This window comes from Hyalangium gracile (assembly GCF_020103725.1).
Lineage (GTDB): Bacteria > Myxococcota > Myxococcia > Myxococcales > Myxococcaceae > Hyalangium > Hyalangium gracile.
In genome coordinates, this window is the sequence record NZ_JAHXBG010000001.1 from 568,719 (window position 1) to 626,087 (window position 57,369).

The following is a 57,369-nucleotide window of genomic DNA, read 5'->3' on the forward strand; positions in this document are numbered from 1 at the left end:
AGTCAGGTCGCTGCCAGGATGGCGCGGACAACGACGCGGACGGCGAGGCCGACCAGCGGGACGCCGACTGCCGCTGAACGTGGGCCACTGTCAGCCCGGACTCAGGGAGACGCAGGGAGGGAGCGGAACTCGGCGGCGCAGTCGAGAAGCCGTTGGATGGCGGCTTCATGATCACCGTGGGCGGCCTGGAGGAAGGCGGCATCCCAGGTGTGTCCTCGAGAGACGCGACCTGCCTCCTGGAGCCAGCGCTCGAAGCGCAGGTACTCCTTGTCCTTCAGTCCGGACAATGTACATGAGGATGCGACCCACACGGTGCATCTCGAGCAGGACATCCACGATGCCCCGGGAAGTCGCCGCGAGCGTTCGCGGAGTCGTCGGATCCGGAGGTGATCCGCCATACCGCCAGGTGAGCGCGGCGAGCGCAGCCGGAGAGAGCGCCCGGAACTCGGAGGCGACAGCGACGTAGGCGCGCAAGGCCTGTCGCTCATCCGAGTCGTACTTCTGGAGGAACGCGCTCCACCACCCCTGCCCTGGGAGCGTCTTCCCAGACTCCTGCATCCACCCATCGAAGGCGCTGTACTCCCTATCGCCCACACCCAGGTCACCCGAACAATCCAGGTACCCTGTGGTGAACCCCACCGTGCGTGAGACGCCGGGCTGTCCCTCGAAGAGCTCGAGGTCCGGTTCATGCCTCGGTCCGTCGGAGCCAGCCTGCAGCACGAGCTCCAGAAGCGGAGGAGGAACCTTCGTGGCTCTCCCGGGGGGCGACGCTCGGCTCATGGCGAACCCACCACTTCATCCATGATGGGAGTCCGTGCACCAAGACGGCTCATGTACTCCTGCCACGGTAGCCCTCCTGCACCCGTGAAAGCGTCGTAGACGCGGTCCTTCATCCGGACCACGACATGAAACCCCGTCTCCGACACACTCTTGTCGCGGCCATCCGCCGTCCTGAAGACCATCATCGCGGCCCTCTTCCCCGTTGCATCCACCACCGTCGTCAGCCTGACGTACTCCGGCCTGCCGTCGAATCGAGCCCGCGTGGAGTGGAGGGTCCGTGCCACACCCTGGCACGCGCCAGGCACGTGTTTGCTCATGTCAAACGCGGTCTTGAACCCTGTGAGCCACAGGGGTGCCTTGAGCCCTGTGGCGACCTCGTAGGCCTGGATCGCTTCCGCCAGCTCTCCGCGCGCCAGATGCGCCAGCACCTTCGCGCGCGCCGAGTCCGTGATGCCTTTGCACCTGCGCGGCAGTGATGGCTGGCACCGATCCGTGAGCCCACCGCGGGACCACCACGCACAGCACCAGGAACCACCCCAGAATGTGCGGACGGACCATACCTGCGGACGCTAGCACTCAGCGCACGGAGGGCCTACGACGTGCCAAGTCGCGTCAGCACCGGGGGCCTTCATGTTCGGGCGAGCCCCACTCGTTCATGGGCAGGCCGTGAGGACCCAGATCGCAAAAGGGGAGGCACCCGCACCAGACCGTGAGCGCCTTCCGCTTCTGCGGGTGAGATACCAGGGAGGCTGCCTTGAGGCTGGTGGCAGCAGGATCGTAGCCTCCGCGAGTCCACAGGAGCGAAAGGGGCTCTCATGGGTCGGCTCGGAAGAGGCAGGTGGATGAGCTTGTTGGCGGGATGCGCCATGATCGTGGCCATGCCACTGCCGGTTGCACGTGCGGATCCGCCCCTGACGAAGGCCCCTGGGTGTGTCAAGCGCGGATGGCCTGCGACCGTCACCTGCGGAAACACGGTGTGCTTCGTCTCGAGCTGCGGCGAAGGGAGGTGCCCCTACTGCTTCATTGAGGGCATGGAAAACCTCGTCTTCACAGGATGGTCGGTGTACACGTGCATGAGCGGCGACACCGTGACGGGGAAGGCGCTGCTGTTCAACACGCTGCCCTTCAACGCTCGCCTGGGGCCCATCTGTGGCTGAGGATTCGTGGGGGCAGGAAGCGACCCTGGTAGTCGAGGCGCTCAACCTCCTGACTGTACTGGCCGCACCGCGTCTCTATGAGCGGTGGTGTACTCAAGCCCCGGCTGAGGAACTGCGTACTGTGCTCCAGTCTCGCATGGCGGCGCTCTCGGTCTTCTGTGCGAAGGCTTGGGGGAGCCCAGATGCGGAGCGCTTCCGGTCAGCAGCCTCCAAGGTGCGGACTCTCGCTGACTCTCTAGCAGCCGCTCCCCCTGGTAACCTCATGAACCTCGGATGGAACGCTCAGGCCCGCGAGTGCTTGGATGCCCTGGGAGTCCCGGTGCCTCCAGGAGGATGGGAAGCATTCGAGGGGTTGCGTGCCGGGTGAGTGAAGGGCGAATCCCCCTTCTTGAAGATGGGCCGCCCAAAGAGCCTGCGATTCAACCGCCGTCGCATCCCAGCAAGTCCTTCACCGTACGCGTAACTTCCCGGTGAAGCGTTCACGAGTTCCTACCGGCACGGCTCTATGGAAGCGCGTCCAGTTCCTCCAGCTGCCCTTCGGCGATCTCCCGGTAGTGCGGCACTCTCTCCACGGCCAGCACTTCCATCATCTGCTGGCGTGCTCCTTCCATGTCGCCTTTTTTTCGGAGCTGACCCATGCGGTAGAGAGCATCCACGATCACCCGCCGTCGCGCCCCAGCGAGTCCAGCACCGTGCGCGCCTCGGCATCCTCGCGCCGGTGCTCCTCCACCCGCGGCACCTCCGCCCAGCGGATCCACCCCTGCACCGCCGCGTGCCGCGCCGCCGTCACCGTGTCGTCCACCGCCACCAGTTCGCTGCCCGCCGCCCTCACGTCCGCCGCGATGCGCGCCAGCTCCTCCGCCCGCCTCGAGCGCGAGGGCACGTTGCGGATGTACACACAGCGGATCCGCCCCGGGAACTCCCGGACGATCGTCCGGTAGTGCTCCGCGTCCTCCTGCCCGCTGTCGCCGATGAGCACGAAGGGCAGGCGCTCGAACGTCCCGAGCACCCCGCGGATCTTCTCCAGCTTGTGGCTGTGCCCTCCTCCCGGCGCGAAGCCCTGGCGCGACAGCCCCCAGTCCCTCAACAGCAGCGGCCCGGCCGGAATCCGGTGCAGCGCCAGGAACTCGTCCAGGTGCTCGTACAGGTTCCACGGGCTGCTCGACACGTAGAAGATCGGATTGTCCGCCTTCCCGCCATGCCCGTCCCGCAGCGCCGCGTAGAACGCATCCACGCCCTCGAACGGCAGCCGCGTGCGGTGCTCCGTCAGGAACAACGCCCACGCCCGCTTCAGCGGGTTGGTGACCCCCGTGGCGATCACCGTGTCGTCGATGTCGCTGATCACCCCCAGCTCCGACCCCGGCCCCACCAGCTGCACCGGCGCGGAGACGATCGCCGCTCCTTCGGGCTCGGGCGCCAGCAGCTCCAGCTCCACCATGTTCCAGCCCGGTGAGACACCCGCCGGCGGCTCCACCCACAGCACCAGGAAGCCCTCCTCGTCCGTCGTGCCCTCCCAGCGCTTGTCCCCCCAGCGCACCAGCACCCGCGCGCCCGGTATCTCCCGCGTCGCGTAGCGCTTGTACGAGGCGATCGCGCTGCCCACCAGCGTGTGCCGCTCATGCGCGGGCCGCACGTGCCGGTCCTCCAGCACTCGCGCCTGGATCAACGCCCGCTCCCGCGTGCCATAGCCCCGGTACGGCAGGATGCGCAGCGGCAGCGCCATCCCCAGCCGGCGCCGCACGCGACGGCTCCACCGGTCCCAGACCGCATCGGCTCGGACGGCCAACTCGAAGAAGTCATTCCTCAGCGCGGGCATGTACGGACGCAGCCTCCAGCAAGCCTCCCAGCCATATCGCCTTCTGCTCCCACACTCGGGATCACTCGCACCGGCAGCAGCCCACCTCAGTCCGCGCCCAAGGGCACTCCCCGTGGAGCCTCCCTGCTTCCATTACTGTCAAGTTTTTCATAAATTGGACCGGTGTGGATACCGTGAACCGGCCGCGGCCGCCCCCCTCCGCGCAGCCCAGCCATCCCCTCCCCATGCGTGCGTGGATGGGTCCCCCCAGGGAACCCTCCGTGTCTGGCGCTGACGGGCAGGGCTCCACCTCGCCCTGGGACGAGAAGGCCCGGCTCGAGACCCTGCGCGGCTACGCGGTGCTCGACACGCCTCCCGAGCAGTCCTTCGACGACATCACCCAGCTGGCCGCGCAGCTGTGCGGCACCCCTATCGCCCTCATCTCGCTGGTGGACGAGGCGCGCGTCTGGTTCAAGTCCCGCACCGGCCTGGACGTCCAGGAGACTCCCCGGGATGGCGCCTTCTGCGGCCGCGCCGTCCCCCGGCCCGAGCTCTACATCGTCCCGGACACGCTGCTGGATGCGCAGCTCGCCCACCACCCGCTCGTCGCCCGCCCGCCGTACCTGCGCTTCTACGCGGGGGCGCCGCTCGTCACCCCCGACGGCATCGTGCTCGGCATGGCGTGCGTGGCCGACCATGTGCCGCGTCAGCTCTCGGCGCAGCAGGCCCGGGGCCTGGAGGCCCTGGCCCGCCAGGTGGTCGGCCAGCTCGAGCTGCGGCGCATGAACCTGCTGCGGACGCGCCTCACCGAGGAGCTCAAGTCCAGCTCCGAGCGCTTCTCCGTCATCCAGCACGCCACCAACGACATCGTCTGGGACTGGGACCTGGTGGCCGGCCGCGTCTCCTGGAACGAGCGCGTCACCGACGTGCTCGGCTACCCGCAGCCCGAGGTGCGCGAGGACTCCTCCTGGTGGTACTCGCTGGTGCACCCGGACGACCGCGAGCGCGTGGCCGAGGGCTTCCGCCGCGCCGTCCATGGCGGAAAGTCCCTCTGGTCGGACGAGTACCGCCTGCGCCGCGCCAACGGCACCTACGCGCGCGTGCTGGATCGCGGCTCCATCCTCCGCAACGCGGCCGGAGCACCCATCCGCATCCTCGGCACGGTGATGGACATGAGCGAGCGCGAGGAGATGCGCGCGCGGCTGGCGCAGGCCGACCGCATGGCCTCGGTGGGCACGCTGGCGGCCGGCGTGGCGCATGAAATCAACAACCCGCTGGCCTACGTCGTCGCCAACCTGGACTACGCGCGCCAGGAGCTCGAGGCCGTCACGCTCCCCGAGGGCAGCGAGCTGCACCGCGCGCTCCGGGAGGCCCGCGAGGGCGCCGACCGCGTGCGCCTCATCGTCCGGGACTTGAAGACGTTCTCCCGCCCGGACGACGCGCGCATGGAGCGGGTGGATGTGCGGATGGCCATCGACTCGGCGGTGACGCTGGCGTGGAACGAGATCCGCCACCGGGCACGGCTGGTGAAGGCGTACCAGCCGGTGCCCAAGGTGTGGGCCAACGAGGCCCGATTGGGGCAGGTGTTCCTCAACCTGCTCATCAACGCGGCGCACGCCATCCCCGAGGGCGCGGCGGACCGGAACGAGATTCGCGTCAGCACGCGCGTGGACGAGCAGGGGCGCGTGGTGGCCGAGGTGCGCGACACCGGCTCCGGCATCCCCGAGGAGATTCGCGCGCGCGTCTTCGAGCCCTTCTTCACCACCAAGCCCATGGGCGAAGGCACCGGGCTGGGGTTGTCCATCTGCCACGGCATCATCACCAGCCTGGGTGGCGAGCTGCGCTTCGACAGCGAGGTCGGCCAGGGGACGACGTTCCGAGTGGTGCTCACGCCCAAGGCGGTCGAGGGCGAGGTGACTCCAGTGACGAGAGCAGTGGAAGTCGGTAAGCGCCGGGGCCGCATCCTGGCGGTGGACGACGAGCAGCTGGTGCTCAACGCGCTCAAGCGCACGCTGGGCTCGGAGCATGACGTCACCGTCTTCACCCGACCCCAGGCGGCGCTGGCGTGGCTCGAGCAGGGCCAGCCGTGCGATCTCATCCTCTGTGACTTGATGATGCCGGAGATGACGGGCATGGACTTCCACGCCGAGCTGAGCCGGCGCATGCCCGAGCGCGCCGCGCACGTCATCTTCGTCACGGGCGGAGCCTTCACCCCCGGGGCGCGCGAGTTCCTCAGCCGCATCACCAACGTCCGGGTGGAGAAGCCCTTCGACGCCAAGGCGCTGCGCCAGCTGGTGAACGCGCAGCTCCAGGGCCGCTGACGGCGGGCCGCTCAGTCCCCGCGCCCCAGCATCCGGTCCAGGTTGTACGCGGAGCTGATGAGCGCCAGGTGCGTGAGCGCCTGGGGGAAGTTGCCCAGCGCCTCGCCCGACATGCCCGTCTGCTCCGCGTACAGGCCCACGTGGTTGGCGTAGCCCTGCATCCGCTCGAAGATGAGCCGCGCCTCCTCCAGGAAGCCGGGCGTCGCCACGCTCGCCCGCGTCATCGCCTCCACCAGCCAGAAGCTGCAGAGGTTGAACGTCCCCTCCCGCCCGGGGATGCCGTCCAGCGTCGCGTCCGCGTCGTAGCGGAACACCAGCCCGTCCGACGCCAGCCCGCCCTGGCTCGGCGGCCGCCGCATCGCCTCCAGCGTGGACAGCATCCGCGGGTCCACCGGTGAGAGGAAGAACACCAGCGGCATCAGCAGGTTGGCCGCGTCCAGCGCCTCGTGGCCGTAGGCCTGGATGAAGGCCTTGCGCTCCTCGCTCCAGCCCTTCTGCATGATGTCCTCGAAGATGGCGTCGCGCACCGCCAGCCACCGCGCCCGGTCCGCCGGGAAGCTGCGCTTGTCCGCCAGCCGGATGGCCCGGTCCACCGCCACCCAGCACATCATCTTCGAGTACACGAAGTGCCGCCGCCCTCCGCGCACCTCCCAGATGCCCTCGTCCCGCTCCTGCCAGTGGTCGCACACCCAGTCCACCAGCCGCCGCAGGTGCCTCCAGAAGTCGTAGCTGATGGGCGCCCCGTGCTTGTTGTACAGGTACACCGAGTCCATCAGCTCGCCGTAGATGTCGAGCTGGAGCTGGTCCGCCGCCGCGTTGCCGACGCGCACCGGCCTCGCCCCGCCGTAGCCGCTCAGGTGGTTCAGCTCCTCCTCCGGCGGCACCCGGCTGCCGTCGATGGAGTACATGAGGGAGAGCGGCGCGTCCTCCGGCAGCTCCGCGCAGCGCGCCTCCAGCCACCGCATGAAGGCGCCGGCCTCCTCCTTGAAGCCGATGCGCAGGAACGCGTAGACGGTGAAGGCCGCGTCCCGCAGCCACACGTAGCGGTAGTCCCAGTTGCGCACCCCGCCCGGGGACTCGGGCAGGCTGCACGTGGGCGCCGCGACGATGGCCCCCGTGGGCTGGAACGTCAGCAGCTTCAGCGCCAGCGCCGAGCGGTGCACCATCTCCCGCCAGCGCCCCGTGTACGTGCACTTCGACAGCCACCGGCGCCAGTAGCTCACCGTGTCCCGGAAGAGCGCCTCGGAGGACTCGTGGCTGTGCACCGTGTCCGTGCACGCCTCGGGCGCGCCCTCGCGCAGCGAGAACACCGCGGACTCACCCTCGTGCAGCTCGAAGCGCGTCCGCACGCCCCGCGCCTCCTGCCCCAGCTTCACCTTCGTGGACAGCGTCAGGCTCAGCCGCTCCGAGCGGAAGCTCGCCCCGCCCGGGATCAGCTTCGTGGCGTGCGTGTCCCGCCCGTAGTTGAACGCGGGGAAGCACTCCATCCGGAACGCCATCGTGCCGCGCACCACCCGCACCCGCCGCAGCACCTCGCGCGGACGCTCGTGCTCGCGCTCGCCTCTCACGCCCAGGGGCATGAAGTCGACGAGCTCTCCCACGCCATCCTGCGTGTAGAAGCGCGTCACCAGCACGTTCGTGTCCGGCCAGTAGAACTGCTTGCGCACCACCCCGTCCGGCTCGGGGGTGATGCGGAAGTGCCCGCCGCGCTCCGGATCCAGGATGGCCGCGAAGACGCTCGGGCTGTCGAAGTGCGGGAAGCAGAGCCAGTCCAGCGTCCCGTCCGAGCCCACCAGCGCCACCGTGCGCAGGTCTCCGATGACGCCGTGCTCCTCGATGGGCACCGAGCCTCCCGCGGTCCTTCCTGCTCCCTGGGTCGACCCGGACGGAGGCCTCCCGACGAGGCTGTCTCCCGGTTCATTGTTCCCTCCGCTCACGGTCCGAGCCTCCCTCAGCCGAAGGTGATGACGTGCTTGATGCCGCCCAGCTTCCCGCCCACCACCTTCTTGAACTCCTCGGGCGGGTGGCGCGCGGTGATCATCGCCTCGAGCCTGCCTGGCCAGCGAGCACGGAAGCGCTCCAGGTCCTCCAGCGCCGCGTCGAAGTCCATGTCCGCCGCGTTCACCGTGCCCAGCACCACCTGGTTGTTGAGCACCAGCTGCTTGAGCAGCGCCCCACCCTCCAGCTCCAGCGGCTCCTTGCGCCCCGGCACGCCGGTGAAGACGAAGATGCCGTTGGGCCCCAGCCCGCGCAGCAGGTTGAACGCGGCCTTGGAGGCGCCCGCCGCCTCGTACACCACGTCCACCGGGCCGGCGCGCTTCGCCAGCTCCTCCACCGACACCTCCTCCGAGGAGAAGTAGGGCACGCCCAGCGCCTCGGACACCTCCGCCTTCTCGTTGGGCCTGGCCCCCCGCGAGTACATGGTGGTGCCATAGCCCGCGCGCAGCAGCACCATGGCCCCCAGCAGGCCCACCGGGCCCGCGCCCAGCACCACCGCGCGCCCCGGCTTCTGCGCCCACGGCAGCCGCTCCTTCAGGTGCTCCACCTCGCGCAGCGCCTTCTCCGCGATGGTGAGCGGCTCGGTGAGCACCGCCACCTGCCTCAGCGCGGCCGGCGCCCGGTGCAGGTACGCCACGTCCTCCACGAAGTACTCCGCGCAGAAGCCGTGCGCCTTCATGATGCCGCGCTCCGTGTAGTCGCCGGTGCTACAGAAGTCCGGGTAGCCGTGGCGGCAGGCGGCACACCGCTCATGCGGGCACGGCCGCCGCACCCGAGGCACCACCAGGTCCCCCTTCTTCAGCCCCTGCACCTGCTCGCCCACCTCCACCACCTCGCCCACCGCCTCGTGGCCGAGGATGAGGTAGTCATCCCCGTCCGGCGGAGTCCCGTAGCGGAAGTCGGCGATCTCCTTGTCGGTGCCGCACACTCCCACCTCGAGCGTGCGGACGCGCACCTGCGTGGGCGAGCCCAGGCGCGGCTCGGGGGCATCCTCCAGGACGCGCACCTGGCGGGACTTCGGGAAGACGGCGACGGCCTTCATGGTGGACCTCGGGTGCGGTGGTCTTCCGCGAGCGGCCGGGCGCCGCTGGCGTCTGGCCTAGATGGCCCGCCTGTCCGCCGGTTGCACCGGCTGCCCGAGCCAAGGGCCCATGGGTGAACAGTCCACCGGGGCCGGGTGCCCGGCGGTGCGCACTTGCGGATTCCTGGTGCCGTCCCGGGCACGGAGGTCTATGACAGGGCCGTGACCGGACCCGATGCCCAGCAGCCCCCCGCGGGCGAGGAGGCCCCTCCGTCTCGAGGACGGGCCACGACCATCGGCGCCGTGGCCTTCGTGCTGCTGGCCGCGCCGTTCCTCGTCTTCAGCTTCATCATGTTGCACCTGAAGGCCCGCGTGGAGCTGCAGTGCGCGCCGCTCGGCCCGTGCAACCTCATCCACGTCAGCTGGCTGGGGCGCGAGCAGGTGGACTCCTTCACCGTGACGGAGATCCAGGGCGCCACGGTGGAGCGCAACCGCAGCAGCAAGCGGGACGCGGCGACGCTCTACAAGCCCGTGCTGAAGACGACGCGCGGGGACTTCCCCCTCAGCTCCCGGTGGCTCGAGGACGAGGCCCAGGCCGAGCGCACCGCGCGCGTGGTGGGCCGCTTCCATGCCAACCCGCTGGGCGGCGGGGGCAAGGGCTTCATCCTCTTCCACGACCACCGCAAGGGGCCGCTCATCGTCGGCCTCTCCTTCGGTGGGGTGGGCGTGGTGCTGCTCGGGCTGAGCGTGTGGCTCGGCTTCAAGGCCCGGCGCCACATCCGCGCCGAGCGCGCCGCCCGCGCCACACCTCCTCCCGCCTGAGCCCGCTCCACCGGTCCGGGCCTGCTCCGCGCCTGGACCGGTGCGCTCGCGAAGGCCTCATGCCCTCCGGCGTCTCAGGGGCGTAGCCCTAGGGGGTGTAGGCGTTGATCTGGACGGCGATCTTGGACTCGTAGACGGACACCTTCCAGGCGAGCCGCAGGAACCTCAGCAGCCAGTCGTCTCCGCCAGGCGTGTCTCCGCCCGGAGGGGGATCATCACCGATGGGAGTCCGCGGAGGATCACAGACCGTGTCGGCATCCTCCTGGCACTCGTCCCCTTCTCCGCCCGGCGGTTCAGGGTCGAGGGTGTCCCTCGGGTCCAGGGCAGTGGGGCCGCGACGCAGTGACGACGTTCTCGGCGGTGGCGGGGTGTACGCCACGGCGGGCAAGAGCCTGAGCGGCGCGGTGTACCCGATGACCGGCACCCCGGTCGAGTAGAGCCGGGTGATCGCCGCCCCCAGGCTCGGCGTGCGCCCCTTGAACAGGAAGGTGAAGGTCCCCTCCGTCTTGTTCGCGCCCACGGCGGCCCAGCCGCCGCCTCGCGGGTAGATGATCACGACGATGTGGGACGAGGCCGGAATGGTCGGCAGCACCCCGGTGTCCGGAATCTCCTGGAGGGTGGGCGCGGTAGGGACGGCGAGCTCCTCCGGCATGCAGTACAGGGGCGTCGTCGTCGAAGTCGTCGAGTACGACGCCTCGGTGCCAGGCTCGCCGGCCTTCCAGCCCCCCAGCACCACGCTCAGCAGCGCGATGGCGACCAATCTCTTGCTCATGGTGTCTCTCCTTGGAATTCGTGCACTGCGGGTGCTGCGACAGACTCACTCGAACACGAGCACGGAGCGCACCCAGCTGTCGGGCGCTCGGCTCAACCACTCCATGCGGACGTCCCGGAGCGCCACCGCGGCGGCCTGTCCGGTGCGGATGCGCTCCTGAACCTCGAGGAAGAAGGGCCCCGCCTCCGCGTCGGGGATGTCCACCGTGGCCGCCAGCACGGTGCGCGCCCCGGCCTCGATGAAGGCCGTGGGCAGGCTGAAGGGCTCGTGGACCTGGACGCCCGTGTGCGCGGCGCGGCACGCGGCCAGCGTCACCAGCGGGTGGCCCTCGAGCCGATGCGTGCGGACCTCGCCCGCCGTGAGGGCATAGCGCCCGCTGGCATCCGGCGTGAGCACCAGCAGCGAGGCGTCCGAGAGCGTCGGGTTGATCAAACCGTGGGCGTGGATCTCGATCTCCGTCGCCCGGGACATGGCCTCGAGCACCCGGCTCGGCGTGGCCACCGAGCCCGAGAGCACGGTGGCATTCGCGCCCGCCGGCTCCCACGCGCCCAGGCGCGGCAGCCCGAGCGCGGCCGGAGACTCCACGTCCTTCACCACCAGGTGCAGGGGCTGCACTTCGCCGCTCGGCAGCCGCGTCCCGGGCAGGACGAGGTAGCGCCAGGCGATGTCATCCGGCAGCACCCCCGCGCGGCCATGCAGCGGCGGCCGGGCCAGCACGCTCACCTGCTCGCATCCTCGCAACGGCTCCGCGAGCGCGGCCGGGACGACACCCCGCACCTCCTCTCCCAGCGGCTTGCGCCGCCCGGCGTCGTAGGAGGCCTCCATGCGCCCGTCCGGCCCCAGCGCCAGGGCGAGCGTGCGCTCCCGGTCCACGGTGACCGCCAGCAGGCACCGCGAGGGCAGCGCGCCCCCCACTTCCTCCCCGAAGAGCGCCAGCGCCCGGGACCACTCGCCCGCCTTGCCCGCCGCGAACAGGAGCGAGGCGTAGCTGTACGCCCGAGCCTCCCGCGCATCGACGCTGGCACGCGGGGCCTGCTCCGCCTCGGCGATGGCCTGCCGGAGCATCTGCTCTCCCCGGCTCCGGTCCTGCTCGATGAGGAAGCGCCCCTCGATGTGGGAGAGCAGCGCGCGCTGGCCCGGGTCCAGCTTGTTCGAGGCGCGGTGGGACTGCAGCCGCTCCATCACCCGCTGGTCCCTCGCGAGCTCCGGCCGCAGGCGCGCCAGCTCCGCCACCGTCATCATCTCCGAGAGCAGCGGCAGGTCCTGGCACTTGAGCGTGTCGTCCAGGGACGCCCGCGCCTCGTCCAGCCGCAGCTCCTCCAGGAAGGACAGGGCATCGTTGGCGCGCACGAAGCGGCGCATGGCGCAGTCCTCGGGATAGCGCGCGAGCACCTCGTCCAGCAGCGCCCGCGCCAGCACCCCCTGCCCCTGCAGGCGGGCGATCTGTCCCAGGTGCTGGAGGATGTGCGTGCCCGGCCCCCAGAAGCCGCCGCGCAGGTACAGCGCGCGCGCCTGCTTCACGCTCCGAGCCGCCTCGGGCAGCCGCCACAGCCGCCGGTAGAGCGTGCTCAGCCGCTCCAGCAGCAGCCCGCAGCGGTAGGCCAGGGTGCCGCCGGAGCACTGGCTCGTGGCGGCCAGGAGGAGCTGCTCGGCCTGGAACAGCGCTCCGCGCCCGATGGCCGCCCTGGCGCGCTCGTTCTCGGCGATGAGGTGGAACCACGGATCCCTCGTCTCCGCGGCCAGCCGCGCGTAGCCCTCCACGTCCTTCTCCACCTCGCCGGAGAGGACGAGCACCCCCATGAGCAGGTCCCGCTCCCCGGCGGCCCGCAGCTGCTCGAGGTACGCGGCCAGTCCTCCAGGGACGGACTTCTGCTGGAAGTAGTGGGCGTAGAGCGCCGCCAGCGGAGCCCGGCGCTGGAAGTCCCGCCGCTCGGCCCAGCGGATGGCGTCACGCAGCGCGCTCCCGCCGAAGTGCGCGTCGAGCGTCTCGGCCAGCGGCCACAGCGCGCGCAGCGTCTGCTCGGAGGGCGCGGCGCGGATGGCATCGTAGAGGTAGAGGCGGAAGACATCCGGCCGGGCGCGGAGCTGCTCCGAGGTGACGGAGCCCTGGCCCAGCACCAGCGCCTTGCCAGCCGCGCTCGCCTCGTTCCAGCTCTGCTGCTCGGCGCGCACCCGCTCCCGCAGCGCCTGGGCGCGCGAGCGGGCCTCGTCCGCCCAGCCCGGCTCGCCCCGCGTGGCCACGGCCTCGAAGGACTCGGCCGCCAGCGCCCACAGCTCCAGCTCCCGCAGCGCCAGCCCGCGGTTCCACAGCGCCTGGGCGGAGCCTGGCCGCTCCTGGAAGGCCCGGTCCAGCCGCGAGAGCGCGCCCGTCGCATCCCCCTTCGCCAGGGCCAGCACGGCCTGGTCATTGAGCACCTCGGGCGAGCTGCCCGCGCGCTCCAGGTAGGAGGCCGCCAGCTCGGGGGCCCCGCTCAGCAGGTACGCCGACGCCAGCCCGCGCATGTCCCCCTGCGCCTCCAGGCGCGCCAGCACCTCCAGCGAAGCGCCCGTGGGCGAGGCGCCCTGTCCGCGCGACACGGCGTGGTAGGGGCGGTAGCGGTCCGCGCCCGGGTGGCTCAGCCGGGCCTCCAGGGTGCGCGTCGGCTCCGAGGAGAGGAAGGCGGCCTCGTCCTCACCCGGCCCCCGGCGCGCGGCGCGCAAGCCCAGGACCGCCGCCGCCACCACCAGGCCCACCACTGGCACCCCAACGGCCAGCAGGCGTCCGCTTCCCGCTGTCTGCTTCGCCTTCAAGCCAGGCTCCCCGAGCGAATGGCTGCCCCGTTCATGCTGTCTGAACGACCGTGGCACGGAATCTTCCCGGTCTCCACGCGAACCCCGCGCAGGGCATCCAGGCAGGCGAGCCCTGACAGCAGCCGACCAGCCGAGCAGTGCGTGGGGAGACCGCCTACCTTTGCGCCAATGTTCCGAGCCTTGCTGGCCCGATGGAAGAGTTCGCTGCGCCTGTTCCAACCGGCGAGCGTCAATGCGCAGCGCGCGAAGATCTCCGTGGCGGAGCTGGGCCACAGCTACGCGAACAAAGTGGTGGCGCTGAAGAACGTGAACCTCAACATCCGCTCGGGCGAGTTCGTCTGCCTGCTCGGGCCATCGGGGTGTGGCAAGTCCACCCTGCTCTACGCGCTGGCCGGGCACGTCCTGCCCACCGGCGGGCGGGTGGCCATCGACGGCAAGCCCATCACCGGGCCGGGGCCCGAGCGGCTGCTCATGTTCCAGGAGGCCGCGCTCTTCCCGTGGATGACGGTGCTGGGCAACCTGAAGTTCGCCCTGGCCGCCCGAGGCGTGCCCCGCGCCGAGCGCGAGCCGCGCGCCCGCGAGTTCATCCGCCGCGTGCAGCTGTCCGGCTTCGAGAACACGCTGCCGCACCAGCTCTCCGGCGGCATGAAGATGCGGGCCAGCCTGGCGCGCGCGCTGGCGGTGGACTCACAGGTGCTGCTCATGGACGAGCCCTTCGGCTCGCTGGACTCGCAGACGCGCATCCACATGCAGGAGCTGCTCCAGTCCATCTGGCTGCGCACCTCGAAGACGGTGGTGTTCGTCACCCACGACGTGCACGAGGCGCTGATGCTCGGCACGCGCGTCGTCGTCATGGCGCCCCGCCCTGGCCGCATCGTGAAGGATCTGGAGATCCACCTGCCCATGCCTCGGCAGGGCGAGGACGCGCGGCTGGACGAGATGGCCCGCTACCTGCGGGTGCTGATGCGGCAGGTGGAGGGCCCCGAGGGCGCGCTGCCGCCCGCTCGCGCCAAGGCCGAGGAAGAAGTGGGCCTGGGGCACTGAGGAGGTGCGGAGATGAAGCGCTGGGCGCAGAAGCTGGGCGTGGTGGTGCTGCTGCTGGCGGTGTGGGAGGGCCTGGCGCGGCTGGGGCTCTGGTCGGCGCACCTGTTCCCGGGGCCGAGCACGGTGGCCGAGAGCCTGTTCGCCATGGTGGGAGATGGGCGGCTGGGCTCGGCGACGCTGCGCTCGCTGGGGCGGCTGGGGCGGGCCTACCTCATCTCCGTGGCCATCGGCGTGCCCCTGGGGCTGGCCAACGCGCGGCTCGCCTTCTTCCGCGACGCGGTGAAGCCGGTGGTGATGGGCCTGCAGGCGCTGCCCTCCATCTGCTGGCTGCCGCTGGCGCTGCTGTGGTTCGGCCTCACCGACACCGCCATCCTCTTCGTGGTGGTGATGGGCAGCGTGCTGGCCATCGCGATCGCCACCGAGGACGGCGTCAACGGCATCGATCCGCAGCTCATCCGCGTGGCCCACACGCTGGGGGTGCGCGGCCCGCGCTTCTCCTTCGGGGTGCTCATCCCCGCGGCGCTGCCCGGCATCGTCACCGGCCTGAAGCTGGGCTGGAGCTTCGCGTGGCGCGCGCTGCTGGCCGGCGAGCTGCTCTTCGTCTCCGGCGGCCTGGGCCAGCTGCTCACCCTGGGCCGCGAGCTGATGGACGTGCCGCAGGTGATGGCGGTGATGGTGGCCATCATCGTCATCGGCGTGCTGGTGGACCGCGTCTTCTTCCAGACGGTGGAGACGCGGGTGCGCCGGCGCTGGGGCCTGCTGCCCTCCATGTGAAGTGGAGGACGTCCCGCGCGCGGGTACATTGCCGCCCGCGCCCCCACGCCCCATTACCGCGAGCATGCACTCGCTTCGCTCTCGGTCCTTCCTCGGGCTGCTGCTCCTGCTCGGCGCCACCGGCCTCGGCTGCAAGAAGTCGGGCGGTGACGCGGCGGACCCCAACGCTCCGCTGCGCCTGGGCTTCTTCCCCAACATCACCCACGCGCAGGCGCTGGTGGGCCACGTGGAGGGCACCTTCGCCGCGGAGCCGGGCATCGGCAAGCTGGAGGTGAAGCAGTTCAACGCCGGGCCCGCGGCCATGGAGGCGCTCGTCGCCGGCTCGCTGGACATCTCCTATGTGGGCACCGGCCCCGCCATCAACACGTACCTCAAGGCGGGCCGCGACTTGCGCATCATCTCCGGCGCGGTGAATGGCGGCGCGGTGCTGGTGACGCGCTCGGCGAAGTCCGCCGCCGAGCTGAAGGGAAAGAAGCTGGCCAGCCCTCAAATCGGCAACACGCAGGACATCGCCCTGCGGCACTGGCTCAAGCAGCAGGGCCTCAGTGCCGCCAGCGAGCCCGGCAGCCAGGTGCAGGTGGTGCCCATGAGCAACCCGGACATCCTCGCGCAGTACATCCAGGGCGGCATCGAGGGCGCCTGGGTGCCGGAGCCCTGGGGCGCGCGCATGGTGGCCGAGGGCGGAGGGCAGATCCTGGTGGACGAGCGGGACTTGTGGCCGCAGCGCCGCTTCCCCACCACCGTCATCGTCACGACGAAGAAGGCGCTGGAGACGCGCCGCCCGCAGCTGCTGGCGCTCTTGAGGGTGCACGTGCGGCTCACGGAGCGCTGGCGCGGCGATCCGGCGGGCTTCTCCTCCGCCGTCAACGCCGCCTTCGGCAAGCTCACCAGCAAGCCGCTGGCGCCGCCCATCCTCCAGGAGGCCTTCTCGCGCCTGGAGCCGAGCCTGGACCCAGAGCAGGCCGCGCTGTCCACGGCGGCCCAGCACGCCAAGGCGCTGGGCTACCTCACCGCCGATGACATCTCCGGCCTGGTGGACCTGAGCCTGCTCGAGGAGGCTCGCGCTCCCGCGAAGTGAGGCAGGACCAGAGGGGTGCCTACCGGGCCTCCGCCACCTCGCCCGCCAGCGACAGGGCGAGGTTACGCGTCTGGTCCACCGTGTACGAGGCGATGATCTCCTGGCCGGGCTGTGGCGTCCGGGTGATGCGCAGCGCGCTCAGGTCCAGCGGCACCACCACGCCCTCGCGGTCCACGTAGAGCGTGCGGCCCTTCAGGTCGATGACGCGGCCGGACAACAGCCGGTTGTCGCCCTCGTCCAGCCGCTCCGCCCGCTGCTTGATGACGTCCATGCCCGTGGGGCCGAAGTTGAACTCCTCGATGCTGCCCGAACGCCCTCCCGTGCCCACTTCCTCGAAGTGCTGGGACTCCTGGTGGAAGGTCTCGCTGTACTCCCGCTCTCGGGCATTCGCCGCCAGGGGGGCGAGCATCACTCCAAGGGCAGGCAGGCACAGGACTGCGCGACGCAGGGCGCTGGGGAAGATGGGCTTCATCTGGTGGACTCCGGCGTTTGGGGGTCGATGACCCGTCCACCACTCAAGCTAGGGATGGGCCCGATCCCCTTCGTGCCTCTCGGGTGCTCCCTGGAGGCAGGAGGGCCCGCCAGTCGGCCCCGCTCTTCACCCAGGGAATGGATGCCCTGGGACGCCGTGTCTTCCCGGCACGGGGCCGATCAGCCCTCGTTGCGCGGCGTGGTGGACTCGCACAGGTGCTCGAGGAACTCGGGCAGCAGCGTGGAGGAGATGATCCACAGCACGCCCTCGCCCAGGTCCGCCAGCGCGGCCCGCTCGGCGTACTCCACGGTGGTGCACTCCACGTAGTGCACGAAGACGCGCCGGTTGCGCGCGCGGAACCACTCCGCCGCCCGCGTCAGCAGCGCCAGCATGGCGTCCTGCACCTCGGGCTGCGTGTCGTCCTCCAGCGGGACGATGCGCACGCTGTCGAGGATTTGAAACAGGTTGAGGCCGGGGTTGGCCGCCTCGTAGACACCCACCGCCACCGGCCGGCCGTTGTGGCGCGCCACGAACGCCTCGCGCTCGCGCGACAGCTCGGCGCTGTTCCACAGCGCCTTGGTGGAGTTCATGTGGAAGCGCTCGGGCACCAGGTCCAGCGCCTCGCGGAAGGCCACCGGCTTGGTCTGCTCCAGCCGCTTGAAGAACACGCCCAGCTCTTCCTCGGTGGGCGAGCCGACCTCGATGCCCTCGGCGAGGGCGGGCCAGTCACGGTCCGACTCACCCTCCATCAGCCGGAAGTTGATGGCGGCCGACTGCCCGGTGTGCTCGTACCACTGGGCGAAGTCGAACTTGGTGAAGCGCATCCACCGGACGCGGGCCTCGCAGTAGGCGAAGAACCACTTCACGTCCGGGTCCACCTGGGCCGGCTCGTAGCCGCGCAGGTAGATGTCGCGCAGGGCCTCGCGCGCCGAGGCGCTGCGCTTGTTGGCGCCCTCCGGGTGCTGGCGCGCCACCTGGTGCGTCAGCCAGCTGCCCGCGTACGGCTTCACCACGGAGATGGAGGCCTCGACCTTGTTGCTCTCCATCGGCTTGACGACGCGGAAGCCCAGGCGCGGGCGGCCCTGGAGCTTGTTCTGCGTCTCGTAGAACTCGCGCTTGAACTCCTCGAACTTCGTGGGGTTCTTGCCGGACAGGCGGAAGTAGCCGGAGTTCTCGAACACCTCCCACACCGCGTCGTTCCAGTCACCGGCCACGCGCGTCTTGGGGTGCATCTGCTCTTCCACCAGCTCGCGCCAGGCGATGCCCTGCTCGGCGTTGAGCGGGCTGAGCCACATGCCGCAGCGGCGGCCCTTGGGCGTGCTGGAGATGTTGCGCACCTCGGCAAACAGCCTCACCGGGGCCTTGCCCGGCATCTCCACCTCCACCACCGGGATGCGCATGCCGGGGTAGAGCAGGTCCTCGCCCGGCTCCGTCATGAAGGACAGGCCCTCGTAGGACACGTCCAGCATCTGCCGGTGCACGCGGACCTGCGGCCACAGCGGGTGGTCGAAGGACAGGTGGCACAGCGTGGTGGTGGGGGCCCGGCGCAGCCAGCGGTGACGGTAGCGCGTCAGCTCCACCGGCAGCGGCATCATCCACAGGTCGTGCTCCACCCAGGCCTTCTCCACCCGGAAGTAGAGCACCGAGCTGTAGCCGAACACCTCCATGGCGAAGGGGCCGCGGGGCAGCGGGCCGTCGGCCCTCCAGCCGATGACGCCGTCGTACTTGTCGAAGTGCGCCGCGCGCACCTCCACCCGCGAGCCATCCTCGGTGCGCGCCACACCGCGCGTGGTGCGCGCCGCCAGCGCCTCGGAGATGCGCAGGATGCGCTCCTGGCGGGTGATGGTCTCCTTCCACACCGGGCGCGCCTCGGGCGTCACCAGGTGCCCGCTCTCGCGCATGGCCTCCAGCGCGGAGACGATCTTCCGCCCGGCCTCCAGCGGCGGGGCCACGAAGCGCAGGCGCAGCTCGGGGGGCGTCTCCGGCCCGCCGGAGGAGATCTCCGCCACCTCGGCCTGGAGCGCCGTCGTCCACCGCTCGCCCAGGCCCAGCACCACGTTGGCCGGCTGACCGGGGCGCAGCTCCGCGCACGAGGCCAGGTGCAGCGTCAGGTGCTCCAGCGACAGCTGGACCAGTCGCCCCTGCGAGTCATTCGCATCTCCGAACGACGCCACCGCGGACAGGTCCGTTCCCATCCGATAGCCGAGGATCGCCTCGCGAGTCGACATCCGGTTATCCGACTGCATGGGAGCTCCGTCGCGCAAAAGATGCTTTACCTGAATAGCAGAACAATTTCATACCACGGTTCCGCGAGACTTCCCCAAGGGAAATTTCTTGCTCAGAGGGTGAACAGCGCTTCCGTGGGGCGCATCTGTTCTCCGGAGCGTGCTCCAGTCCAGCTCATTCCGCACTGTGTCATAGTGGAAACTCGAGCGTGAATCCGAGGGGATAGGCTCACTTGTAGCGTCCACAATCGGTCCTCCTCGACTCGGCCCGTGCTCCCGGAAAACCTGACGTCCTGATCCGGCGGAATCTTCAGGGAATTCTGGTTCATCTCCGAAGAAAAATCCATGCCCTATGGTCTACGGGTTTCCCGCAGTAGAGGACACTCCTGGGGACGGGCTCTCCGAGTGTTGAATCGCGTGCGTTAGAGGCAGCGCAGCTCCAGCACCAGGGTGGAGTCCTCCAGGCCGCCGTCGGCGCCGGAGCCGCCGGTGGCATACACCTGGGCGCCAGAGCCGCCGGCCAGGGTGTGGTGGCGCCGGGTGGGCAGGGGGGTGGCGGGGGTGAAGCGCTCGGAGGCAGGATCAAACCAGGCCGCCGGAGCGCCGCTGGCGTCCTCGATGTAGACCCAGCCATTGCCGATGCGGACGGCGCGAGGGTTGGGGCGAGGCCGGTCCATGGGCAGCACCTCGCGCACCCGCACCACGTCGCCGGAGGTCTCGAGCAGGAAGGCCCGGGCGGAGGGCACCAGCGAGGCGCCCACCCGCTCGGAGCCGCCGATCACCAGCGCGCGGCCACCGGTCAGCTCCACCACGGCGGGGCCCTCGAGGGCGGCGGGGAGGGCAGGCCCCACGCCCAGGGTGCCGGTGGGGCCGATCAAATCCGTGCGGGAGGTGGCGCCCGAGCCGGGGCAGCCGCCGGCCAGCAGGAAGGAGGGCCCCAGGGGTGCGCCTCCTGCGGGGCATGTAAGAGAAAGGCGGCCCAGCACCTCCTGGGCGCCGGTGTCCGGGCGCACGCGGACGGCGAGGTTGCGCTGCTCCACGCTGCCTTCCTGAGCGGCGGCCAGTCTGCCTCCGGCCAGTAGCGCGTCGCCGCCCAGGCGGCCGGCGGCGGCACCGCGGGAGGTGAGCGTGGGGGTGAAGGGCAGGCGGGTGGTGCCCCCGTCGAGCTCGAGCCACTCGAGGCTGGGCTCGGGCACATCGCCCAGGCGCACGCCGCCCAGCACCGCGACGCCTCCGTCCTGCAGGGCCACGCCGCTGGCCTCGGCCCGCCCCACGGCGAGTGACTGGGTGGAGATGCGGCCGGTCTCGGTGAAGAAGATGTCCAGCGCGGCGCTCGGGCGTCCCTGGGCGTCACGGCCTCCGGCCACCACGAGCGAGCCCGCCAGCGGGCCGGCGCCCGGCACCAGCACCGTGGGCTGGGAGCGGCGGGAGAAGCCCGTGCGCACCACGGGGGCACCCACCATCCGTCCGGGGCAGGCGCACACGCCCTCGTCGCAGGTGAGGCCTCCGGGCTGGCAGCTCCGGGCGGCGCACTCGGGGTCCGCGCAGTCGCGCAGGCCGTCGCCGTCGTCGTCCAGGCCGTTGTCGCAGGCCTCCACCGCCATGCCCGCGTCCGGAGCGGGGGGAATGGGAGGCAGCGTCAGCGTCAGGCGCGCGCCGCCCTTCTCGGTGAGCGTGGCCTCGCTGGAGGCGGTGGAGCGCACCACGCCCGAGCGCTCCGCGGTGGCGCGCACGGTGAGCCGCGTGCCGGCGGGCGTGGCCGGGCCGGACTCGAAGTTGAAGGTGGCGGGCAGGTGCAGCTGGGCGCCCTCCAGCGTGGCCAGGCCCAGCGGGGTGCTGGTGCCCGCCTGGAGCGCGACGACGGAGAGCCGATCGAAGTCCGCGCCCGGCACCAGCGCGCCCTCCACCACCACGTGCACGCCGCCGGGTGTGGACTCACAGCCGAGCAGCGGCCAGAGGAGGAGCAGCGGGAGCAGGCTCGAAGAGCGGGAGGGTGTGCTCACGCGCGCGAGTCTAGGCCAACCCCATGTGTGTAGAATTCCTGTGCCGCTCTTTCAGCCCAGGGGGTTTCGCGGTGTAGACTCGATTTTCTCACATGGGTGGTTCCACGCTGCCGCTCGCACCGGACGCCTTCAGCGGCCGGAAGCTGGGCAAATACGAGGTGCTCTGCCGCCTGTCCACGGGCGGGATGGCGGAGATCTTCCTCGCGTCGCAGCGTGGCCTGGCGGGCTTCCGCAAGCTGGTGGTGCTCAAGCAGATCCTCCCGGACATCGCTGGCGAGGAAGAGTTCGTCCAGATGTTCCTGGACGAGGCGCGGGTGACGGCCGCCTTCAACCACCCGCACATCGCCCAGGTGTATGACTTGGACGTAGCCGAGGGCGAGCTGTTCCTGGCCATGGAGTTCGTCCCGGGCGCCACGCTGGTGGAGGTGGCCAAGGCGTGCCGCGCCGCCAACGAGCCCATCCCGGTGGGCTTCAGCCTGGAGGCCGTGCGCGACACCGCCCTGGCGCTGCACTACGCGCACACCTTCACGGATCCGCTCGGCCGGCCCTCGCCCGTCATCCACCGCGACGTGGCCGAGAAGAACATCATGGTGACGTACGAGGGCGTCACCAAGCTGCTGGACTTCGGCATCGCCAAGAACCTGGCGCGCAAGGGCCGCACGCAGATCGGCATGGTGAAGGGGACCAGCGGCTACATGTCCCCGGAGCAGATCCTCGGCGAGCCGCTGGACTCGCGCAGTGACTTGTTCAGCCTGGGCGTGGTGCTGCACGAGTGCCTCACAGGCCTGCGCCTGTTCCACTCCAAGACGCCCGAGGCGGGCGCGGGAGCGGTGCTGCAAGGACAGGTGCCGCCCCCGTCCCGCGCGAACAAGGCCATCCCGCCGGAGCTGGACGCCATCGTCCTCAAGGCGCTGGCGCGCAAGCGCGAGGACCGGTACGCGACGACGCTCGAGTTCGCGCGCGCCCTGGAGCGCGCCGTGGGCCCCCTCATCTGGCACCCGGAGCAGAGCGGAGAGCTGATCCGGCGCCTCTTCTCGGACCGGCGCGAGCAGACCCGGCAGCTGCTCATGGCCGGCAAGGTGATGAGCGGCGACACCACCGGCGAGGTCAACCTGGCGCAGATCCTCTCGCCGCCCGCGCCCCCGGAGCCCCCTCCGCCTCCGGCTGATCCGGTGAGCGCCACGCGCCTGCCGCTGATCACCCCCGCGCTGCCCGCCGCCGGGCGGCCCGGAGCGCCTTCGCAGACGGGGCTGCCCTCGGTGAAGGCCGCCGCGCCGGCGCCGCCTCCGCCTCCGGCGCAGGAGCCGCTGCTCAAGCCGCTACCGCCTCCCAAGGAAGCCCCCCCGCGCCGCATCACGAGCGCCTCGGTGACGGTGGCGCCGCCGGAAGTCGCCACCCGTCGGCCGGTGTTCGAGCCGCTGCCGCAGAAGCGCACGAGCACCTTGGCCTCGAGCGCGCTCACCCTGCCTCCCCCGCCGCCCCGGGAGGACACCGGGCGCACGAACTCCTCGGCGGAGACGATTCCCGCGCCTTCACCTCCGCCGGCGCGACAGAGCTCCCCGCGCGTGGCGCCCCTGCCGCCTCCGGTCGATCCCGATGAGGACGATGACGACTCCCATCCCGCGCTGCGCACCATCATGGAGCGGGTGGACCTCAACGCCATGGGGACCTTCCCCCATGCGGACAGTCCGGTCGCCAAGGGTGCTCCTGTCCCGGACACGGCCGATGACGAGCACACGCCCGCGGTGAAGCACAACGGGGGCCGGCGCTCACCGACGTCCAGCGAGCGCATCCCCCAGCCTCCCAGCAACGTTGGAGCGCGCCCTTCCCGGCGCCGCGTGCCCACGCCGCCCCCTCCGCGACAGGAGTCCGACTTCGAGATCACCACCCGGCCCGTTCGCGCGCTGCGGGTGGAAGAAGAGGAACCGCAGTCGGACACCAACGAGACCCTCATCCCCGAGGGCGAGGAAGGGCACACCCTCCTCACCTCGCCCGTCATGGCCCTGCCCGCGAAGAAGAAGAACGGGGCGTGGGTGATGCTGGCCGTGGCCCTGCTGCTGCTGGGGGCGGTGGTCACGGTGGTGGCGCTCGGATGGGATGGCGGTCGCTTGAGCGGACTGCTGGGACTGCGCTCATCCCCTGCGGCTTCGGCGGTGGCTACCAGCGTGCCCCTGAAGCCACCCCCGGCACCGCCCACCCAGCCGACGGAGCCCGTCGCGAAAGCTCCAGCTCCCGCGCCCGAGCCCGCACCTCCAACCCCCGCCCAGCCCACCACCACCGCCGAGCCCGCCACCCCCACTCCGCCCGCCGAGGCGACACCTCCCGCCACGCCCCCGGACACGGCTCCCCAGGAGCCCGCCGTCGCCGAGACGACACCTCCGGAGGAGAAGATCGAGGCCGCCACCGCCAAGAGCGAGGAGGTCCTCACGGCCGAGGCGGACACGACAAAGAAGTCCCGTCCCGCCACCAACAAGCGCACGCGCCGGGACGCGAAGCCCGGGGCCAGCGAGGACGAGGACGCCTCCGCCGATGATGCTGCCGCCGCGGCGCCCGCTCCGGGTGGCAACGGAACGCTCACGCTCGTCACCACGCCCTATGCCAAGGTGTACCTGGGGCGGCGCTACCTGGGAGACACCCCCCTCTTCAAGTTGAGCCTCCCGACGGGCAAGCAGACGCTCAAGCTCGTGGACGCGAGCGGTCGAAGCCTGCGCCTACCGGTGGAGATCAAGCCCGGGGAGACCACGGCCCTGAAGCTCTCGCTCGACGAGCTCGACGCGAACTGACGCTCCGCCTTCACCCCATCGGTGCTGCTGCCGGAGATGAACGCAGCCTCTCCCTCGGACTGCCGCACGCGTTGTCAGAGGCCTCTGCTTGGATGGAGGAGGCGTGCAACGAGGAGGGCGGCGAGGATGGAACACAAGGGGCTCGTGGCGAGAGTGGCGGAGCAGTTGGAGCAAACGATTGCCCTGGGGCAGTGGCCCAAAGGCAGGCTGCCTTCCGAGCGGCAGATGGCCCAGCGCTATGGGGTGTCGCGCACCACCATCCGAGGAGCCCTCCAGGGGCTGGCCGCCAGAGGACTCATCGTTCAACACCCGGGGAGACAGAGCCGCACGGTGCCACTCGGTGAAGCACTGTCGCTCGAGAGCCTGAAGCTGCTGCTTCCCGAGGGCCGCCAAGACATGGATCGCCGGCCGCTGCTCGAGGGGTACTTCGCCCTCAAGCGGGAGGTGACGGTGGAGCTACTGGCCGCCTGCTGCGAGCACGCCAGCCAGCCCGCTGTGGAGCAGCTGCTCAATGCCAGCTTCGCGTTGAGAGATGAGGCCCGCTGGCAGGAGAAGCGCACCCGGTGGGTGGAGCGAGAGTTCGACCTGCTGCGGCTGGCAGCCCAAGCAGCGGACCGTCCCGGCCACCTGCTGCTCCTGATGTCGTTGGAGAAGGCTTTCCGAGGCTTGGCGGACGCGCTGCTCCCTGCGCTGCAACCGGAGGCCCTCCAGCAGTGGGCCCAGTGCGTGTTCAACGCTCTGGCCGACCGTGACGCCCAGGCCCTTCGCCAACAGTTGCCGGCGCTGCTGAAGGCCGCTGACGAGCCGCTGCTCGACCGGCTGGCCCCGGTGCGTGCTGCGCACACCGCGCCTGTGCCCCTACCGCCTTCCGGGGAGGTGCCCGTGTCGGGCGAGAACGCCAGCAACTGGTCTGCTTGTCATACCAGTTCGCAACAAGTCCGGCCGACAGGCAGGGCCCCGGTCCACGAGGAGGGGGGCACCCTCGCGTGCGCCACTTCGAGCCGGAACGCTCTCGTAGCTCCACCCGCTCCACTCCCCGCTGGCGAGTGGCAGGGTGATTCCCGCTGCCCCGCACCCATTCCGGCCCCACCTGCGTCTCGCTCCACCACCTACGGTGTTCCTGCCAGCTTCTGTTCCGCGCCCACCCTGATGCTTGCCTGGGCACCTCCTTCCTTCTCGGCAGTCTCGGCCGCGGACGCCAGAGGTTCACCTGGCCCGTGCCCGGACGCTTCCACTGCCGAGGAAAAGGAGTCTGTCCCCAGCGAGGGCCAGGCCGCTCTGCCGGTGGACGCTGGGGAGGCGCCTGAGTAACTGGTCCAGGCTCCGCACCCGGAGTGGGCGCTCGCCAGCACTCAGGCGGGTGCCTCGCGCTCGAGGCGACGGTTTCGTCCTGTCCGCGACACCACCGGCCTGCCCGTTGGCTCGGGTCTTCCCTGGCGCCTGGCTTCGCGTCCCACTCCCTCACCCGACTTTCCTGAAGGGGTATAGCGGCCCGGCTCACCCCGGCGTGCAATGGCTCCCGGGCTCTCGCGTACAGACGATCACCGGGAGGCTCTCGCGCCTCCTTCCTTTCGGGAGAGAGCCGCCATGCAGACCCTTCGCGCCGCCGTGGTCGTCCCCACCCTGCTGCTGTCCCTCTGCGCCTTCGCCGAAGGTGGCAACCGCGAGGAGAACCGCGAGGTCTCCGACTTCGATGGGGTGGCGATCAGCCACGGCCTGGAGGCCCAGGTGAAGGTCGGCCCCAAGTCCGTGCGCATCTCCGGTGACGAGAAGCGCCTGGCCCAGGTCCGCACCGAGGTGGTGGACGGCAAGCTCATCGTCCGGATGGAGAAGAACTCCTGGTTCGGCTCCAACAGCAAGGGGGTGCGTGTCACCATCTCCACTCCCAGGCTCACCAGCGTCGAGGCCAGCGGCGGCGCCGAGGTGGACGCGGAGGCCACCACCGCGGACACCTTCACCGTCGAGTCCAGCGGGGGTGGCGAGCTCTCCGTACGCAACGTGGACGCCAAGAGCCTCAAGGTGGAGGCCAGCGGCGGCGGCGAGGTGACGCTCAAGGGCCGCGCGGACACGATGAAGGTGGAGGCCAGCGGCGGCGCCGAGGTGCACGGCAAGGACCTCAGCCTCCGAGCGCTCGACGTGGAGGCCAGCGGCGGCGCCCAGGTGGACGCCAACCCCTCCGAGAGCGTCTCGGCGGACCTGTCCGGCGGCAGCACCGTCCACGTGGCCAGCTCGCCCTCCCAGCGCAACGTCTCCGCCTCCGGCGGCGCGGAGGTCGTCTTCCGCAGGAAGTAGCCCGCCACGAACACCTCACGCGTCGAGGTTCAGCGACGTCTCGTACAGGCGCTTGCCCTTGCGATCGAAGATCTCCACGCGCAGCACGGGCTCCTTCCAGCTCAGCCGGGTGAAGTTGCTCACCGGCGTGTAGCCCCCATGCCCGTCGAGCACGTAGTCCGTCTGCCCGTCGAGAATGCCTCGCGTCTCGAAGAGGAGCTCCGGCGGGGTGATGGCCGGAGTGTTGAAGGCGGAGGAGATGATGGAGTGCACGCGGAAGTCCGGCCGCGAGGCGCTCTTCAACGCCGTCCAGAACGACACGTGCACGTCGCCCGAGAGGAACACCGCGCGGCGCACCCCCTCGTCCCGCATGAAGTCCAGCAGGCGCTGGCGCTGGTGCTGGAAGCCGGCCCACTTGTCGTTGCGCTCGGACAGGCCCCAGCCCGCAAGCCGCATGTCCGGGAAGAAGGGCACCGGCGTCACCACGAACTTCAGCCCGCCCTTGTCCGCCCTCAGCCACGCCTCGAGCGCATGGAGCTGCGTGGCGCTGATCATCTCCGGCGGCTGGGCGTGCTTGTAGCGCTCGGTGCGCACGTCCATCACGAAGAAGCGCGCGGGGCCGGACTCGAAGGTGTACCAGTAGCGGGTGATGGCGTTGGTGAGCCCCTGCTCGTGCTTGCGCTCCAGCGCCGGTCCGTGCACCACCTGGTAGCAACGGTACGCCTGCAGCGCGGCGATGAACCGCGCCCGCGTGGCCGCGAGCTGCTCCGGCGACTGCCTCGCATCATGCAGCCGATCCATGGACCAGTTGTCGATCAGCTCGTGGTCGTCCAGCGTCATGTACGTGGGCACCCGCGACAGCAGCCGCCGCAGGTTCGGCTGCGAGAAGGAGCGCTGGTAGTTGGCGCAGTACTGGGCGAACGTCTTGTCCGACGCGGCCACGTCCGCGTAGATCTGATCGCCCACCATCAACATCAGGTCCGTGGGCCGGCCGCCCTCCACCTGATCCAGGATGGTGCGGAAGACGCGATCGCCCCGGTCCGGCAGCCCGAAGCTGAGGATGTCCTCCAGGCCCGGCACCGGGTGGCGACACGAGCCGAACACCAGCGAGAGCTCCGGACTGCCCGGCGCGCGCGCGGTGCGGAAGACGCTCGCGCTGGCGTCCTGCAGCTCCAGCCCCACCGCCGGCAGCAGCAGGTGCTGCTCCACGTCCGAGTAGAAGAAGCCCATCCGGTACGCGTACGTCTGCCCCGGCTTCAGCCCCGTGAAGTCCACGCTGCCGGTGAAGTCGTCCTCGGGCAAGAGCTTGAAGTAGCGCGCCTGCGAGGGCGTGGTGGAGCCGGCCTCGAGCAGCTGCGCGACGCCGTGGCACATCACCCCCGCGCCCACCGGCGGCGGCGAGCCCCGGCCCCACAGCCGCACCGTCGTGTCCGTGGTGTGCCCGACAATGGGGCCCACCGTCACCGGCTTCACTGGAAACACGAGCGCCATGAGCTTCGCCTCCACCGCGCCAGCATGAACGGGCGGACCGACACCTTCCCGGAGCGTGCCCGCACCCGTCAATCTCCTTGCACCGCGCGCGCGCCCCACCCGCCCGTGGCTTGCCGCCGTGCCGTACGCGCGTAAGCTCGTTGCCCATGCGAGCCATGGTCATCTCCCGCTTCGGCGGGCCCGACGTCTTCGAGGAGCGTGACGTGCCCACCCCCACCGCTGGCCCCGGCCAGCTCCTGGTGCGCGTGGTGGCCTCCGGCACCAACCCCGTGGATGCCAAGCTGCGCCAGGACGGCTCCTGGGCCGGCCTCATCCCTCCCGTGGTGCTCGGCTATGACGTGTCCGGCGTCGTCGAGGCCGTGGGTCCCGGCGTCACCGGCTTCGCTCGCGGCGACGAGGTCTTCTACACCCCGGAGATCTTCGACAACCCCAGCGGCAGCTACGCGGAGTTCAACGCCGTCTCCGCCGCCATCGTCGCGCGCAAGCCGCGCAACCTCACCCACGAGCAGGCCGCCGCCGTCCCCCTCGCCGGCGGCACCGCCTGGGAGGCCGTCATCCGCCGCCTCCAGCTCACCGTGGGAGAGACCATCCTCATTCACGGCGGCGCCGGCGGCGTGGGCTCGTTCGCGGTGCAAATCGCCAAGGCGGCCGGCGCGCACGTGCTGGCCACCGCCGGCACCGAGAACCAGAAGACGCTGCGCAGGCTGGGCGCGGACGTGGCCATCAACTACCAGCGCGTGGACGCCACCGAGGCCGTGCTGCGCGAGACGGGCGGCGTCGGCGTGGACGCCGTCTTCGACACCACCGGCTCCCAGGTCATCCCCACCATCCCCGCCGTGCGCCGCGGCGGCCGCATCGCCACCATCCTCGGCTTCAGCGGAGACATGAGCGCCTTCTACCCGCGCAACCTCACCCTCCACGGCGTCTTCCTCCTGCGCGAGCGCCGAAGGCTCGAGGAGCTCACCCGCCTCATCGAGCGCGATCACCTCCAGCCGCTCGTGGAGTCCGTCCTCCCGCTCGCTCAGGTGGCCGACGCTCACCGCCGGCTCGACAGCGGCCATGGCCGCGGCAAGGTGGTGCTCTCCATCTCCAGCACCCCTACCGCTGGTGGATGATACTTCCCTACGTGTCGGACGAAGGTAGGTGTCTCACAGCACTTTCGGACAGGGCGAGCAGGCTCTCGGCTCACCTGGCGCGTCGAAAGCGCCGCCCCTCCGTTGAAAACGGCACGGGAATCTCATGGATAATGGGCCTCGCGGATCCAACCTGTTTACAGAGGCGCAGCATTTTTTCCGGATCCTGGTTCCCGTCGCCCATTCAAATCCCTGCTGCGCCCCTTTCGCATTACCCCCACAGGAGTACCCATGACCGCCACCGCCTCCAAGTCCAACCCCATCTGGCAGCACAAGCCGCGCCCGCAGGTGACGACCCAGAAGGTCACCGCCACCCTGGACGCGGTGATCGACCGGGTGCCCCAGGCGAGCCCGGCGCCGCTGGCGTCGCTGGCCAGCGCGCGCGCCGCCGAGTTCCTGAGCACCGACGGCGCCAGTGGCAGCCGGGGTTATGACGTGGCGCTGGTGGATCGCGCCTCGGGGCGCACGGTGGCCTTCGCCAGCGTGCTGCACGCGGAGGACTCGGACTTCCAGGCGCGCACCCGGCTGGCCCCGGCCGTGCTGAAGCCGGCCGCCTATTTCACCCGCGTGCACGTGGCGCCGGACGCGCCGGCGGGCACCCAGGCCGTGCTGCTCTACGCCGCGCTCCGCCAGGCGCGCAGCTGGGACCGCCACACCGCCGCCTTCCTCATGGCGGATGACGACACGCCCACCGCTCGCCGCTACGGCCTCATCACCCTGGCCGGCGTGCCCCGCATCGACGTGCCGGGCACCGGCGCCTTCCGCGCCAAGGCGCAGCGGTTGGATTTGCTGCTCAACCAGGCCTTCGACGAGGCCGCCAAGGCCGGGCAGACCATCGAGCCGGGCTTCCTGGTGCACGAAATCCTCGACACCCTGCACGAGTCGCTCTTCACCCCGGTGCGCGAGGCGCGCTTCTTCCGCGAGGTGGAGGCCGGCACGCTCACCCGCGAGCAGTACGTGCACTGCCTCACCCAGTTCCACCAGTTCGTGCGGTGGACGACGCGCCTGCTGGGCCGCTGCGTGGGCTTCTCGCCCACCACGGAGCTGCGCACCCACTTCATCTCGCACCTCAAGGGCGAGGTGAACCATGAAATCATCATCGAGAGGGACCTGGCGCACCTGGGCGAGGATCCGCACTACGCCATGGAGCTGGCGCAGCCCAACACGCCCACGCGCGAGTTCATGTGCGCCCAGGAGAGCGCCATCGGCTTCTACAACGACCCGCTGCTGCTGCTGGCCGCGCCGCTGGCGGCCGAGGGCGTCACCGGCCACCTGGCTCCGGGCTTCATCGAGCGGCTCAACGCGTGCGTGGCTTCTTGGGGCATCAAGGATCCGCACAAGGCCACCAACTTCCTCAGCTCTCACATCGAGTACGACGGCGGTGACGACGGGCACTGGCAGGGCAACCTGGACCTGCTGGCCCAGCACCTCACCAGCGAGCAGCTGCTGCGCCGCTACCTGAGCCTCATGCGCGTGAGCGCCGAGGGGACGCTGCGGCAGTGGGACAGCTACGTGGGAGACGTGGAGCTGCTCAGCGCGCGCCCCCAGGCCTGAGCCCTCCCCGTCTCACGAGCAGGCAGCCAGCCGGGGGCGGGGTAACTTCCTTCCCATTCCCCGGTGGCTGATGCAGGATACCCACCCGCGGAGGGTTTGTTCCTGAAGCCCTCTGCTCTCCCGAGGACCGAGCCCTCGTCTCAGCCGAGGAGTGTGAGCGTCGTGAGTGCCGCGATCCCTGGACCCAAGTCGGACATCATCGACCGCATCTTCTTCGTCCGCTACGTGCGGCCTCCCTCCAAGGAGGACGTCAAGACGGTGTTGGAGCGCGTGGCGGTGGCTCACAAGCGGCTGAACCAGCCGCTCATCTACGTGGGCTCCATCGACTCGAAGACCAAGGTGCCCAACTCCGAGGAGCGCAACAACCTCAACGAGCTGCTGCTGGCGCTGCGCGAGTACTGCGAGGTGGTGCACCTCATCATCGAGGGCTCCGAGCTGCAGAACAGCCTCCAGCGCGTCATCATCTCCGGCATGCTCATCATCACCCGCACCTATGACAACTACATGTCGGTGCACAAAAACATCTCGGGTGCCTCGTTCGACATCACCCGGCGCCTGAACAAGGATCCCACGGCGCTGATCCAGGTCGCGAGGGACCGAGGCCTGGTCATCTAGTCCTCGTGGTCCGGATGCTCTCCAGCCCCGCGCAGTGAACGCAGGAGCGCCGATCCCCCGCCTCAGACCCTTGCTTCCTTGGAAGGCCGCCGTGCGCTCCACGCGCCGGGTTCCGCACTGGGACTCGCCGTGGACCCGGCAGTGCCTGCGTCTGCCTGGGCACCGTGCAGGGCCACCCGCGACGAACCGCATCCGCTAGACTCCCGCCGTGCTCCTCCCCGCCTGCTGGCGGGCCTCCTCTTCGTGGAGAACCGAGATGTCCTCTGAGATCGTCGACGTCATCGTCGTGGGATGTGGCCCCGTGGGGGCGATCACGGCCAACTTCCTGGGACAGCAGGGCCTGCGGACGATGCTCCTCGAGAAGGATCTCACCACGCACTCCCAGCCACGGGCCTTCTCGTGCGACGACGAGACCCAGCGCAACTTCCGCATCGCGGGCCTGGAGGGCGAGCTGGCCATCACGCTCTGGGACTGCAAGTCGATGGACTACATCGACGCGAAGAAGCAGGTGCTGGGCTCGGCGGTGTTCTCGGAGCTGGACTTCGGCAACGGGCACCACGGCCTGTCCTTCTTCAACCAGCCGCAGATGGAGCACGTGATGCGCGAGGGGCTCAAGCGCTTCCCGCACGTGGAGCTGCGGCTGGGCCACGAGGTGGAGTCGCTCACCCAGGACGCGGAGGGCGTCACGCTGCAGGTGAAGGATCGGCGCACCGGCCGCTCGCGCGAGCTGCGCGCCCGCTACGTGCTGGGCGCGGACGGCTCGCACAGCACCATCCGGCGGCTGATGGGCAGCACCCTGGCCGGCACCTCCTACGAGGAGCCGTGGATCGCCATCTCCGGCACCACGCCCACCGCGGAGCCGGACTTCACCTACTACGTGTGTGATCCGGCGCGGCCCGGCTTCGTCACGCGCGGCCCGTTCAACGAGATCCGCATGGATCTGCTGCTGCACGAGAACGAGCGCACGGAGGTGATGGAGTCTCCGGAGCTGGTGAACAAGCTGATGTCGCCCTTCGTGGACCCGAAGCTGATGAAGCTGCAGCGCGCCTCGGTGTTCACCTTCCAGGCGAAGGTGGCCACGCGGTGGCGGGAAGGGCGCGTCTTCATCCTCGGGGACGCCGCGCACGTGATGCCGCCCTTCATGGGACAGGGCCTGTGCTCGGGCATCCGGGATGCGCTCAACCTGACGTGGAAGCTGGCCCTGGTGGTGCGCGGCGCCGCGGGAGACTCGCTGCTGGACACCTACGAGGCGGAGCGGCGCCCCCACGCGACGAACATGATCAAGGCGACGATCATGATGGGCAAGGTGTTCCTGGCGCGCTCGAAGTTCATCGCGGCCGTGCGCAACTTCTTCCTGCGCTGGAGCTACAACAACCCGAAGACGCGCAGCTTCATCCGCGAGTTCAAGGCCCGGCCTCCCATCCGCCTGCCCAACGGCTTCATCTCCGGCGGCAAGTACAAGGAGGGCTCCGCCGAGGGCACCTACTTCCCCCAGCCCAGGGTGGGGCTGCCCGGGGGAGAGACGGTGCTGCTGGACACCGCGCTGGGCTGCCGCTTCGCGGTGCTGTGCCTGGCGAGCGTCACCGAGCCGGTGCTCGGCTCGGCCGAGGCGTTCGCCCGGGAGCTCAACGGCGTGCTGGTGCGCGTGCTGCCCGCCGACCGCGCGAGCGAGGCCCGGCCGGGGGACGTGGTGGACGTGGAGGGCAAGCTGGCCGCGTGGTTCGCCCGCTTCAAGTCGGACACGGCGGTGGTGCGGCCGGACCGCTACGTCTACGGCACCTCGAGCGGCTCTGGCATCGAGAAGCTCCGCGAGCAGGTGCGCCCCTTCATCCACCAGGCCTCCGCTCCGAGAGCCACCCAGGAACCGGCCCGGGCGCTGCGCATCTCGAACGCTTGAGCAGCAAAGACTTGGTAAGGCACTCTTTCCCGAGTCGCCGGGAAGGGGCATTTTCCTTCCCAGGAGCCGGTTCCTCAGGCAGGATGCGCCACCTTTTCAGAGGGCTTGCCCCTGGCGCTGGATGGCTGCCGGCACGGCTCTCCTTCGACGCAGCGAGGGCGTTGTGAACGACGCGACCTCTTTCAAATCGGATGTCGTCGACCGCATCTTCTTCGTCCGCTACCTGCGGCCACCCTCCAAGGAGGATGCCAAGGCGGTGTTGGAGCGCGTGGCGGTGGCTCACAAGCGACTGGCCCAGCCGCTCATCTACGTGGGCTCCATCGACTCGAAGTCGAAGGTGCCCAACTCCGAGGAGCGCAACAACCTCAACGAGCTGCTGCTGACGCTGCGCGAGTACTGCGAGGTGGTGCACCTCATCATCGAGGGCTCCGAGCTGCAGAACAGCCTCCAGCGCGTCATCATCTCCGGCATGCTCATCGTCACGCGCACCTACGACAACTACCTGTCGGTGCATAAGAGCGTGGACTCCACCGTGGAGGACCTCACCAAGCGTCTGAAGAAGGACGCGAGGCCGCTCATCCGGGTGGCGCGAGACCGGAGCGTGGTGCTCTAGCGAGCTCTAGCGAGGGCTACGGCTTCTTCTCGAAGCGGAGCGCCGCCGAGTTCATGCAGTAGCGCAGGCCGGTGGGCTCCGGGCCGTCCGGGAAGACGTGGCCCAGGTGTCCGCCGCAGCGCGAGCACACCACCTCCGTGCGCGTCATGAAGAAGCTGCTGTCCTCGTGCAGCGTCACCGCCGAGGGCGCGAGGGGCTGCCAGAAGCTGGGCCAGCCGGTGCCGGACTCGAACTTGGTGTCCGAGGCGAAGAGCGGCTGGCCGCACCCGGCGCAGTGGTAGGTGCCCGCCTCGTGGTTGTTCCAGTACTTGCCGGTGAAGGCGCGCTCGGTACCCTTCTCGCGCAGGATGCGGAACTGCTCGGAGGTGAGCTGCTTGCGCCACTCCTCCTCCGTCTTGACGACCTTCTCCGCCGGCTCCGGGGCGCTCGGCGCCTGAGCGGGGCTCTTGCGCGCATCCGAGGCCTCGGCTGCCTTCGGCGGGCTGGCGGGCTTGTCACCCGCTCCCGCGGCGATGGCTACGAGGGGAACCACCAGCAGGCCTGCCCACCACCACTTGCGTCGTCGGTCCATACCTTGGATACGCGCGGGCGGACGGGAAGTTACCGCCGGGCCCCCTGCCCTGCTCACCCTACTGGGGCTGGGGGATGCGGTCCTTGTTCTGGTGCGCCACCATCCAGCCCGGATACTCGGGGGGCAGGGCGGAGGCGGTGTTCAGCGCGGTGAGCTGCTCCGGGGTGAGCTTGAGCGAGGGCGTCTGGAGGTTGTCCTCGAGCTGCTCCTGCGTCTTCGCGCCGATGATGATCGTCGTCACGTGGGGCTGGTGCAGCAGCCAGGCCAGGGCCACGCGCGCCACCGAGACGTTGTGCGCCTTGGCGATGCCATCCATCACGTCGATGACGTCGTAGGCGCGCTCCTTGTCCACGGGCGGGAAGTCGAAGGAGGTGCGCCGGGAGCCCTCGGGGCCCTGGCCGTTGCGGCGGTACTTGCCGCTCAGGAAGCCGCCGGCCAGCGGGCTCCACACCATGAGGCCCACCTGCTGGTCCTTCATCAGCGGTACCAGCTCGCGCTCCAAGTCCCTGCCGGCGATGGAGTAGTAGGCCTGCAGGGACTCGAAGCGCGCCAGGTTGCGGTGCTCGCTGATGCCCAGCGCCTTCATGAGCTGCCAGGCCTGCAGGTTGGAGCAGCCCAGGTAGCGCACCTTGCCCTGGCGGACCAGGTCATCCAGCGCGCGCAGCGTCTCGTCCAGGGGCGTGACGATGTCCACGCCGTGGATCTGGTACAAGTCGATGTAGTCGGTGCCCAGGCGGCGCAGGCTGTTGTGCACCGAGTCCATGATGTGGCCGCGCGACAGGCCCACGTCGTTGATGCCCGGGCCGGTACGGCCGCGCACCTTGGTGGCCAGGACGACATCCTTGCGCCGCGCGCCCAGCGCCTTGCCGAGCAGCTGCTCGGAGACGCCGTTGGAGTAGACGTCCGCGGTGTCGAAGAAGTTGATGCCCGCGTCCAGGCTGCGGGCCACGAGCTTGTCGGCCTCGCTCTGGCCCTGCGTGCCGACCACCTTCCAGAAGCCCTCGCCGCCGAACGTCATCGCTCCGAAGCACAGCTCCGATACGTACAGGCCCGTGCGGCCCAGCATCCGATAGTTCATGTGTGTGTCGCCCCTCGTGGAAACGGAGGCGGGGAATTAACGCGCTCAGGGGTGGGCCGCAGCATTCCCAGGTCTCGGATAGTCTCGAAGTGTGAGTTTCGTGGGGTGGGACCTGAGCGATCCGTTCTCCCGGCGTCCACGCCCGGTGGACGTGGCGGTGGTGGATGCCCACGGCCGGGTGCGCTTCGACGAGCGGCGCTGGCCGCAGGTGGAGCGCGGTGGAGTGCTCGATGCGCAGGCGCTGGCCGCCGCGTTTCCAGTGGGCCCGGAAGATGTGGTGGTGGTGGATGGGCCTCAGGGGCTCGCGCGGCCGGGCGCCTCGGTGCGTGAGGCCGAGCGGGTGCTGAGGGCTCCCGGGCGGACACCGGACGTGCTGCCCGAGCCGGGACGGCCTTTCTGCGGCTTCGTTCGGGGCAGCGTGCTGCTCTTCGCGGCGCTGCGGAGGTTCGAGGCGCTGGAGCTGCTGGACGTGGACACGCCGCACGTGGGCGAAGCTCGGCTGTTCGAGGCGTTTCCCGGGGCCACCTGGCGCCGGCTGGCCGTGGAGAAGCTGGCGAAGAAGGACTCCCCCGCGGGACGGGCTCGGCGACGGGAGGTGCTCCAGGCGGCGGGGCTGCGCTTCCCGGTCGGCGAGCTGCCCACGCATGACCAGCTCGATGCGGCGCTGTGCGCGTGGCTCGGGTGGCTCACCCGCCACGAGACCGGGCGCGTGCATGCGGTGGGTGCGCCGCTGTGGGTGGACTCCGAAGGCTGGCTCCGGGAGGGGCGCATCCTGGATGCACGGCCTGCCTGAACCGACGGCTCTCCAGGGAGCCACCCCGGGTCCGGTTTCTGGCAACTGGTCTGCTTGTCATACCAGTTCGGCCGAAACTTCCGCCGGACGGGGGCTCTTGCGGCGGGGTCAGTCGGTGCGCTCGGGCAGGGGCAGGGCCGCGACGCGCTGGAGCTCGGCGCGCAGCCAGTCCCGGTAGGGGAAGATGCTCGTCATGGCCTCCCCCTGGCCCAGGTTGCGTGCGGAGATGCCCACGAGCGTGGTGCCCTCGAGGTTCTCTCGCAGGCACGGCCCTCCGCTGTCGCCGCGGTAGTGGTGGCCTCCGGGCTGCTCGATGCGGAGCCTCCCGCCTTCGGGGTCCGGTACCTCGGCGCTCTTGTTCCTGCTGGCGTGCCGCTCTCCGTCGTAGGCCCGAGCCAGCTCGTCATAGCCGGAGCCCACGAGGATGATGGTCTCGTGGAGCTGAACCTCCCGCTCCGTCAGGGGCAGGGGCCGGAACTTCTCGCCGAGGGGCTCGTCCAGGACGATGAGCGCCAGGTCCGCCGTGCTGGACACCACCTCTTCCTGGGCATCCAGGAGGACTCGGAGCTCCGGGTGGGGACGCACCGTGCCGGTGTGGGAGTTCCTGAATGAGGACAGATCGTTGCCCAGCGCCGAGCGCGGCTCGTAGACGGAGGTCGTGGCCCGGGCCGTCTTCGCGCAGCCGGAGCCATCGATGATGAACTGGACGCCGCCCGCCTCGGCCGGCACTCGCCGCTCCGGGCAGACGCAGTGGCCGGCGGTCAGCACGAGCCGGGGGCCGATGACGGCTCCACTGCACACGCCTGCCTGTTCCTCGCCCAGCTCCACGGTGACGAGGACGGAGGACAGGTAGCGGTTGGTCACGTCCACCTTGCCCGCCAGTGCGGTGAGGCGCGTGCCGTCGGGCATGTCCTGCAGGGTTCCCTCGGTGACGAGCCGCTCCCGTCGCTCTGGCTGCCGAGGCTTCACGGCCGCGGCCGGCGCGGGCCTCCTGGCCGGCGCGCGCTGCTGGCCCGAGTCACCGCTCAGGGTCAACGCGAGGACCAGCGAGGCCCGGACGAACTGGACGAACAGTGAGTCGGACTGCCCCGGCCGCCGCCACGAGGTCCGACCGTGGACAGCCCTCGCGCGTGGCTTCACGGAGGGGCGGGCTTGCCATGGAACACGGGACATGACCTGCAGAGTAGGGCAGGATGGATGTATCCCGCAACGTTGTCCCGAGGGGTGCCTGCTCGCATGCCCGGAGAAGCAGGAGCACCTTCCCCTGGAGGGAGCCGGTCAGGCATGAGGCATGCTCGGGATGGGGCGGAGGACCGAAGTCGGGTTCCGCAGAGAGGTGACCGATGGCGACATCCCTCGCGGCGAGTCCGGCCGCGCTGCCACCTGGAACCCAGGTGGGCCCCTGGCGGGTGGTGGCCTGGCGCGGTCATGGCAGGCACGGCGCCCTCTACCGCGCCGAGCATGCCGGGGGCGCTGCGTGGGCGCTGCAGCGGTCCCCGTCCTCGCGTCAGAGTGGCACTTCCGGCGCCAGACCACGGCCCGGTATGAGGCCCGTCCGGCCGACGACGTGTACGCGCTGGGAATCACGGCCTACCGGCTCGTGACGGGCAGATATCCGCCCGACACGAGGGAGCCGAAGGAGACGGTGGGGGCGGATGACACGCTCCAGCTGCCGGCGCTGGTGCTGCCCGAGGAGCTGGTGCACCTGAGCCCGGAGCTGGCCTCCTCCTTTGAACCACCGCGCCCGCCTGCCGCCGACCTGCCGTAGGGGCTGAAGTCAGCGCTTGGAGCGAGTCTTGGGCGCCTTGGTGCTCCGGACGCGCTTGACGGCCTTGCGGACCGTGGACTCGTTCTCGAAGAGCTCCTGCACGGACTCCGCCGTCGCCGCCTTGCGCAGCCAGACCTTGAGCTGTGCGAGATCCTTGCAGGCCAGGATCCGCTCGCGGGCGGCGGCATCCACCTCGAGACCCCGGGCGTCGAGCACCTCGAACAAGGCTGCCCGCTCACCTTCGTGGATACCTTCCTGACGCCCTTCCTGACGCCCTTCCTGACGCCCTTCCTCGCGCCCCTTCAGGAGTCCCTCCTGGAGGCCCTGGGCCACATACTTGCGCGCGAACTCGCTCTGGTACTGGTAGGTGCCACTTCCCATCAGCGCCTCCAAGGCTCTTCGGGCCGCCTCGCCCAGCGAGGACATAGCCAGGTCAACGTAAAGGCGGACCCGCTCGGCTTCAAGCCCCGCCACCGCCGCCATCACTGTTCTGGCGATGCTCGTTCCTACTTCTTCGCGGCCATGAGCCATGGCGGACAACACCGCCAGTTCCGGATCTTCGCGAGCCTCCTCTTCGTCCACGAGCACGGGGATGGCGTCCGGCCCGGCCACCAGCGGCTGGAGCACGAAGCCCGGATGCCCCAACTCGATGGGCTGGGCGCACCAACGGGCCATCGCCGCGTTCGGTGCCACCACCAGCAATGCCGTGGGACAGCCCACCCGCGACCGCAAGCTGGTCAGATACAGCGGCCACGTCTTGCGCTTGTCCTCGTCCCGCGACAGCTGCACCTCCACCACGATGGCGAAGACCGGCTTGCCGTCCAACAGCAGCACCACGAGGTCCGCCCGATACTGGGTGGGCACCACCTCGGTCAGCTCGGCGGACTCCACCCGCGCCTCGGAATAGGCAGGCAGCGGCAGTCCGAGCGCGTCACTCAGCAGCTCGGCCGCCAGCGTGGGGCGATTTCGGAAGAGGAGCAGCAGCCCCTCGTGCAGCATCGAAGTCATGACGCAGCACCCTACAGGGGGCGTCTGACCTGACAGGTCTCATGGCTTCCGCGCTACCGTTCAGGGTGAGGCGCGCACCGGGAGCTCGTGGTGTCCGTGGCCCGGGCCTCCGAACGTGCCAGGCCATGGCGCCTCCGCGGACCGCAACCCCGGAAGCGGGTAGCGCTGGAAGCGCGGGCGGCTGTAGGCGAACGGCGGATCGCACTCGCCGCACGTGCTCGCCCCGTCCATCATCACCAGGCTCTCTGGACCCAGCTCGAAGAGCTGCGGCAGCGAGCGCGGTGTGTAGGACAGCGCGCAGCGGAACGCCTCCGAACCATCCTTCGCTCGCACTCCCAGCAGCGTCGGCGTCGCTCCGTCCGCCACGAAGCCCAGCACCAGCGTCTCCACGCCCTCCGGCTTTCCCGGCAGCGTCTCCGCCAGCCGCAGTTCCTTCGACGCGAAGCTCTGCCCCTCTTCCAGGCGATAGGTCCACGCCGGCCTCAGCTCCGGCACCGAGAACCCGCTCAGCTCCGAGGAGACGAGAACGCCCCCACCCGGGTTCACCGTGGTGCCCTCGGGGCTCGGCACCAGCACCTCGCGCGTGGCCACCGCACGCCCCAGCTCCGGCAGCGCTCCCACCTCCATGCCGTCCTGCGCTCGCAGCGCCGCGTTGGAGCGCTCGGGCAGCAGCAGCCCGCGCACCATGCCCAGCTCTCCGCCACCGATGGGCAGTGTCCGCCGCCACCGCTCCACGCCATCCGACGAGTACGCCAGCACCAGCGTCGGCGCGCCCGGCTGCAGCGGCGCCCCCGTGTTCACCGTGGGCGAGAACGTCACGTAGAGATCCCCCGTCACATCCGACACCAGGCCGAACGGGTGAGGGTGGTTGCACTGCTCCAGCAGCGGATCCGTCAGGTGCGTGGCCGACACCAGCCCGCCCTTCGCGTCCAGCACCACCAGGAAGTAGATGCGGCACAGCGTGTTGCCTTCCTGGGCCACCGGGTACGCCTCGAAGAGCGCCGCCAGCCGGTCCGGCGCCATCACCGCCAGCCGCGCCATGAAGATGGTGTTGTTCGTCTGCTGAGCCAGGTCCGGCCGAGCCGTCGCCAGCGTGAAGCTCCACCGCGTCTGCCCCGTCGCCCGCTCCAGCAGCGACACCTGCCCCTGCTGCGGGTAGTCCATGCACAAAAGGCGCGCGTTCCACAGCATGCAGCGTCGAGCCGTGTCCCGAGCCACCAGCGGCGTGGAGCTCGTCGCGTCCAGCACGGGCCTCGCGAAGAAGCCCGTCAGCGTCACGTTCCCATCCGGCCAGATCATCATGTCGTGGAGATCCAGCGCCTGCTCCTGCGCGTCCATGCTCCAGTCGGGCCGCAGCACCGTGGGCGGCGGGCGCGCGCACACCGCGCCTGCGCACCGGCCCTCGCCCTGGCACGGCGTGGACGGCGCGCACACGAAGCCATCCGGCAAGTCCCTCACCACGCACGCCCCGTCCACGCACACGTCCGCCACGTCGCACCCCCGCTTCGCTCCGCAGAAGGTGCCGTCCTTCGCCTTCGCCAGCCCGCAGCCCGTCGCCGGATCGCACACGCCCACCTGGCACACGCCGTCTCCCGGGCACGGCGGCGCCGGCACCGTCTGACACCCGTCCAGCGGATTGCACACGTCCGTCGTGCAGGCATTGCCGTCGTTGCACACCCGCTCGCGGCCCTTGCACCGGCCCTCCTGGCAGGTGGCCTCCATCAGGCACGCGTTGCCCGGATCGCATGTCGTCCCATCCGGCAGCCGCGTCTCCACGCACTTCTCCGTCGCCACATCGAAGGTGTAGCCGTGGCACGCCAGCGGCGTGGGGCAGGTGGGGATGGCCAGGCCCTCGCCCGTCAGCGTCAGCGTCACCGTGCCGCCTCCCGCGGCCGTGCCCGTCAGCGTGGCCGAGTACGGGCCCGGCGCCGTGGGAGCGAACCGCACCCGCACCTCCGCCTCGGCCGCGCCTACCTCATCCGGCAGCCCCTCCAACGTGAAGGGCGCCTCCACCTGCGTCCAGCTCACCGTCAGCCGCGAGCGCCCCGCGTTGATCACCCGCACCGTCTGCTCGCGCGTCACACCCACGTAGGTTCCGGGGAACGTCACCTGCTGGGCCGACAACCGCAGCCGCCCCTGCGCTCCCACCAGCGGCGGATCATCATGGCAGCCCGCGCCGAGCACCACCGCCGCCAGCCCCACCAGCAGTGGAACCCACACCGTCCCAGTCGCTGTTTTCGAGCATCCCATCCGTGAACCTCGTGTGCAGGCGTATAGTCCCCGGAGCCGCCGCGCGCGAGGGGCAGGCGCACTTCTCCCTCGCACGCCTGTCGGCCAGCCACTCCTCGTCCCCCGAGGACTCGACATGGATCACGCTCTCTCCCCTGGACTCACCCTGTCCCTGCCCCGCTGGCTCCTCGCGCTCGCCATGGCCGGGCTCGTCCTGCTGCCGCCCTCCGCCCGCGCCGTGGACGCTCCCCGGCAGATGACCTTCCAGGGACGCCTGCTGCGCGCGGACAACTCGCCTGAGACGACGCCCCAGGATCTCCGCTTCGCCCTCTACGCCACGCCCACCGGCGGCTCACCCCTCTGGGAGGAGACCTTCCCCGCGACCGCCGTCACCAACGGGTACTACTCGGTGGTGCTCGGCACCTCGACCCCCCTGCCTGCGTCCGTCTTCAACGGCCAGGCGCTCTACCTGGGCGTGTCCGTCCTCGGCCAGTCCGAGCTCACCCCCCGCCTGGCCGTCGTCTCCACGCCCTATGCCCTGCTGGCCAACGACAGCAACCGCCTCGAGGGCCGCAACGCCGCCTCCTTCGCCGACTCCAACCACCCACACAACAACGCCACCACCACCACCAGCGGCTTCATGTCCTCCGCCGACAAGTCGAAGCTGAACGGCCTGCCCTCCACCATCGGCGCGGGGCTCAACAACACCAGCGGCACCCTCACCGTGGCCTTCGGCTCCAGCGGCACCGCCAACGCCGCCGCGCGCTCCGACCACACCCACCCCGCCCCCACCCTGGGGTGCATCCACCGGATGGCCAAGGGCAACATCGATACGAACAAGAACTCCACAGCCTGGTGTGCCACCAATGAGATTCTCACCGGCGGGGGTTGCTCGGATCTGAACGGCGCCACCATCGGCGCGGGCATCACCTTCGGCCCCACCGGCGTCACGTTCGTGGACGGCAGCACCCCCACCGGCGGCCAGGGCTACACCTGCCGCCTGCCCAACCCTCCCACCAACGCCTCCATCCCCACCGCCTACGCCATCTGCTGCCGTCTTCAGTGATCTGCCCTGCAGGGCGAGCCCGCGGGCTGTCGTTTCTTCAGCCTCCATCCGCATGGCCGCCGCCAAGCGCTCGCAATCACTAGGCCCTCACCGGGTACGCTTCTGGCATCGCCGCGGCGCATGGATCACGTCAACGCCACGGATTTCGCGGAAGTCGCCCCGAGGCCCCGAGCCTTCACCGTGCTCATCCCTCGGGCCCTGCAGCCCACCGTGAACTCTCTACCCACGGAGGTCCGCCAGCAGGTGCTGGCCGAGCTGTTCCGCGTGGCAGCGCTGACCACGCAGGAGCGCGCCGGGAACACGCACGGCTACACCTACGCCCTGCGCATGGAAGTGGCGGGCTGCGCCGTGAGTGTGGAGATGGATGATCCGCGCTCCCGGCTGATGCTCACGGGTCTGGTCTGGAAGCGACACTGAGTGGAGTGCGCCCTGGAGGCATTGGGATCCCTCTCATGCATCGCACCGCGGGTTACAGCGAGTCCTGGCAGCTCACACGCCTCATCGAGCAGCTCCGTGAGCGGCTCGGTGCCGAGACCGCGGTGAACGTGCTCCCAGGCCACCAGCTGGAGGAGGTCCTCTCGCGGCTCGTGGTGCGCAACCAGCGGCTGCGCGTGCTGCAGCGGCTGACGCGCACCGGCGGCACCAACGAGCACATCGAGGCCATGCGCAACGCCCTCGAGCAGCTCGATGCCCAGCTGCTCCAGGAGCTGCCGGAGCTGCTGGAGCGCCTGAGCGCCCGGCACTGAGGCCCGGCCCGCCGGACTTGTCGCGAACTGGTATGACAAGCATACCAGTGGGTGGTGCTCTGGCCCGACACGGGCCCCTCCACGGCAGGCGGTGGCTTCAGAACGCGCCGGGCTGGAGCTTGTGCGTGGGGCCCTGGGGCATCGCTCCGCCCACGCCTCCACCGATGCTGCCCGGCCCCTTGTTGCCGAGCGTTCCCGCGGATGGTGACAGCCCCTGCGTCTCACCTCGCAGCGGCCCCTCGCAGCGGCCCGCCCGGCAGCCCTCGAGCCCCTGGCACGGCTTGCCAGCACCGCACTCCTGCTGCACGCACGCCCCCTCCCGGCACACCTGGCCGGAGGGACATGACGTCACCGCCGAGCACGGATCCGTGGGCGCCAGGCACGTGCCGAAGCGACAGAGCTCGCCCGAGACGCAGTCCGCGTCCGCCGAGCACGGCAGCGCCAGGCACGCTCCCTCCCGGCACACCTGCTGCGCCGGGCAGCGCACCGCCGCGCAGCCCGAGGTGGGAATGCAGCGCCCCTCCGGGCCACAGCCCTCCCCCCGGTCGCAGTCATAGTCACCGGTGCACGACACGCTCCGGCACGCTCCGTCCGCGCGGCACACCGTGCCCTGGGAGCAGCGCACTCCGACACAGGTGTCGAAGACACAGGCGGAGTCCGCGCAGCGCTCCGTCGGGTAGCACGTCGTCGAGTCCTGCGTGCAGGCCACCCGCGCGCACGTTCCTCCGCGGCAGCGCTGGCCGTCCGGGCAGGTGACACCCAGGCAGGACACCTCCACGCAGGACTCGCGCTCGCAGACCTGGCCCGGGCCGCAGGCCGTGCCTCGACAGGTGGTGGCCAGGCACCGACCCTCCACGCATGTCTGCGAGGCGGGGCACACCACGCCCGCGCACAGGTCCGGTGGCACCAGCGGCTCCGTTTTCTCGCACGCCGCCAGCGCGAGCAGCGCCAGCAGGCCCAGGACTTTACGGGTGAGGCTCACGGCAGCCGCTCCGTGCGGTCCGCCGGGGGCAGCTTCAGCGCCGGCGGCTGGGAGAGGACTATGCCCGTCACCACGCCGGCGGCCACCGCCAGCCCGACGCCTCCCACCACGAACGGCCACACCGGCCGGGGCTGCTCCTCGAGGTGCTCCTCGCGCACGGGCTCCCGCGCCGCCACCACCGCGGGCGGTGGCTCCTGCGTGGCATCGAAGCGCAGCGGAGCCGAGGCACTCCCCTTCTCGAAGAGCGCCCCCTGCGCCGAGTCGAGCGCCAGCGCGTACACCTCCACCGCTCTCACGGCGGGGGCCTGGGCCACCACGGGCCCGGGGGCCTCCCCCTCCGTCACCTGGAAGGAGGCCTCGCCCGGCAGCCGGACGTAGACGGCCACCTTCGTCACCGACACCAGCGCATTCTCCAGCACCGCCTCCACCTGCCCGTCATCGCGGCGCTCCACCCGCAGGGCGGCCCGAGGCGTGCCCTTCATCCTCTTGCGCGCCGCGTCGAAGGGCTTGCGGATCTTCGGCCCCAGCGAGCGGCTCACCTCCGCTTCAGGATCGATCGCCAGCAGCTCCTCGAAGTAGCCCTGCGCCTTCTTCGACTGGCCCATGAAGGCGGTGGACAGCGCCAGGCCCTTCCACGCGCGCAGGCGTTCGTCCCGGGTGCCCGGCTCTCTCAGCGCGGCCTCGAAGTGCGCCGCGGCCGCGTCGAACTCCAGCGCCTCGAAGCTGCGCTCGGCCCGCACGAGCGCCCGCTCCGCGCCCGAGGGCGAGGCAGCACCGAGGCACAGCAGCAGGATCAGCGAGGCATGCACGGGGCGCGCACTCTACCCGCGGCCCGGCCCCGGCCGCGCCTCTTTCCGGATCAGAATCTGGCCCATCCCCTTGCGCCGTCCCGGACCCGTGCACACCCTTCCTCCCCAGGTCCTGACTTCCACGGCTATAGCTCATAGATGTAGGAGATCTAGTCGTAGTGATAGCAGGCGGCGCGGACTTGGGGATAAGTCAGCAAGCGCCCGCAATCCCTCGGGAAACTCCGGTTTCCAGCATGTGGATAAGTAGCGGGTTTTCCCCAGCGCCCCACAGAGCCCCAGGCCCGTGACGGTTTCTCCACAGGGGCCCGACTGTCACCCACAGGACTCCCACAGGAAAGCGGGCCTGCACCTCTCCGCCCGCTTCTCTCCTTGATTGCGAGTGACTGTCTCCTGGCGGGTCCGGGCTATCCTCCGGGCCCATGGGCGCACCGGGAAAAGGCGCGCCGGTCGGGCCGTCGGATGACTTCCATCGGGGCGAGCAGATCGGCAAGTACCAGGTCATCACTCAGCTCTCGGTGGGAGGCATGGCCGAGCTGTTCCTCGGCTTCACCGCGGGGCCGGGTGGGTTTCGCAAGTACGTGGCCCTCAAGCGCATCCTCCCGGATGTGCGCAGCAACGAGGCCTTCCGGCGCATGTTCCTGGACGAGGCGCGCATCACCGCCGCCTTCAACCACCCGAACATCGCCCAGGTGTACGAGCTGGGGCAGGAGGAGGAGGGGCTGTACCTGGCCATGGAGTTCATCGCCGGGCAGAACCTGGATCAGCTCACCAACGCGTACCGGCGCCGGCAGGAGCCGATTCCCCTCGGGCTGAGCCTGGCGTTGATGCGGGACGTGTGCCTGGCGCTGCACTACGCGCACACCTTCACGGACCCCTCGGGCCGGCCCAGCCCCATCGTCCACCGGGACGTCGCCCAGAAGAACATCATGGTGACGTACGACGGGGTGGTGAAGCTGCTGGACTTCGGCATCGCCAAGGCGCGCAACAGCCTGGAGCGCACGCGCGCCGGCATGGTGAAGGGCACCGCCGGGTACATGTCTCCGGAGCAGGTGCGCGGAGAGCCGCTCGATGGCCGGAGCGACGTGTTCGCCGTGGGCGTGGTGCTCTGGGAGCTCGTCACCGGCAGCCGGCTCTTCGCGGCGAAGACGGAGCGCGAGGAGATGGCCTCCATCCTCACCACGCCCGTGCCTGTGCCGGAGCACCCGACGACGCCGGTGTCCGAGGCGCTCGCGGCGGTCATCCTCCAGGCGCTCGAGCGTGATGTGAAGCGCCGCTTCCAGAGCGCCAAGGAGCTGGCGCGGGCGCTGGAGCAGGCCGCCGGCGGCCAGCTGTTCGACACGGATCAGCGCGCGGCGGTGATGCGCGAGCTGTTCGAGAAGAAGATGACGGCCACGCGCTCGCTGCTGGAGAGCGCGGATGCCGCGGTGGGGACCGACCCCGAGGCGGAGGGAGAGCCCGCGCCGGAGCCTCCGAGGAAGAAGGCGCCTCCGCCTCCGCCGCCTGCCCCCATTCGCAGCGGGCGCACCGAAGTCTATGTGGACAAGTCCGCGCCCGCGACGGAGGAGAAGGCCTCCAACGTGAAGGTGGACTCGGGGCTCAACGAGGAGGTCCGCATCCCGGACACCCGGGTGGCGCCGGCGACCACGCAGGACGCGGCCTCGGGCGGCGGCAGGACGCTCAACACGGTGCTGTGGGTCGCGGTGTTGATGAGCGTGGTGCTGGGCGGTGGCTACCTGGTGCTGACGCTGACGCGCTCCTTGAATGAGGACCTGCCGCCCCAGCCAGCCCTGCAGACGTACGCGGACCCGAGGCTCAGGACGTTCCCCGAGCCCGGGCAGCCCGTGCCCCCTTCCGCCGCGGGTGACGCGGGGGCGGCGGCGGGCACCACCGCGGTGGTGGAGGCCAAGGGGCCAGAGGCCAAGGGAGCGCAGGAGGAGAAGTCACCGCCGTCGGGGGGCGAGGACAAGCCCTCGAAGTCCCGGCGGACGCCGGAGGGGAAGATGACGCTCATCATCAACCCGGAGGCCCAGGTGTTCCTCGGCAAGCGCTCGCTGGGGAAGACGCCGCTGTTCAACGCGCCGGTGCCGGTGGGGCGCAACCGGCTGCGCATCGTAGGCCCGGACAAGAAGCAACGCTGGCTGCCCGTCGTCATCGAAGAGGGGAAGACGACGATGCACCGGTTCGATCTCGACAACATTCCCGAGGCTCCCTGAGATGGCTTCCCTGACTCTTGGTTTCCTGATGGACCCGCTCGAGCACGTGCGAGTGGACCATGACTCCACGTTCGCGATGATGCTGGAGGCGCAGCGGCGCGGGCACACCGTGCGCTACTTCGAGCAGGGCTGGCTGCGCTTCGGAGGCACCTGCGCCGAGGCCCGCATGCGCACCGTCACCGTGCGTCGCGAGGTGGGGCGGCACATGGAGGTGCTGGAGGAGTCGGTGCGGCCGATCTCCAGCCTGGATGTGCTCTTCATGCGCAAGGATCCGCCGGTGGACGTGGACTTCCTGCATGCCACGCAGCTGGTGGAGCTGTGCGCGGGCCGGCAGCCGGTCTACATCAACAGCCCGCAGGGCATCCGCGATGCGAACGAGAAGCTGTTCGCGCTGAACTTCCCGGAGCTGATGCCGGAGACGTGCGTCTCGCGGGAGAAGGCGGTGCTGACGGACTTCATCCAGCGGCACCCGGCCGGCACCATCCTCAAGCCCGTCGACGGCTTCGGGGGCAAGGGCATCGTGTTCGTGGGGCAGGGAGACCGGAACACGCGCTCCATGCTGGAGCTGCTCACGGACCAGGGGCGCGAGGCCATCATCGCCCAGGCGTACGTGCCGCAGAGCCGGCAGGGTGACAAGCGCATCATCCTGGTGGACGGCGAGCCGCTGGGCGCGGTGCTGCGCGTGCCTTCGGAGGATGACCACCGGGGCAACATGGCCGCGGGCGGCAAGCCCGTGAAGACGACACTGACGGCGCGGGAGAAGGAGATCTGCGCCCGGCTGAAGCCGGCATTGCTCGAGCGGGGGTTGCTGCTGGTGGGCATCGACGTGCTCGGCGACTACCTCACCGAGGTGAACGTGACGAGCCCCACGGGCCTGGTGGAGATCGACGCGCTGGACGGAATCTCCGTGGAGGCCAGCGTCATCGGCATGGCGGAGCGCCTGGCTTCGAAGCGTCGGTGAGCAGGGCGCGAACATCCCTTGACCGAGGGTGCCCATGAACCTGCGTGGCTGGATCGTCCTCGGATGCCTGCTGCTCGTGGGGACGGGGTGTCCCCATGGCTGGATGAAGGGCGGCACGAGCGATCGAGCCATGCACGAGGACACGAGGGAGCTGGTGTCCGGTGCCTCGGAGGACGAGGAGGAGAAGAACCCCTGCGCGGAGAACGAGGTAGCCACCTGGAAGTGTGACCCGCTTCCGTGCCGATGGGTCTGCGAGAAGCGTGAGGACTGTGAGGCTCCACTGGGCTGTCTCCCCTTGAGCTCTCGAGGCCCCAACTTCTGTGTCGCCAGCGAGTGCGAGACAGACCGTGAATGCGCCGAAGGCCTGGCGTGTCGGGTACTGGAGACGCTGGGGGAGGGCCCTCGCGTCCGCTTCTGTGTCCCCGAGGGCCGGAGGAAGGAAGGTGGCCCCTGCCTGAGAGGAGCCAGCATTCACAAGGTGGGTTATCCCAGAGTCGAGGAGGGACGACTGCGTCTCGAGATGGAGTGTGTCCAGCCATGTGGCGAAGGCAAACCGTCCTGCCCTGAAGGTTCGCACTGCCTTCGAGGGAGATGCCGCCAGCCATGACCGAGACGGTCGACTCCATCGGCACGGCTGGTGTGCAGGTGCTGCAGCGCCGGGAGGGCTACCGCTTCACCCTGGACGCCGTGCTCCTGGCCGCCTTCGCCGCCTCGGAAGGGGCACACGAGGGAGCTGTGCTGGAGCTCGGCGCGGGCAGCGGCGTGGTGTCCTTCCTGCTCGCGCGCCAGTTCGGCCGCGCTCCCGTGGACGCCCTGGAGCTTCAGCCCACCGTGCACGAGCGCCTCGTCCGAGGCGTGGCGCTCAACCGCCTCGAAGGCCAGGTCCGTCCCCTCCTCGGAGATCTCCGCGAGGCCCGGAAGCTGCTCCCGGCCGGGGCCTACACCCTCGTCGTCTCGAATCCCCCCTTCCGGCCTCGGAGCGCCGGCGTGCGCAGTCCGGACGAGGAGCGCGCCCTCTCCAAGCAGGAGCTGGCATGCGATGCGGTGGCCGTCATCGCAGCCTCCCGCCACGCCCTGGCCCCCGGGGGCGGTGTGAGCCTGGTGTACCCCGCCGCTCGCCTGGCCGAGGTGCTCGGGCTGCTCACTGGCGCCAGGCTCTTCCCTCGAGCCCTCCGGTTGATCCACGCCCGGGCAGCCTCCCCCGCCACGCGCTTCCTCGTCCATGCCCTGAGGGACACCGATCGCGGACTGGCCGTGCGCCCTCCCCTCCTTGTTCATGGCCAGGGCCCCGGCGGTTATGCTCCCGAGGTCGCCGCGCTGATGGATCCACCCCGAGTCAATCGCGATACCCCTCCAGGGTGTTGAGAGACCCATCCCAGCCCATCCCTACCGCGGTACAGGGTGTCTGGTTTCAGCCCTACCGTGCCGTTACAATTTTACGACGTCCTGCGAGGAGGAGTGATGAAGTCCCAACCCGAACAGGTGTCGTCCGAAAAGGGTGAGCCGAACGGGGAGCTGGTAGGGGTCTCCGCGCTGGAGCTCGTCGAGGCGTTGGAGGAAGCGTTCCTCGCGGTGGATGGGGCGCTGAACATCCAGGCCGTGAACTCGGCGACGGAGCGGCTGCTCGGGCTGACGCGCGCCGAGCTGGTGGGCAGCACGCTGCACTCGGTGCTGAGCGGACAGGCCATCTCTCCCGCGGTGCTCGAGGGCTGTGAGCGCGCGCTCCTCGAGCGGGAGCCCCTGCGGCTCATCGGCCACCGCGCGTCGGCGGACCAGTGGCTGGAGATTCGCCTCCGTCCCCACGGCGAGCAGGTGTGGCTCTTCCTGAGGGATGTCACCCCGGAGCACAGGACGACGGAGCGGCTCCGGGACTTCGAGCAGCAGCAGGCCGTGCTCCGCTACGTGCTGGCCAACGTCCCCCACGCCATCTTCTGGAAGGACCGCAACGGGCACTTCCTGGGCGGCAACCAGAACTTCCTGAGCGACGTCGGCGTGGACTCGCTGGAGAACCTCATCGGCAAGACGGACTACGAGCTGGCCTGCACCCGCGAGGAGGCCGACGCCTTCTCCCGGGCCGATCGCCAGGTCATGGAGAGCGGCACGCCGATCCTCAACCTCGAGGAGCCCATCCGCCACGCCTCGGGCGAGCAGCACACGCTGCTGACCAGCAAGGTGCCGCTCCGGGATGAGGCGGGCCACGTCATCGGCATGGTGGGCATCTACGCGGACATCACCGATCGCAAGCGGATGGAGGTGGAGCTGCAGAAGGCCAAGGAGGCCGCCGAGGCCGCCGCCGGCGCCAAGAGCGAGTTCCTCACGGTGATGAGCCACGAGCTGCGCACCCCGCTCACCTTGATTCTCGGCCCGCTGGGGGTGCTGCTCTCCTCGAACTCCAGCGAGCTGTCCGAGCGCGTCCGCGTCGACCTGCAGCGCATCCACCGCAACGCCGAGCGCCTCTTCCGGCTCGTGGACGACATCCTGGACCATCAGAAGATGGAGGCCGGCCGGATGAAGGTGGACTGGGAGCCCATGGAGGTGGGTCCGGTCACCTCCCACATCGTGGAGGATGCCCGCTCGGCGGGGACCTCCCGCGGCATCGATGTGCGCTTCGAGGCCGACCTGAACCTGGGCCTCGCCTCGCTGGACCGGCGCAAGTACGAGAAGATCGTCCTCAACCTGCTGGGCAACGCGCTCAAGTTCACGCCGGAGGGCGGCTCCGTCACGGTGGCCCTGCGAGCCGTGAACGCGTGGCTGGAGCTCTCGGTGACGGACACCGGGCCCGGCATTCCCCTGGCCAAGCAGGGGCTGCTCTTCCAGCGCTTCCAGCAGCTCGATGGCTCCGGCACCCGGAAGTACGAGGGGACGGGCATCGGGCTGGCGCTCGTGAAGGAGTTCGCCGAGCTGATGGGCGGCCAGGTGTCCGTGGAGAGCGAGGAGGGAGCCGGCGCGCGCTTCATCGTCCGCCTGCCGAGGAGCGCCGATCCGCTCGTGCAGCGCAGCCCGGAGAGCAAGGCCGCGGCACGCTCGGGGCACGGCTACCGGGCGCACCTGACGCCCGCGCCCATCCCCCTGCGTGCGGCGGCTCGGAAGCTCGCGGGCCCGGCGCCACGGGTGCTCATCGCCGAGGACAATGCCGACATGCGCGGCTACCTGGCCGACCTGCTCGCCGACGAGTACGAGATGGAGCTGGCGGAGAACGGCAGGCAGGCGTGGGAGGCCGTGCAGCGGCAGCGGCCGCACGTCATCGTCTCGGACGTGATGATGCCCGAGATGGACGGCACCGAGCTGGTGTCCCGGCTCAAGGCGAGCCCCCAGTACCGCGACATCCCCGTCCTCCTGCTGACGGCGAAGGCCAGCCGCGAGGAGGTGGTCGGCGGCCTGGAGGCCGGAGCGGACGACTACCTGGGCAAGCCCTTCGGCCCCGCGGAGCTCAAGGCCCGGGTGCGCGCGGCCGTGCGGCTGCACGACGTCTACCTGCAGCTGGATGCGCGCAACCAGCAGCTGGAGACCGCGCTCCAGCAGCTGCGAGAGACCCAGGAGCAGCTGGTGAGCAAGGCCAAGATGGCCGCCGTGGGCACCCTGGTGGCCGGGCTCGCCCACGAGCTCAACAACCCGATGGCCGCCATCCGCATGAGCATCGAGATGCTCTCCCGGTACTCGGTGGCTCCGGAGGCGCGGCGCGCGGCGCTCGAGGTCATCGACCGCCAGTCCCGGCGCTGCGCCAGCCTGCTCAAGGCGCTGATCGACTTCTCGAGCCGCCCGGCCGAGATCCACCTGCCCTGCGAGGTGCGCTCGGTGGTGGAGCGCGTTATCGAAATGGCGCGGCCCGAGCTGTCCCAGCGCGGCGTGCACCTCGAGCAGCGGCTCGAGGGCGGGGAGCCGCCCTGGGTCCACGTGCACGCGGTGGAGATGGAGAGCGCCCTGCTCTGCGTGGTGAGGAACGCGGTGGAGGCCAGTCCGCCGGAGGCGACGGTGACGATCGAGGCCCGGCCCACGACGCGAGAGGGAGTGCAGGGGGTGGAGGTGCGCGTGAGCGACCGGGGGCCGGGGATTCCGGACGAGCTGCTGTCCCGCGTCGTCGAGCCGTTCTTCACCACGAAGCCGCCAGGAGAGGGCATCGGGTTGGGGCTCTCGCTGGCCCACCGCTTCATCGAGTCGCACGGAGGTGCCTTGAACATCGACAGTCAGCTGGGCCAGGGGACGACGGTGAGGATGTGGCTCCCCGCGGCTCCCGTGAGTCAGCCGTCCACGCTTCACGCCGCGGAGGTTCGAGCGCCATGAACACCATGGATTTCTGGGACGACGAGGCCCCGGTCCCGCTGAAGCATCACGAGCGCATCCTGCTGGTGGATGACGAGTTCGATGTGCGCGAGGGCCTGGCGAAGCTCCTTCGGATGGAGGGGTATGTCGTCACCACGGCGGAGAACGGCATGGTGGCGCTCGAGCGGGCGAAGACCCAGGAGTTCGATCTGGCGCTCACGGACCTGCGGATGCCGGGGCTGAGCGGCGTCGAGGTGCTCATCGGCCTGAAGAAGCTGCACCCGAAGCTGCCGGTGATCGTCGTCACGGGCTTCGCCTCGGATGCGACGCGGGCCAACTGCCTGCGCGAGGGCGCCTACGGCTTCGTCGCCAAGCCGTTCGACCTGGACCAGCTGCTGAGCTTCATCGAGAAGGCCATCGAGGTGGAGAAGCCCACCCACCCGCCTGGGCAGTGAGCGAACGGTCGACCTTTCCGAGTGGTTTCTATCGGGAGCAGGAGAGATTCGTAATATGGGCGCGCCATGCCCTCGTCCGTCCTCCTGCTGTTGATGCTCGCCGCCGCACCGGATGTCATCCCCTCGCGCGAGGCCTTCGAGCCGCCCGCCGGGTCCACCAAATCCACGACCGAGGCCGCGCCCGTCGTGAACCCGGCCACCATTGCCGCGGATGCGCAGTTCGCCAAGGGCGTCGAGGCCCTCAAGGCCCAGGATGCCGCCGCCGCCATCGCCGCGCTCTCCTTCTGCGTGGAGGCCGCCCCCAAGCGCGCGGACTGCCGCTGGGAGCTGGGCTGGGCGTACTCGCTCCAGAACAGGTGGGCCGAGGCGCTCGTGCAGTGGCAGGAGGTCCAGAAGCTGAAGCCGGACCAGCCGGACCTGGAGAATGCCCTGTCCCAGGCCCGCGCCCAGGCCGCGCTCCAGGAGAAGCTGGCGAAGCCTCCCGAGCCCACGAAGCGCCCGGCGCCGCCCGCGGAAGCCAAGGTGCGCATCCGCGCCGTGGGAGACGTGATGCTCGGCACCACCGTGCCCGAGGGCCACCTCCCCCCCGAGGGCCCTGACGGTGTCCTCGCCGGCGTGCGCTCGCTCCTGGAGGACGCGGACGTCACCTTCGTGAACCTCGAGGGCCCGCTGTGCGATGGCGGCACGACGAACAAGTGCCGCTCGCCCAAGGGCTGCTACGCGTTCCGCTCGCCCACCGCGTACGGCCAGGCGCTGAAGGACGCGGGCGTGGACGTGGCCTCCACGGCGAACAACCACTCGGGAGACTTCGGCGAGGAGTGCCGCCGCCAGACGGAGGGCACGCTGGACAGGCTCGGCATCACCTGGAGCGGACCGCCGGGCAGCGTGGCCACGGTGGAGCGCAACGGGCTGCGCATCGGCATGGTGGCGTTCCACACCTCCCCGGCCTGCAACCACCTCAACAACCTGCCGGTGGCCAAGGAGCTGGTGCGCTCGGTGGCCGCCAGCCATGACCTCGTCATCGTCTCCTTCCACGGCGGCGCCGAGGGCGCCAAGGCCCTGCACGTGCCGCACGGCAAGGAGAAGTTCATGGGCGAGGACCGCGGGGACCTGCGCGCCTTCACGCACGGCGTGGTGGACGCGGGCGCGCACCTCGTCCTGGGCCACGGCCCACACGTGGCCCGGGCCATGGAGTTCTACAAGGGTCGGCTCATCGCCTACTCGATGGGGAACTTCGCCACCTACGGGCGCTTCACCCTGACGGGGAACCAGGGGCTGGGCATGGTGCTCGAGGTGGAGCTGGACCGCGCGGGCCGCTTCCTCTCGGGCCGCATCCTCCCCACCCGCCAGGAAGGCGAGGGCATCCCCGTGCCGGATCCGCGCAACGCCGTCATCTCCCTGGTGCGCAAGCTGACGGCCGAGGACTTCCCCCAGACGGGCGCGCAGATTGCGGAGGACGGCGTGCTCTCTCCGCGCGGCAAGGCGGCGCTGTCCACCCAGAAGGACGCGCCGTAGCGCGCCTCCACTGTTGAGAGCAGAAACCTGAAGACAGGCTGCTTTCCCCGAGGGTCCTGATTCATTGGAGTCCCAAGAGTGGGAACGCAGCCCACCGAGCGCGGATCCGAGGTTTGGGTTACAAGAGAAGTCGCCGTGCCCGCACTCCGTCTCTCGCGCTTCTCCTCGCTCCGGGCCTTCGAGCATCCCGGCTACCTTCCGGTCTGGACCGGGGCGCTGGTGTCCAACGTCGGCACGTGGATGGAGACGGTGGCGCTCGGCGTGTACGTCACCCAGGTGACAGGCCAGGCCGAGTGGACGGGCGGTGTGGTGGCGCTCTCCTACGCGCCGAGCGTGGTGCTCTCTCCGCTGGGTGGAGCGCTGGCGGATCGCTTCGACCGGCGGGCCTACGTGGCCGTGGGCTCGCTGGGGCAGATGTTGCTCGCCGTGTTTCTCGCGGTGCTCGCCTTCACGGACACCCTCAGCGTGCCGCTGGTGGCCGTGGCCGCTTTCCTCAACGGCTGCATCAACATGCTCGCCGGGCCGGCGTTCTCCACGCTGCTCGCGGAGCTCGTCCCGCCGGAGGATCTCCACAGCGCGCTGAGCCTGAACTCCGCCCAGTTCAACATGGGGCGCATCATCGGCCCGTTGCTCGGCACGGTGGTGCTGGCCATCGGCGGCATCTCCTGGGCGCTGCTCATCAACGCGCTCTCCTTCATGGCGGTGCTGGCCGCGCTGTGGAGGCTGCGCACGCCGGTGCAGTCCAAGCCCTTCGTCCTCGAGGGCCTGCTGAAGTCCCTGTGGGATGACATCGGCCGGGGGATACAGGTGGCGCACGAGGACGCGGGCATCCGGCTGGTGCTGGCGAGCACGCTCATCGTCGGGCTGCTCGTGGCGCCCTTCATCGGCCTGGTGCCGGTGTTCGCCATCCAGGTGTTCGGCCTGGGAGCCTCGGCCGCGTCGCTGCTCGTCACCTGCCAGGGAGCGGGGGCGGTGGTGGCGGCGATTGGAGTGGGCGCGCTGATCGACGCCTTCGGGCGCAAGCGTGTGCTCGAGGGAGTGATGCTGTCCCTGGGGCCCATCGCCGCGCTGTACTGGCTGTCGCCGACGTTGGTGTTGGCGGCGGTGAGCATCTTCCTGCTGGGGGCCAGCTACCTCATCTGCCTGACGGGCATCCACACCGTCTGCCAGGTGCGTGCGCCCCGAGAATTGCGAGCGCGCCTGAGCAGCCTGTACGGCATGGTGCTCAACGGCGGGTATGCGCTGGGCGTGTGGCTGCAGGGCGCGCTGGCGGACCGGGTGGGGGTGCGCCTGGTGACCGTCACCGCCGCCGTGCTCTTCCTGGCGCTGGTGCTGTCCGTGAAGCTGCTGCGGCCGCGCAGCTTCGACGCCACGGAGGCGTGAGGCGCGGCAGCAACGCCGCCTTCCAGGCGAGCGAGCGGAGGTAGGCTTCTTCCCGGGAAGCTTGGTGGGGAGCACCGTCGCCCCGAGATTGAGCCTCGGAAAGCGCGGGCCTTCCGCGCCCGGAACGAGGAGACCCACCATGAGCAGCCGGAAGTACGACCCCCTCAAGGGCGGCAAGGAGGCCTCCCACAAGCCCCCGTTCGCCAAGGACCGTGTGGAGCGCGGACTGGAGGCCGATGACACCAAGCCCCTGTACGCCGACGAGTCCAGACACGACACCCGCGAGCAGAAGTTCGCCTTCGACAGCGACGGCCCGGTGGGCGGAGACGTGCCGGACATCCGCAGCCCCATCGACGAGGCGGACGAGCTCGAGCGCGAGCAGCGCGGCCGCGAGAAGGCCGAGGAAGATCAGAGTTAGGGCGCCGATCAGGTTGAGACGTAGCGCCGACGGTAGAGGGGGCAGGCAACAGGCAAGAGGGAGCGAGGTTTTCCAAGGGAGAGCCAGAGGGTCGCTGGCACTCGGGCAGGAGCACGGACGTACGCTGCAGGGGACACAGGTCGCGGGTCCCTCGTCACGGTGCGGGGCCCCCCGGCGGCTGCCGGGTCCTCCCGCCCCGGCCGTCCCGCTCGCCCAGGATGGGAACGAACGGGCCCAGTGCTCACAAGCCCAGGGGGCCAGGTGCCATCGGTCCACAGTCGTACCTGGGGCACCTGATGGCGCTGTCCCCGCTGCGCTACCCGCGCCCCGGGGGTGAACTCCTGAGCCGTGAGTCGTGGAAGAGCGGGACGCCGGGGCGGGCGGACCCGTCCCAACGGGGGGACCCGCCCCGCAGCGAGGGACCCGCGACCTGTGGCTCCCTTCTCCGTGGCTCCGTGTCTGCGGCCCTCGAGCGGAGCCTCCAGTCCCGCTGCACCACTCGCCGCATCCCTGTCGAAGCTGGAAGACGTGAGCTTCTGGTAATTCGGTGATCTGACTCACTCACTCTGAGGAAGTTCCTGCACCCCGGAGGGAGGCGCCCTGTCGGCGGACCGGCAGCGAACTGGTATGACAAGCAGACCCGTTCGCACAGGTTTCGCCGGCAAGGGGGGTGGACCGGACGCGGGGCGGCCTTGGGCCCTCTGCCTGTTTCAGGTTGTGCGGACTCTTGCAGAGGGCGTGAAAAGACTTCTTCGGACCCACTGAGCCGCCCGGGCAGCGAGCAGCCCTGAAAAGCAGAGCGCCGGAGCCCCCTGAGGAGCTCCGGCGCCTGGCACTGCCCCGGTGAGCAGGAGGCTACGGCTTCGCGGCCTTGCCCGGAGCCGGCGCACCCGCTCCCGCCACGTCCACCGGCACCAGCTTGCCCAGGTTCAGCGTGGCCACCTGCTGCTGGAGGACGTCGGGATCCCCCACGAGGATGATCTGCATCGCCGCCGGGTTGAGGTACGCCTCGGCCACGCGCTGCACCTCGGCCGGGGTGGCCTTCTCCAGGCCGGCGATCTGCCGGGAGAACTCATCCATGGGCAGCCGCTTGAAGAAGAGCGAGGCGGCGTTGGCGCCCACCCACTGCACCGTCTCGAAGAAGCCGGGGTAGGAGCGGATGAGGCCCTCGCGAGCGGCCTCCAACTCCTTGGAGGTGATGGGGCGGCTCTTCAGCTCGTTCAGCTCGCGGACGAACTCCGCCACGGCCGGGCCCGTCACGTTGGCGCGCACCGAGGAGTACGCGGTGAGCGGGCCCACGCCCAGCCGCGACTCGGAGCTGGCGCTGGCGCCGTAGGTGTAGCCCTTGGCCTCGCGCAGGTTCATGTTCAGCCGGCTGCCGAAGAACCCGCCGAACACCGTGGTGGCCAGATCCAGCGCGTACTCGTCCGGGTGGCCCGCGGCGATGCCGGGACGGCCCACCATGACGAAGGTCTGCTCCAGCCCCGGCTTGTACACCACGCGCAGCGCCTCACGCGGCGGAGCGGGCGGAGCGGGCGGCACCGGCGGCGGCACCGCCTCGCCCTTCCAGTCCCCGAAGTACTTCCGGGCCCACTCCACGGCCTGCTCCTTGGTGACGTCCCCCACCACCACGAGCGCCGCCGCCTTGGGGCCCACGTTCTTCTGGTAGAAGCGCTTCACGTCCTGCAGCGTGAGCTTGTCCAGC

47 protein-coding genes (2 of these 47 running past the window's edge) are annotated in these 57,369 nt (G+C 70.2%); 28 read left to right on the plus strand and 19 right to left on the minus strand.

Annotated features, from left to right (window positions below; all coding sequences use genetic code 11):
- Positions 1–77: the 3' end of a tryptophan synthase alpha chain gene (locus KY572_RS02410; protein WP_317987793.1), read on the plus strand. The gene continues 1,801 nt to the left of window position 1, outside the view; only the last 77 of its 1,878 coding nucleotides appear in the window; the start codon falls outside the window, past its left edge; its stop codon occupies positions 75–77.
- Between the two features lie 699 nt (positions 78–776).
- Here KY572_RS02410 and KY572_RS02415 read toward each other — a convergent pair.
- A complete protein-coding gene (locus tag KY572_RS02415; protein ID WP_224240497.1) occupies positions 777–1,208 on the minus strand; it encodes a hypothetical protein in 432 nt (143 codons plus the stop codon).
- Between the two features lie 603 nt (positions 1,209–1,811).
- On the opposite strand from KY572_RS02415, the gene KY572_RS46970 reads away from it, so the two are divergent.
- A complete protein-coding gene (locus KY572_RS46970; protein WP_263451280.1) occupies positions 1,812–1,937 on the plus strand; it encodes a hypothetical protein in 126 nt (41 codons plus the stop codon).
- Positions 1,938–2,440: 503 nt separating this feature from the next.
- Here KY572_RS46970 and KY572_RS48045 read toward each other — a convergent pair.
- Positions 2,441–2,548 carry a DUF2379 family protein gene (locus KY572_RS48045; RefSeq protein ID WP_407659874.1) on the minus strand — a complete coding sequence of 36 codons (108 nt, stop codon included), beginning with the start codon at positions 2,546–2,548 and terminating at the stop codon, positions 2,441–2,443.
- 47 nt (positions 2,549–2,595) lie between these two features.
- Positions 2,596–3,753, minus strand: a complete 1,158-nt coding sequence (locus tag KY572_RS02425) for an App1 family protein (protein ID WP_224240499.1) — start codon at positions 3,751–3,753, stop codon at positions 2,596–2,598.
- Positions 3,754–4,013: 260 nt separating this feature from the next.
- Between KY572_RS02425 and KY572_RS02430 the strand changes: the two genes are divergently transcribed.
- Positions 4,014–6,053: an ATP-binding protein gene (locus tag KY572_RS02430; protein ID WP_224240500.1), complete on the plus strand. Its 2,040-nt coding sequence runs from the start codon at positions 4,014–4,016 to the stop codon at positions 6,051–6,053.
- Positions 6,054–6,064: 11 nt separating this feature from the next.
- Here KY572_RS02430 and KY572_RS02435 read toward each other — a convergent pair whose 3' ends face one another.
- Positions 6,065–7,897 (minus strand): glycoside hydrolase family 15 protein, encoded by a 1,833-nt coding sequence (locus tag KY572_RS02435; protein WP_224240501.1) that lies wholly within the window; start codon positions 7,895–7,897, stop codon positions 6,065–6,067.
- 107 nt (positions 7,898–8,004) lie between these two features.
- Positions 8,005–9,093, minus strand: coding sequence for a glucose 1-dehydrogenase (locus KY572_RS02440; RefSeq protein ID WP_224240502.1), 1,089 nt, complete (start codon positions 9,091–9,093; stop codon positions 8,005–8,007).
- Positions 9,094–9,294: 201 nt separating this feature from the next.
- Between KY572_RS02440 and KY572_RS02445 the strand changes: the two genes are divergently transcribed.
- On the plus strand, positions 9,295–9,894 hold the full coding sequence (locus tag KY572_RS02445; RefSeq protein WP_224240503.1) for a hypothetical protein: 600 nt from the start codon (positions 9,295–9,297) through the stop codon (positions 9,892–9,894).
- 88 nt (positions 9,895–9,982) lie between these two features.
- Here KY572_RS02445 and KY572_RS02450 read toward each other — a convergent pair whose 3' ends face one another.
- Together KY572_RS02450 and KY572_RS02455 are read right to left on the minus strand one after the other, a co-directional pair.
- Positions 9,983–10,666 (minus strand): hypothetical protein, encoded by a 684-nt coding sequence (locus tag KY572_RS02450; protein WP_224240504.1) that lies wholly within the window; start codon positions 10,664–10,666, stop codon positions 9,983–9,985.
- Between the two features lie 45 nt (positions 10,667–10,711).
- A complete protein-coding gene (locus KY572_RS02455; RefSeq protein ID WP_224240505.1) occupies positions 10,712–13,456 on the minus strand; it encodes a CHAT domain-containing protein in 2,745 nt (914 codons plus the stop codon).
- A 168-nt stretch (positions 13,457–13,624) separates the two neighbouring features.
- Between KY572_RS02455 and KY572_RS02460 the strand changes: the two genes are divergently transcribed.
- From KY572_RS02460 to KY572_RS02470, 3 genes are all read left to right on the plus strand, one after another.
- Positions 13,625–14,500 carry an ABC transporter ATP-binding protein gene (locus KY572_RS02460; protein ID WP_317987795.1) on the plus strand — a complete coding sequence of 292 codons (876 nt, stop codon included), beginning with the start codon at positions 13,625–13,627 and terminating at the stop codon, positions 14,498–14,500.
- Between the two features lie 12 nt (positions 14,501–14,512).
- The gene (locus tag KY572_RS02465) at positions 14,513–15,274 is read left to right on the plus strand and encodes an ABC transporter permease (protein WP_224240507.1); all 762 of its coding nucleotides are present in this window, start codon (positions 14,513–14,515) and stop codon (positions 15,272–15,274) included.
- 64 nt (positions 15,275–15,338) lie between these two features.
- Complete coding sequence (locus tag KY572_RS02470; RefSeq protein ID WP_224240508.1) at positions 15,339–16,352, plus strand: ABC transporter substrate-binding protein; 1,014 nt, start codon at positions 15,339–15,341, stop codon at positions 16,350–16,352.
- A 19-nt stretch (positions 16,353–16,371) separates the two neighbouring features.
- Here KY572_RS02470 and KY572_RS02475 read toward each other — a convergent pair whose 3' ends face one another.
- The 3 genes from KY572_RS02475 to KY572_RS02485 all read right to left on the minus strand — a co-directional run bounded on the left by KY572_RS02475 (position 16,372) and on the right by KY572_RS02485 (position 21,052).
- Positions 16,372–16,824, minus strand: coding sequence for a hypothetical protein (locus tag KY572_RS02475; protein ID WP_224240509.1), 453 nt, complete (start codon positions 16,822–16,824; stop codon positions 16,372–16,374).
- Positions 16,825–17,003: 179 nt separating this feature from the next.
- Positions 17,004–19,052: a PilZ domain-containing protein gene (locus KY572_RS02480; protein WP_224240510.1), complete on the minus strand. Its 2,049-nt coding sequence runs from the start codon at positions 19,050–19,052 to the stop codon at positions 17,004–17,006.
- Between the two features lie 419 nt (positions 19,053–19,471).
- Positions 19,472–21,052 carry a Kelch repeat-containing protein gene (locus KY572_RS02485; RefSeq protein ID WP_224240511.1) on the minus strand — a complete coding sequence of 527 codons (1,581 nt, stop codon included), beginning with the start codon at positions 21,050–21,052 and terminating at the stop codon, positions 19,472–19,474.
- Positions 21,053–21,144: 92 nt separating this feature from the next.
- Between KY572_RS02485 and KY572_RS02490 the strand changes: the two genes are divergently transcribed.
- The 3 genes from KY572_RS02490 (at position 21,145) to KY572_RS02500 (ending at position 26,127) form a co-directional block, all read left to right on the plus strand.
- Positions 21,145–23,835, plus strand: a complete 2,691-nt coding sequence (locus tag KY572_RS02490; RefSeq protein ID WP_224240512.1) for a serine/threonine-protein kinase — start codon at positions 21,145–21,147, stop codon at positions 23,833–23,835.
- A 126-nt stretch (positions 23,836–23,961) separates the two neighbouring features.
- Entirely contained in the window at positions 23,962–25,146 is a 1,185-nt protein-coding gene (locus KY572_RS02495; RefSeq protein WP_224240513.1) for a FadR/GntR family transcriptional regulator, read from the plus strand.
- A gap of 276 nt (positions 25,147–25,422) precedes the next feature.
- The gene (locus tag KY572_RS02500) at positions 25,423–26,127 is read left to right on the plus strand and encodes a head GIN domain-containing protein (RefSeq protein WP_224240514.1); all 705 of its coding nucleotides are present in this window, start codon (positions 25,423–25,425) and stop codon (positions 26,125–26,127) included.
- Positions 26,128–26,142: 15 nt separating this feature from the next.
- On the opposite strand, the gene KY572_RS02505 is transcribed toward KY572_RS02500, so the two are convergent.
- Positions 26,143–27,597 carry an alkaline phosphatase D family protein gene (locus KY572_RS02505; protein ID WP_224240515.1) on the minus strand — a complete coding sequence of 485 codons (1,455 nt, stop codon included), beginning with the start codon at positions 27,595–27,597 and terminating at the stop codon, positions 26,143–26,145.
- Positions 27,598–27,743: 146 nt separating this feature from the next.
- Here KY572_RS02505 and KY572_RS02510 point away from each other — a divergent pair, with 146 nt between their 5' ends.
- The 5 genes from KY572_RS02510 to KY572_RS02530 all read left to right on the plus strand — a co-directional run bounded on the left by KY572_RS02510 (position 27,744) and on the right by KY572_RS02530 (position 33,409).
- Positions 27,744–28,712 carry a zinc-binding dehydrogenase gene (locus KY572_RS02510; RefSeq protein WP_224240516.1) on the plus strand — a complete coding sequence of 323 codons (969 nt, stop codon included), beginning with the start codon at positions 27,744–27,746 and terminating at the stop codon, positions 28,710–28,712.
- Between the two features lie 249 nt (positions 28,713–28,961).
- The gene (locus tag KY572_RS02515; RefSeq protein ID WP_224240517.1) at positions 28,962–30,284 is read left to right on the plus strand and encodes a hypothetical protein; all 1,323 of its coding nucleotides are present in this window, start codon (positions 28,962–28,964) and stop codon (positions 30,282–30,284) included.
- A gap of 162 nt (positions 30,285–30,446) precedes the next feature.
- Positions 30,447–30,899: a DofB protein gene (locus tag KY572_RS02520; protein WP_224240518.1), complete on the plus strand. Its 453-nt coding sequence runs from the start codon at positions 30,447–30,449 to the stop codon at positions 30,897–30,899.
- A 256-nt stretch (positions 30,900–31,155) separates the two neighbouring features.
- A complete protein-coding gene (gene mhpA, locus KY572_RS02525; RefSeq protein ID WP_224240519.1) occupies positions 31,156–32,796 on the plus strand; it encodes a bifunctional 3-(3-hydroxy-phenyl)propionate/3-hydroxycinnamic acid hydroxylase MhpA in 1,641 nt (546 codons plus the stop codon).
- A gap of 163 nt (positions 32,797–32,959) precedes the next feature.
- The gene (locus KY572_RS02530) at positions 32,960–33,409 is read left to right on the plus strand and encodes a DofB protein (RefSeq protein WP_224240520.1); all 450 of its coding nucleotides are present in this window, start codon (positions 32,960–32,962) and stop codon (positions 33,407–33,409) included.
- Positions 33,410–33,425: 16 nt separating this feature from the next.
- Here the strand turns inward: KY572_RS02530 and msrB are convergent, their stop codons facing one another.
- Both msrB and KY572_RS02540 read right to left on the minus strand, forming a co-directional pair.
- Positions 33,426–33,980 carry a peptide-methionine (R)-S-oxide reductase MsrB gene (gene msrB / locus KY572_RS02535; protein WP_317987796.1) on the minus strand — a complete coding sequence of 185 codons (555 nt, stop codon included), beginning with the start codon at positions 33,978–33,980 and terminating at the stop codon, positions 33,426–33,428.
- A 58-nt stretch (positions 33,981–34,038) separates the two neighbouring features.
- Positions 34,039–35,058 carry an aldo/keto reductase gene (locus tag KY572_RS02540; protein ID WP_224240521.1) on the minus strand — a complete coding sequence of 340 codons (1,020 nt, stop codon included), beginning with the start codon at positions 35,056–35,058 and terminating at the stop codon, positions 34,039–34,041.
- A gap of 91 nt (positions 35,059–35,149) precedes the next feature.
- Between KY572_RS02540 and KY572_RS02545 the strand changes: the two genes are divergently transcribed.
- On the plus strand, positions 35,150–35,851 hold the full coding sequence (locus KY572_RS02545; RefSeq protein ID WP_224240522.1) for a DUF429 domain-containing protein: 702 nt from the start codon (positions 35,150–35,152) through the stop codon (positions 35,849–35,851).
- Positions 35,852–35,959: 108 nt separating this feature from the next.
- Here the strand turns inward: KY572_RS02545 and KY572_RS02550 are convergent, their stop codons facing one another.
- On the minus strand, positions 35,960–36,991 hold the full coding sequence (locus tag KY572_RS02550) for a trypsin-like serine peptidase (protein WP_224240523.1): 1,032 nt from the start codon (positions 36,989–36,991) through the stop codon (positions 35,960–35,962).
- Positions 36,992–37,328: 337 nt separating this feature from the next.
- On the opposite strand from KY572_RS02550, the gene KY572_RS02555 reads away from it, so the two are divergent.
- The gene (locus KY572_RS02555) at positions 37,329–37,619 is read left to right on the plus strand and encodes a protein kinase family protein (protein ID WP_224240756.1); all 291 of its coding nucleotides are present in this window, start codon (positions 37,329–37,331) and stop codon (positions 37,617–37,619) included.
- A 9-nt stretch (positions 37,620–37,628) separates the two neighbouring features.
- On the opposite strand, the gene KY572_RS02560 is transcribed toward KY572_RS02555, so the two are convergent.
- Both KY572_RS02560 and KY572_RS02565 read right to left on the minus strand, forming a co-directional pair.
- A complete protein-coding gene (locus tag KY572_RS02560) occupies positions 37,629–38,627 on the minus strand; it encodes a Yae1 family protein (protein ID WP_224240524.1) in 999 nt (332 codons plus the stop codon).
- A gap of 60 nt (positions 38,628–38,687) precedes the next feature.
- Positions 38,688–40,877, minus strand: coding sequence for a tenascin-X (locus KY572_RS02565; RefSeq protein WP_224240525.1), 2,190 nt, complete (start codon positions 40,875–40,877; stop codon positions 38,688–38,690).
- A gap of 115 nt (positions 40,878–40,992) precedes the next feature.
- Here KY572_RS02565 and KY572_RS02570 point away from each other — a divergent pair, with 115 nt between their 5' ends.
- The 3 genes from KY572_RS02570 to KY572_RS02580 all read left to right on the plus strand — a co-directional run bounded on the left by KY572_RS02570 (position 40,993) and on the right by KY572_RS02580 (position 42,668).
- The gene (locus KY572_RS02570) at positions 40,993–41,922 is read left to right on the plus strand and encodes a hypothetical protein (protein ID WP_224240526.1); all 930 of its coding nucleotides are present in this window, start codon (positions 40,993–40,995) and stop codon (positions 41,920–41,922) included.
- A gap of 120 nt (positions 41,923–42,042) precedes the next feature.
- Entirely contained in the window at positions 42,043–42,339 is a 297-nt protein-coding gene (locus KY572_RS02575; RefSeq protein WP_224240527.1) for an HIT family protein, read from the plus strand.
- 35 nt (positions 42,340–42,374) lie between these two features.
- The gene (locus KY572_RS02580; protein WP_224240528.1) at positions 42,375–42,668 is read left to right on the plus strand and encodes a hypothetical protein; all 294 of its coding nucleotides are present in this window, start codon (positions 42,375–42,377) and stop codon (positions 42,666–42,668) included.
- Positions 42,669–42,765: 97 nt separating this feature from the next.
- On the opposite strand, the gene KY572_RS02585 is transcribed toward KY572_RS02580, so the two are convergent.
- Both KY572_RS02585 and KY572_RS02590 read right to left on the minus strand, forming a co-directional pair.
- Complete coding sequence (locus tag KY572_RS02585) at positions 42,766–43,650, minus strand: hypothetical protein (RefSeq protein WP_224240529.1); 885 nt, start codon at positions 43,648–43,650, stop codon at positions 42,766–42,768.
- On the minus strand, positions 43,647–44,459 hold the full coding sequence (locus tag KY572_RS02590) for a hypothetical protein (protein ID WP_224240530.1): 813 nt from the start codon (positions 44,457–44,459) through the stop codon (positions 43,647–43,649). The genes KY572_RS02585 and KY572_RS02590 overlap by 4 nt, the downstream gene beginning before the upstream one ends.
- Positions 44,460–44,878: 419 nt before the next feature.
- On the opposite strand from KY572_RS02590, the gene KY572_RS02595 reads away from it, so the two are divergent.
- From KY572_RS02595 to KY572_RS02630, 8 genes are all read left to right on the plus strand, one after another.
- The gene (locus tag KY572_RS02595; RefSeq protein WP_224240531.1) at positions 44,879–46,672 is read left to right on the plus strand and encodes a serine/threonine protein kinase; all 1,794 of its coding nucleotides are present in this window, start codon (positions 44,879–44,881) and stop codon (positions 46,670–46,672) included.
- A 1-nt stretch (position 46,673) separates the two neighbouring features.
- Complete coding sequence (gshB, locus tag KY572_RS02600; protein ID WP_224240532.1) at positions 46,674–47,633, plus strand: glutathione synthase; 960 nt, start codon at positions 46,674–46,676, stop codon at positions 47,631–47,633.
- Between the two features lie 603 nt (positions 47,634–48,236).
- A complete protein-coding gene (locus KY572_RS02605) occupies positions 48,237–48,998 on the plus strand; it encodes a tRNA1(Val) (adenine(37)-N6)-methyltransferase (protein ID WP_224240533.1) in 762 nt (253 codons plus the stop codon).
- 96 nt (positions 48,999–49,094) lie between these two features.
- Positions 49,095–51,914 carry an ATP-binding protein gene (locus KY572_RS02610; protein WP_224240534.1) on the plus strand — a complete coding sequence of 940 codons (2,820 nt, stop codon included), beginning with the start codon at positions 49,095–49,097 and terminating at the stop codon, positions 51,912–51,914.
- Positions 51,911–52,348 (plus strand): response regulator, encoded by a 438-nt coding sequence (locus KY572_RS02615; RefSeq protein ID WP_224240535.1) that lies wholly within the window; start codon positions 51,911–51,913, stop codon positions 52,346–52,348. Before KY572_RS02610 ends, KY572_RS02615 begins: the two co-directional genes overlap by 4 nt.
- Before the next feature lie 66 nt (positions 52,349–52,414).
- Positions 52,415–53,863, plus strand: a complete 1,449-nt coding sequence (locus KY572_RS02620; protein ID WP_224240536.1) for a CapA family protein — start codon at positions 52,415–52,417, stop codon at positions 53,861–53,863.
- 135 nt (positions 53,864–53,998) lie between these two features.
- Positions 53,999–55,246, plus strand: a complete 1,248-nt coding sequence (locus KY572_RS02625) for an MFS transporter (protein WP_224240537.1) — start codon at positions 53,999–54,001, stop codon at positions 55,244–55,246.
- A gap of 139 nt (positions 55,247–55,385) precedes the next feature.
- On the plus strand, positions 55,386–55,664 hold the full coding sequence (locus KY572_RS02630; protein WP_224240538.1) for a hypothetical protein: 279 nt from the start codon (positions 55,386–55,388) through the stop codon (positions 55,662–55,664).
- An 855-nt stretch (positions 55,665–56,519) separates the two neighbouring features.
- Here KY572_RS02630 and KY572_RS02635 read toward each other — a convergent pair.
- Positions 56,520–57,369: the 3' portion of a M16 family metallopeptidase gene (locus tag KY572_RS02635; RefSeq protein WP_224240539.1), read on the minus strand. Its footprint extends 671 nt past the window's final position; 850 of the gene's 1,521 nt are visible here — the last part of the coding sequence; its start codon lies beyond the right edge, outside the window — the gene reads right to left on this strand; its stop codon occupies positions 56,520–56,522.

Excerpts from the sequence above, each read along its gene's own strand:
- KY572_RS46970 (WP_263451280.1), top strand. The coding sequence starts at position 1,812 with ATGGAAAACCTCGTCTTCACAGGATGGTCGGTGTACACGTGCATGAGC.
- KY572_RS48045 (WP_407659874.1), bottom strand. The coding sequence starts at position 2,548 with ATGGAAGGAGCACGCCAGCAGATGATGGAAGTGCTGGCCGTGGAGAGA.
- KY572_RS02425 (WP_224240499.1), bottom strand. The coding sequence starts at position 3,753 with ATGCCCGCGCTGAGGAATGACTTCTTCGAGTTGGCCGTCCGAGCCGAT.
- KY572_RS02440 (WP_224240502.1), bottom strand. The coding sequence starts at position 9,093 with ATGAAGGCCGTCGCCGTCTTCCCGAAGTCCCGCCAGGTGCGCGTCCTG.
- KY572_RS02450 (WP_224240504.1), bottom strand. The coding sequence starts at position 10,666 with ATGAGCAAGAGATTGGTCGCCATCGCGCTGCTGAGCGTGGTGCTGGGG.
- KY572_RS02460 (WP_317987795.1), top strand. The coding sequence starts at position 13,625 with ATGTTCCGAGCCTTGCTGGCCCGATGGAAGAGTTCGCTGCGCCTGTTC.
- KY572_RS02465 (WP_224240507.1), top strand. The coding sequence starts at position 14,513 with ATGAAGCGCTGGGCGCAGAAGCTGGGCGTGGTGGTGCTGCTGCTGGCG.
- KY572_RS02470 (WP_224240508.1), top strand. The coding sequence starts at position 15,339 with ATGCACTCGCTTCGCTCTCGGTCCTTCCTCGGGCTGCTGCTCCTGCTC.
- KY572_RS02475 (WP_224240509.1), bottom strand. The coding sequence starts at position 16,824 with ATGAAGCCCATCTTCCCCAGCGCCCTGCGTCGCGCAGTCCTGTGCCTG.
- KY572_RS02480 (WP_224240510.1), bottom strand. The coding sequence starts at position 19,052 with ATGTCGACTCGCGAGGCGATCCTCGGCTATCGGATGGGAACGGACCTG.
- KY572_RS02490 (WP_224240512.1), top strand. The coding sequence starts at position 21,145 with ATGGGTGGTTCCACGCTGCCGCTCGCACCGGACGCCTTCAGCGGCCGG.
- KY572_RS02495 (WP_224240513.1), top strand. The coding sequence starts at position 23,962 with ATGGAACACAAGGGGCTCGTGGCGAGAGTGGCGGAGCAGTTGGAGCAA.
- KY572_RS02500 (WP_224240514.1), top strand. The coding sequence starts at position 25,423 with ATGCAGACCCTTCGCGCCGCCGTGGTCGTCCCCACCCTGCTGCTGTCC.
- KY572_RS02505 (WP_224240515.1), bottom strand. The coding sequence starts at position 27,597 with ATGGCGCTCGTGTTTCCAGTGAAGCCGGTGACGGTGGGCCCCATTGTC.
- KY572_RS02510 (WP_224240516.1), top strand. The coding sequence starts at position 27,744 with ATGCGAGCCATGGTCATCTCCCGCTTCGGCGGGCCCGACGTCTTCGAG.
- KY572_RS02515 (WP_224240517.1), top strand. The coding sequence starts at position 28,962 with ATGACCGCCACCGCCTCCAAGTCCAACCCCATCTGGCAGCACAAGCCG.
- mhpA (WP_224240519.1), top strand. The coding sequence starts at position 31,156 with ATGTCCTCTGAGATCGTCGACGTCATCGTCGTGGGATGTGGCCCCGTG.
- msrB (WP_317987796.1), bottom strand. The coding sequence starts at position 33,980 with ATGGACCGACGACGCAAGTGGTGGTGGGCAGGCCTGCTGGTGGTTCCC.
- KY572_RS02540 (WP_224240521.1), bottom strand. The coding sequence starts at position 35,058 with ATGAACTATCGGATGCTGGGCCGCACGGGCCTGTACGTATCGGAGCTG.
- KY572_RS02560 (WP_224240524.1), bottom strand. The coding sequence starts at position 38,627 with ATGACTTCGATGCTGCACGAGGGGCTGCTGCTCCTCTTCCGAAATCGC.
- KY572_RS02565 (WP_224240525.1), bottom strand. The coding sequence starts at position 40,877 with ATGGGATGCTCGAAAACAGCGACTGGGACGGTGTGGGTTCCACTGCTG.
- KY572_RS02570 (WP_224240526.1), top strand. The coding sequence starts at position 40,993 with ATGGATCACGCTCTCTCCCCTGGACTCACCCTGTCCCTGCCCCGCTGG.
- KY572_RS02575 (WP_224240527.1), top strand. The coding sequence starts at position 42,043 with ATGGATCACGTCAACGCCACGGATTTCGCGGAAGTCGCCCCGAGGCCC.
- KY572_RS02580 (WP_224240528.1), top strand. The coding sequence starts at position 42,375 with ATGCATCGCACCGCGGGTTACAGCGAGTCCTGGCAGCTCACACGCCTC.
- KY572_RS02595 (WP_224240531.1), top strand. The coding sequence starts at position 44,879 with ATGGGCGCACCGGGAAAAGGCGCGCCGGTCGGGCCGTCGGATGACTTC.
- gshB (WP_224240532.1), top strand. The coding sequence starts at position 46,674 with ATGGCTTCCCTGACTCTTGGTTTCCTGATGGACCCGCTCGAGCACGTG.
- KY572_RS02605 (WP_224240533.1), top strand. The coding sequence starts at position 48,237 with ATGACCGAGACGGTCGACTCCATCGGCACGGCTGGTGTGCAGGTGCTG.
- KY572_RS02610 (WP_224240534.1), top strand. The coding sequence starts at position 49,095 with ATGAAGTCCCAACCCGAACAGGTGTCGTCCGAAAAGGGTGAGCCGAAC.
- KY572_RS02615 (WP_224240535.1), top strand. The coding sequence starts at position 51,911 with ATGAACACCATGGATTTCTGGGACGACGAGGCCCCGGTCCCGCTGAAG.
- KY572_RS02620 (WP_224240536.1), top strand. The coding sequence starts at position 52,415 with ATGCCCTCGTCCGTCCTCCTGCTGTTGATGCTCGCCGCCGCACCGGAT.
- KY572_RS02630 (WP_224240538.1), top strand. The coding sequence starts at position 55,386 with ATGAGCAGCCGGAAGTACGACCCCCTCAAGGGCGGCAAGGAGGCCTCC.